The organism is Vibrio sp. ER1A (assembly GCF_000733315.1).
GTDB classification, from domain to species: Bacteria; Pseudomonadota; Gammaproteobacteria; order Enterobacterales; family Vibrionaceae; genus Vibrio; species Vibrio mediterranei.
On record NZ_JPJA01000089.1, the window covers coordinates 47,055 to 104,502 of the forward strand.

At 46.2% G+C, this 57,448-nt stretch carries 61 protein-coding genes (1 of these 61 running past the window's edge); 35 read left to right on the top strand and 26 right to left on the bottom strand.

What is annotated here, in order from left to right:
- Positions 1–90: 90 nt before the first annotated feature.
- Positions 91–1,413 carry an amino acid permease gene (locus tag HW45_RS17850; RefSeq protein WP_038228676.1) on the top strand — a complete coding sequence of 441 codons (1,323 nt, stop codon included), beginning with the start codon at positions 91–93 and terminating at the stop codon, positions 1,411–1,413.
- Positions 1,414–1,476: 63 nt separating this feature from the next.
- Here HW45_RS17850 and HW45_RS17855 read toward each other — a convergent pair whose 3' ends face one another.
- The 6 genes from HW45_RS17855 to flgA all read right to left on the bottom strand — a co-directional run bounded on the left by HW45_RS17855 (position 1,477) and on the right by flgA (position 6,384).
- Positions 1,477–2,748: an NRAMP family divalent metal transporter gene (locus tag HW45_RS17855; RefSeq protein WP_038228678.1), complete on the bottom strand. Its 1,272-nt coding sequence runs from the start codon at positions 2,746–2,748 to the stop codon at positions 1,477–1,479.
- Between the two features lie 327 nt (positions 2,749–3,075).
- Positions 3,076–3,960 carry a DMT family transporter gene (locus tag HW45_RS17860; protein WP_006072101.1) on the bottom strand — a complete coding sequence of 295 codons (885 nt, stop codon included), beginning with the start codon at positions 3,958–3,960 and terminating at the stop codon, positions 3,076–3,078.
- A gap of 91 nt (positions 3,961–4,051) precedes the next feature.
- The gene (locus HW45_RS17865; RefSeq protein WP_051868217.1) at positions 4,052–4,774 is read right to left on the bottom strand and encodes a lytic transglycosylase domain-containing protein; all 723 of its coding nucleotides are present in this window, start codon (positions 4,772–4,774) and stop codon (positions 4,052–4,054) included.
- Positions 4,764–5,201, bottom strand: a complete 438-nt coding sequence (gene flgN, locus HW45_RS17870) for a flagellar export chaperone FlgN (RefSeq protein ID WP_038228680.1) — start codon at positions 5,199–5,201, stop codon at positions 4,764–4,766. The genes HW45_RS17865 and flgN overlap by 11 nt, the downstream gene beginning before the upstream one ends.
- 41 nt (positions 5,202–5,242) lie before the next feature.
- Entirely contained in the window at positions 5,243–5,527 is a 285-nt protein-coding gene (flgM, locus tag HW45_RS17875) for a flagellar biosynthesis anti-sigma factor FlgM (protein ID WP_038228682.1), read from the bottom strand.
- 161 nt (positions 5,528–5,688) lie between these two features.
- Positions 5,689–6,384 carry a flagellar basal body P-ring formation chaperone FlgA gene (gene flgA, locus HW45_RS17880; protein ID WP_235225504.1) on the bottom strand — a complete coding sequence of 232 codons (696 nt, stop codon included), beginning with the start codon at positions 6,382–6,384 and terminating at the stop codon, positions 5,689–5,691.
- A 160-nt stretch (positions 6,385–6,544) separates the two neighbouring features.
- Between flgA and flgB the strand changes: the two genes are divergently transcribed.
- Genes flgB through HW45_RS17940 form a run of 12 tightly spaced genes read left to right on the top strand, consistent with a single transcriptional unit; the run spans position 6,545 to position 16,581 of the window.
- A complete protein-coding gene (gene flgB / locus HW45_RS17885) occupies positions 6,545–6,907 on the top strand; it encodes a flagellar basal body rod protein FlgB (RefSeq protein WP_006072109.1) in 363 nt (120 codons plus the stop codon).
- A 2-nt stretch (positions 6,908–6,909) separates the two neighbouring features.
- On the top strand, positions 6,910–7,344 hold the full coding sequence (flgC, locus tag HW45_RS17890; RefSeq protein WP_006072110.1) for a flagellar basal body rod protein FlgC: 435 nt from the start codon (positions 6,910–6,912) through the stop codon (positions 7,342–7,344).
- The gene (gene flgD / locus HW45_RS17895) at positions 7,344–8,021 is read left to right on the top strand and encodes a flagellar hook assembly protein FlgD (RefSeq protein WP_038228684.1); all 678 of its coding nucleotides are present in this window, start codon (positions 7,344–7,346) and stop codon (positions 8,019–8,021) included. The genes flgC and flgD overlap by 1 nt, the downstream gene beginning before the upstream one ends.
- A 58-nt stretch (positions 8,022–8,079) precedes the next feature.
- Complete coding sequence (gene flgE, locus HW45_RS17900; protein ID WP_038228686.1) at positions 8,080–9,276, top strand: flagellar hook protein FlgE; 1,197 nt, start codon at positions 8,080–8,082, stop codon at positions 9,274–9,276.
- 10 nt (positions 9,277–9,286) lie between these two features.
- Positions 9,287–10,018: a flagellar basal body rod protein FlgF gene (locus tag HW45_RS17905; protein ID WP_006072116.1), complete on the top strand. Its 732-nt coding sequence runs from the start codon at positions 9,287–9,289 to the stop codon at positions 10,016–10,018.
- Between the two features lie 23 nt (positions 10,019–10,041).
- On the top strand, positions 10,042–10,827 hold the full coding sequence (gene flgG / locus HW45_RS17910; RefSeq protein ID WP_006072118.1) for a flagellar basal-body rod protein FlgG: 786 nt from the start codon (positions 10,042–10,044) through the stop codon (positions 10,825–10,827).
- 40 nt (positions 10,828–10,867) lie between these two features.
- The gene (gene flgH / locus HW45_RS17915; RefSeq protein ID WP_006072121.1) at positions 10,868–11,542 is read left to right on the top strand and encodes a flagellar basal body L-ring protein FlgH; all 675 of its coding nucleotides are present in this window, start codon (positions 10,868–10,870) and stop codon (positions 11,540–11,542) included.
- On the top strand, positions 11,542–12,663 hold the full coding sequence (locus tag HW45_RS17920) for a flagellar basal body P-ring protein FlgI (RefSeq protein ID WP_006072123.1): 1,122 nt from the start codon (positions 11,542–11,544) through the stop codon (positions 12,661–12,663). Before flgH ends, HW45_RS17920 begins: the two co-directional genes overlap by 1 nt.
- A gap of 9 nt (positions 12,664–12,672) precedes the next feature.
- Entirely contained in the window at positions 12,673–13,227 is a 555-nt protein-coding gene (locus HW45_RS17925) for a rod-binding protein (RefSeq protein WP_038228688.1), read from the top strand.
- 2 nt (positions 13,228–13,229) lie between these two features.
- Positions 13,230–14,603: a flagellar hook-associated protein FlgK gene (flgK, locus tag HW45_RS17930; RefSeq protein ID WP_038228690.1), complete on the top strand. Its 1,374-nt coding sequence runs from the start codon at positions 13,230–13,232 to the stop codon at positions 14,601–14,603.
- Positions 14,604–14,612: 9 nt separating this feature from the next.
- A complete protein-coding gene (gene flgL, locus HW45_RS17935; RefSeq protein WP_038228691.1) occupies positions 14,613–15,512 on the top strand; it encodes a flagellar hook-associated protein FlgL in 900 nt (299 codons plus the stop codon).
- Between the two features lie 31 nt (positions 15,513–15,543).
- Positions 15,544–16,581, top strand: a complete 1,038-nt coding sequence (locus HW45_RS17940) for a hypothetical protein (RefSeq protein ID WP_038228693.1) — start codon at positions 15,544–15,546, stop codon at positions 16,579–16,581.
- 294 nt (positions 16,582–16,875) lie between these two features.
- Here the strand turns inward: HW45_RS17940 and HW45_RS17945 are convergent, their stop codons facing one another.
- The 18 genes from HW45_RS17945 to HW45_RS18030 all read right to left on the bottom strand — a co-directional run bounded on the left by HW45_RS17945 (position 16,876) and on the right by HW45_RS18030 (position 32,113).
- Positions 16,876–17,169 carry a hypothetical protein gene (locus tag HW45_RS17945; RefSeq protein ID WP_006072133.1) on the bottom strand — a complete coding sequence of 98 codons (294 nt, stop codon included), beginning with the start codon at positions 17,167–17,169 and terminating at the stop codon, positions 16,876–16,878.
- A 90-nt stretch (positions 17,170–17,259) separates the two neighbouring features.
- The gene (locus tag HW45_RS17950; RefSeq protein ID WP_038228695.1) at positions 17,260–18,249 is read right to left on the bottom strand and encodes a flagellar motor protein MotB; all 990 of its coding nucleotides are present in this window, start codon (positions 18,247–18,249) and stop codon (positions 17,260–17,262) included.
- Positions 18,249–19,106: a flagellar motor stator protein MotA gene (gene motA, locus HW45_RS17955; protein ID WP_006072135.1), complete on the bottom strand. Its 858-nt coding sequence runs from the start codon at positions 19,104–19,106 to the stop codon at positions 18,249–18,251. Before motA ends, HW45_RS17950 begins: the two co-directional genes overlap by 1 nt.
- Positions 19,107–19,115: 9 nt before the next feature.
- Positions 19,116–19,844, bottom strand: coding sequence for a FliA/WhiG family RNA polymerase sigma factor (locus HW45_RS17960; protein ID WP_006072137.1), 729 nt, complete (start codon positions 19,842–19,844; stop codon positions 19,116–19,118).
- Positions 19,845–19,853: 9 nt separating this feature from the next.
- Complete coding sequence (locus HW45_RS17965; protein WP_006072139.1) at positions 19,854–20,342, bottom strand: flagellar basal body-associated FliL family protein; 489 nt, start codon at positions 20,340–20,342, stop codon at positions 19,854–19,856.
- 34 nt (positions 20,343–20,376) lie between these two features.
- Positions 20,377–21,426, bottom strand: a complete 1,050-nt coding sequence (locus tag HW45_RS17970) for a flagellar hook-length control protein FliK (RefSeq protein ID WP_038228697.1) — start codon at positions 21,424–21,426, stop codon at positions 20,377–20,379.
- A 4-nt stretch (positions 21,427–21,430) separates the two neighbouring features.
- Positions 21,431–21,742, bottom strand: a complete 312-nt coding sequence (locus tag HW45_RS17975) for a hypothetical protein (RefSeq protein WP_006072143.1) — start codon at positions 21,740–21,742, stop codon at positions 21,431–21,433.
- On the bottom strand, positions 21,726–22,112 hold the full coding sequence (fliS, locus tag HW45_RS17980) for a flagellar export chaperone FliS (RefSeq protein WP_006072145.1): 387 nt from the start codon (positions 22,110–22,112) through the stop codon (positions 21,726–21,728). Before fliS ends, HW45_RS17975 begins: the two co-directional genes overlap by 17 nt.
- Before the next feature lie 18 nt (positions 22,113–22,130).
- Positions 22,131–23,468: a flagellar filament capping protein FliD gene (gene fliD, locus HW45_RS17985; RefSeq protein ID WP_038228700.1), complete on the bottom strand. Its 1,338-nt coding sequence runs from the start codon at positions 23,466–23,468 to the stop codon at positions 22,131–22,133.
- Positions 23,469–23,925: 457 nt separating this feature from the next.
- A complete protein-coding gene (gene lafA, locus HW45_RS17990; protein ID WP_038228702.1) occupies positions 23,926–24,789 on the bottom strand; it encodes a lateral flagellin LafA in 864 nt (287 codons plus the stop codon).
- A 238-nt stretch (positions 24,790–25,027) separates the two neighbouring features.
- Entirely contained in the window at positions 25,028–25,840 is an 813-nt protein-coding gene (locus HW45_RS17995; protein WP_038228705.1) for an EAL domain-containing protein, read from the bottom strand.
- The gene (gene flhA, locus HW45_RS18000; RefSeq protein ID WP_006072152.1) at positions 25,833–27,926 is read right to left on the bottom strand and encodes a flagellar biosynthesis protein FlhA; all 2,094 of its coding nucleotides are present in this window, start codon (positions 27,924–27,926) and stop codon (positions 25,833–25,835) included. Before flhA ends, HW45_RS17995 begins: the two co-directional genes overlap by 8 nt.
- A 33-nt stretch (positions 27,927–27,959) precedes the next feature.
- The gene (flhB, locus tag HW45_RS18005) at positions 27,960–29,087 is read right to left on the bottom strand and encodes a flagellar biosynthesis protein FlhB (protein ID WP_038228709.1); all 1,128 of its coding nucleotides are present in this window, start codon (positions 29,085–29,087) and stop codon (positions 27,960–27,962) included.
- On the bottom strand, positions 29,084–29,860 hold the full coding sequence (fliR, locus tag HW45_RS18010) for a flagellar biosynthetic protein FliR (RefSeq protein ID WP_006072156.1): 777 nt from the start codon (positions 29,858–29,860) through the stop codon (positions 29,084–29,086). Before fliR ends, flhB begins: the two co-directional genes overlap by 4 nt.
- Positions 29,860–30,129, bottom strand: coding sequence for a flagellar biosynthesis protein FliQ (gene fliQ / locus HW45_RS18015; RefSeq protein ID WP_006072158.1), 270 nt, complete (start codon positions 30,127–30,129; stop codon positions 29,860–29,862). Before fliQ ends, fliR begins: the two co-directional genes overlap by 1 nt.
- Before the next feature lie 11 nt (positions 30,130–30,140).
- The gene (gene fliP / locus HW45_RS18020) at positions 30,141–30,854 is read right to left on the bottom strand and encodes a flagellar type III secretion system pore protein FliP (RefSeq protein WP_050798619.1); all 714 of its coding nucleotides are present in this window, start codon (positions 30,852–30,854) and stop codon (positions 30,141–30,143) included.
- A gap of 75 nt (positions 30,855–30,929) precedes the next feature.
- Complete coding sequence (gene fliN / locus HW45_RS18025; RefSeq protein WP_038228711.1) at positions 30,930–31,298, bottom strand: flagellar motor switch protein FliN; 369 nt, start codon at positions 31,296–31,298, stop codon at positions 30,930–30,932.
- Entirely contained in the window at positions 31,295–32,113 is an 819-nt protein-coding gene (locus HW45_RS18030) for a FliM/FliN family flagellar motor switch protein (RefSeq protein ID WP_038228713.1), read from the bottom strand. The genes fliN and HW45_RS18030 overlap by 4 nt, the downstream gene beginning before the upstream one ends.
- A 519-nt stretch (positions 32,114–32,632) precedes the next feature.
- On the opposite strand from HW45_RS18030, the gene HW45_RS18035 reads away from it, so the two are divergent.
- The 15 genes from HW45_RS18035 to tatC all read left to right on the top strand — a co-directional run bounded on the left by HW45_RS18035 (position 32,633) and on the right by tatC (position 46,734).
- Entirely contained in the window at positions 32,633–33,502 is an 870-nt protein-coding gene (locus HW45_RS18035; RefSeq protein ID WP_160171224.1) for a MotY family protein, read from the top strand.
- Positions 33,503–34,831 (top strand): sigma-54-dependent transcriptional regulator, encoded by a 1,329-nt coding sequence (locus tag HW45_RS18040; protein WP_038228715.1) that lies wholly within the window; start codon positions 33,503–33,505, stop codon positions 34,829–34,831.
- A 12-nt stretch (positions 34,832–34,843) separates the two neighbouring features.
- A complete protein-coding gene (fliE, locus tag HW45_RS18045; protein ID WP_006072170.1) occupies positions 34,844–35,200 on the top strand; it encodes a flagellar hook-basal body complex protein FliE in 357 nt (118 codons plus the stop codon).
- Positions 35,201–35,203: 3 nt separating this feature from the next.
- Positions 35,204–36,952: a flagellar basal-body MS-ring/collar protein FliF gene (gene fliF / locus HW45_RS18050; RefSeq protein WP_038228717.1), complete on the top strand. Its 1,749-nt coding sequence runs from the start codon at positions 35,204–35,206 to the stop codon at positions 36,950–36,952.
- Positions 36,918–37,934 carry a flagellar motor switch protein FliG gene (locus tag HW45_RS18055; RefSeq protein ID WP_006072174.1) on the top strand — a complete coding sequence of 339 codons (1,017 nt, stop codon included), beginning with the start codon at positions 36,918–36,920 and terminating at the stop codon, positions 37,932–37,934. Before fliF ends, HW45_RS18055 begins: the two co-directional genes overlap by 35 nt.
- 3 nt (positions 37,935–37,937) lie before the next feature.
- Positions 37,938–38,687: a flagellar assembly protein FliH gene (gene fliH, locus HW45_RS18060; protein ID WP_006072177.1), complete on the top strand. Its 750-nt coding sequence runs from the start codon at positions 37,938–37,940 to the stop codon at positions 38,685–38,687.
- A complete protein-coding gene (gene fliI / locus HW45_RS18065) occupies positions 38,680–40,026 on the top strand; it encodes a flagellar protein export ATPase FliI (RefSeq protein ID WP_038228719.1) in 1,347 nt (448 codons plus the stop codon). The genes fliH and fliI overlap by 8 nt, the downstream gene beginning before the upstream one ends.
- A gap of 28 nt (positions 40,027–40,054) precedes the next feature.
- Complete coding sequence (fliJ, locus tag HW45_RS18070; protein ID WP_038228721.1) at positions 40,055–40,486, top strand: flagellar export protein FliJ; 432 nt, start codon at positions 40,055–40,057, stop codon at positions 40,484–40,486.
- Between the two features lie 172 nt (positions 40,487–40,658).
- Positions 40,659–42,068 carry a DNA recombination protein RmuC gene (rmuC, locus tag HW45_RS18075; RefSeq protein WP_006072182.1) on the top strand — a complete coding sequence of 470 codons (1,410 nt, stop codon included), beginning with the start codon at positions 40,659–40,661 and terminating at the stop codon, positions 42,066–42,068.
- 45 nt (positions 42,069–42,113) lie between these two features.
- Positions 42,114–42,896, top strand: coding sequence for a bifunctional demethylmenaquinone methyltransferase/2-methoxy-6-polyprenyl-1,4-benzoquinol methylase UbiE (gene ubiE / locus HW45_RS18080; protein ID WP_006072183.1), 783 nt, complete (start codon positions 42,114–42,116; stop codon positions 42,894–42,896).
- A 10-nt stretch (positions 42,897–42,906) separates the two neighbouring features.
- Positions 42,907–43,551, top strand: coding sequence for a ubiquinone biosynthesis accessory factor UbiJ (locus HW45_RS18085; RefSeq protein ID WP_006072185.1), 645 nt, complete (start codon positions 42,907–42,909; stop codon positions 43,549–43,551).
- Entirely contained in the window at positions 43,548–45,182 is a 1,635-nt protein-coding gene (gene ubiB, locus HW45_RS18090; protein WP_038228725.1) for a ubiquinone biosynthesis regulatory protein kinase UbiB, read from the top strand. Before HW45_RS18085 ends, ubiB begins: the two co-directional genes overlap by 4 nt.
- Positions 45,183–45,236: 54 nt before the next feature.
- Positions 45,237–45,491, top strand: coding sequence for a Sec-independent protein translocase subunit TatA (gene tatA / locus HW45_RS18095; protein WP_006072188.1), 255 nt, complete (start codon positions 45,237–45,239; stop codon positions 45,489–45,491).
- A gap of 3 nt (positions 45,492–45,494) precedes the next feature.
- Positions 45,495–45,896 (top strand): Sec-independent protein translocase protein TatB, encoded by a 402-nt coding sequence (gene tatB / locus HW45_RS18100; RefSeq protein WP_038228727.1) that lies wholly within the window; start codon positions 45,495–45,497, stop codon positions 45,894–45,896.
- An 82-nt stretch (positions 45,897–45,978) separates the two neighbouring features.
- Positions 45,979–46,734 carry a twin-arginine translocase subunit TatC gene (gene tatC / locus HW45_RS18105; RefSeq protein WP_038228730.1) on the top strand — a complete coding sequence of 252 codons (756 nt, stop codon included), beginning with the start codon at positions 45,979–45,981 and terminating at the stop codon, positions 46,732–46,734.
- A gap of 318 nt (positions 46,735–47,052) precedes the next feature.
- Here tatC and HW45_RS18110 read toward each other — a convergent pair whose 3' ends face one another.
- Positions 47,053–47,814, bottom strand: coding sequence for a TatD family hydrolase (locus HW45_RS18110; RefSeq protein ID WP_038228732.1), 762 nt, complete (start codon positions 47,812–47,814; stop codon positions 47,053–47,055).
- Positions 47,815–47,956: 142 nt separating this feature from the next.
- On the opposite strand from HW45_RS18110, the gene hemB reads away from it, so the two are divergent.
- The 4 genes from hemB to HW45_RS30365 all read left to right on the top strand — a co-directional run bounded on the left by hemB (position 47,957) and on the right by HW45_RS30365 (position 53,206).
- On the top strand, positions 47,957–48,994 hold the full coding sequence (gene hemB / locus HW45_RS18115; protein ID WP_006072195.1) for a porphobilinogen synthase: 1,038 nt from the start codon (positions 47,957–47,959) through the stop codon (positions 48,992–48,994).
- 92 nt (positions 48,995–49,086) lie between these two features.
- Positions 49,087–49,515, top strand: coding sequence for a GNAT family N-acetyltransferase (locus tag HW45_RS18120; RefSeq protein WP_038228734.1), 429 nt, complete (start codon positions 49,087–49,089; stop codon positions 49,513–49,515).
- Positions 49,516–50,166: 651 nt separating this feature from the next.
- Positions 50,167–52,965, top strand: coding sequence for a DNA polymerase I (gene polA / locus HW45_RS18125; protein ID WP_038228736.1), 2,799 nt, complete (start codon positions 50,167–50,169; stop codon positions 52,963–52,965).
- A 193-nt stretch (positions 52,966–53,158) separates the two neighbouring features.
- Positions 53,159–53,206, top strand: a complete 48-nt coding sequence (locus HW45_RS30365) for a hypothetical protein (RefSeq protein ID WP_438356636.1) — start codon at positions 53,159–53,161, stop codon at positions 53,204–53,206.
- Positions 53,207–53,607: 401 nt separating this feature from the next.
- Here HW45_RS30365 and yihA read toward each other — a convergent pair whose 3' ends face one another.
- Entirely contained in the window at positions 53,608–54,267 is a 660-nt protein-coding gene (gene yihA / locus HW45_RS18130; protein ID WP_031493055.1) for a ribosome biogenesis GTP-binding protein YihA/YsxC, read from the bottom strand.
- Between the two features lie 195 nt (positions 54,268–54,462).
- Here yihA and HW45_RS18135 point away from each other — a divergent pair, with 195 nt between their 5' ends.
- From HW45_RS18135 to dinF, 3 genes are all read left to right on the top strand, one after another.
- A complete protein-coding gene (locus HW45_RS18135) occupies positions 54,463–55,080 on the top strand; it encodes a c-type cytochrome (RefSeq protein ID WP_031493056.1) in 618 nt (205 codons plus the stop codon).
- Positions 55,081–55,832: 752 nt separating this feature from the next.
- Positions 55,833–56,645: a class I SAM-dependent methyltransferase gene (locus HW45_RS18140; RefSeq protein WP_038228738.1), complete on the top strand. Its 813-nt coding sequence runs from the start codon at positions 55,833–55,835 to the stop codon at positions 56,643–56,645.
- Between the two features lie 95 nt (positions 56,646–56,740).
- Positions 56,741–57,448: the 5' portion of an MATE family efflux transporter DinF gene (gene dinF, locus HW45_RS18145; protein ID WP_038228740.1), read on the top strand. It continues 639 nt past the right edge of the window; only the first 708 of its 1,347 coding nucleotides appear in the window; its start codon is at positions 56,741–56,743; its stop codon lies off the right edge, out of view.

The window sequence follows — 57,448 nt, forward strand, 5'->3', positions numbered from 1 at the left end:
TTGTTAATGTACTCTCTAAAAATCATCTGAGTTCCACTTAGAAAATAACAAAAAACAGAACAATAATTAATTCCAAAACGGAGACGTACAATGACACAGATTAGTGATGGCATCGAGCTAAGAGAGCAAGAAACGCCTTACGAAAAAGCAGGAATGTCGCTGCAAGAATGGCAAAAAGCCATTAAATTCGATAGCGTAGATATTGGTTGGATTGTGATGAGTATCGGCATGGCTATTGGTGCTGGTATCGTATTTCTTCCGGTTCAAGTCGGGGTAATGGGACTTTGGGTTTTCTTACTCTCTTCGGTTATTGGTTACCCTGCCATGTACTTATTCCAGAAGCTGTTCATTAATACATTGGCTGAATCAAAAGAATGTACTGACTATCCGGGAGTCATTACTGGCTATTTAGGCAAGAACTGGGGTATGGCTTTAGGTGCATTATATTTCATCATGCTAGTTATCTGGGTGTTAGTTTATTCCCTAGCAGTGACTAATGACAGTGCATCATACCTGCATTCATTTGGAGTGACAGAAACGAAGTTAAGCGATAATGTTTTTTATGGATTAGCACTTATTTGTGTGCTTTCTTTTATCGGCTCTAAAGGTGAAAAGCTGTTATTTAAACTGTCTGGGTTTATGGCAGTAACGGTCCTCTCACTGGTTGCACTAATGGGTGTGCTTTTGGTTGCAAGATGGGATTTTAATAATATTCCAGCGGTGGGCAATATAGGCCCTATGATTAAAGATGCCATTATTACTCTACCATTTACGCTGACCTCAATTTTATTCATCCAGTCTCTTAGCCCGATGGTGATTTCTTATCGCTCTCACGAGAAGTCTATCGAAGTTGCGCGTTATAAAGCGACCCGTGCGATGAAGATTGCCTTTGCGATTCTCTTTGTTATCGTATTCTTCTTTGCTGTTTCCTTTACGTTTGCTATCAGCCAAGACCAAGCGGCTGATGCAATGAACCAAAACATTTCTGCGTTAGCGATTATTGCTAAATACTTCCCAGGCAGCTGGGCGACAATTGCTGGTATCGTAATCAATATTTTTGCTGTTGTGACGTCTTTCTTCGGCGTATTCTTGGCATTCAAGGAAGCGTGTACTGGTTTGGCTATGAATGTGATTCTACGTAAATACGATGAGTCTCAAGTAGATGCTAAATTGATCAGCAAGTTGGTTACTGTTTTCATTATTTTACTTGCTTGGGGTGCTATCGCCATCAATGCTCCAATCCTATCATTTACTTCGATTTGTAGCCCTGTGTTTGGTTTGGTTGGTTGTTTGATTCCAGCGTACTTGGTGTATCAAGTCCCGCACTTAGCGAAATATAAAGGCATGGCGACCAATATGATTATCGTAACGGGTATCCTGCTTTGTATCTCTCCGTTCTTAGCGTTCTTGTAATCAAATACATAATTATACGCTAGCCTAAAAAAACGCCGAGCATTGAGCTCGGCGTTGCTGTTTTTACATTATCCATTTCCACCAAATGAATAAGGCGAGGAAACCGAACAAATAGATTAAGCCTAGAATTGACAGTGCTTTTAGCTTACTGCCCATTTGAAGAGCTGTCGGTAGCTCCGTTTTAGAGACAAGAATGTAGTTCAAAAGAGCAAAAATAGGCGTCGTCACAAAGGCCATGATCATCGCAAAGTTGAGCATTGGCATTAGCGCTTGAGCAAAGAAGGCAATGATAGAGATCGCGACAATAGAAACCACGATGACCCAGGCTTGATAAGTCTTCGGATTCTCTTCCGTTTGATTTTGCAGTAGACGTTGTGACTCCGCGATTGCGCGTGAATAACCGTCGATCACCGTGATAGTACTACCAAAGATACAGAAGAAGGCGATGACCGCAATTAGATAACGAGACCATTCACCGATGGTCGAAGCATACATGCTCACCAATTGATGGGAAAATCCTACGCCTGATGCTGAAAGCTCAGTACCAGAACCATGAATTACCAAAGCACCTAAGGCGACAAAAACAATCGCCAATACAGCTGTACCAATATAACCGACGTTGAAATCAAACAAAGCAGACTCTGCAGTCACTTTTTGTTTCTTACACTGACTCTTGAGCCACATAGATGTGATGCTAGAAATCTCAATTGGAGCAGGCATCCAACCCATGGTAACCACAATAAAGCCAATAGCGGCAATCGTCCAAGGAGAAGGGGATTGATAATCTGCCGGAGCTACACTGCCGTTAGAAGCGGCGATAACGACAGCTGTAACCGTCGCAACGGTGAGTGTTGCCATGATGGCTTTTGACAGCCCATCCAATGCCCTGTAGTGCCCTGCAAACAGAATTGCTACACAAGTCACTAAGACCACGCCACATAGAGCTAACGAAGGTAGTTCAAAAGGTAGGAAATAACCAAGTAGGCTGGCACTGAATAGTAGAAGCGCTGCGGTGTTTACCACTGCAGAAATAACATTGAGAATCGTGAAGACCCAAAGGTAGCCGCGACCAAGTCCCGCGTAGCCTTGAATAAGGCTATCACCAGTACCTACGGTATATTGAACACCTGCTCGGAAGAATGGGTATTTAAATAGGTTTACGAGCAGAATGAGTGCAGCTAATTGCCAACCATAAATAGCACCTGCTTTGGTTGAAGCGACGAGATGTGAACCGCCAACGGCGGCGGCAGCCATCATAATGCCGGGGCCAAGTGAACGAATTAATTGAGAGATGCCGGGACGAGCGGCACTGGATGAAGGAATGGAGTTATCCATAAAGCATTTCCTTTGTCATTATTATCCGTAGAGGGAGTGTTGGGCTGTATCTAAATGTTTACACTTTGATTATTAATTTATTTAGTGCGCTTACATTTCTACAGGTTTTTTAGAGTGATGCAATGCCAAAAAGGCCATGTCATTTTCCAATTTGGAGTTAATGATTGTTTTGGTGGTTTTTTCTGGAGTTTTATGCTGATAAAGAGAGGGGCGGAAAAAGTTCGTTTTTGAGATCTAGGTAAAAAAAGTATGAAAAAAACGGCTGATGATGCAGTAAACCAAACGTTTAAAACGCTTGGTTTACTGCAGTTGATAAGCGGAGTGAAGTTATGCTTTGCGTTTGATTTGCTGAACAACTAGTCCGATAACAATCAGTACTAAGCCAACTAACGTGGATGGATGTATTTCTTCGCCGATAACATATGCTAGCAACATCAAAGAAATAAACGGTGATGCAAATATAAGGTTACTAATACGAGCGGTGTTCTGTGTTAGTTTCAGCGCACTTAGCCATAAGACAAAGGTTATGCCCATCTCAAATAGACCCACATAGGACACCGCCAGCCAACCTTTGATGCTGATGGTTGACCACGCTGCGCCTTCATAAAGTGCGACGGCAAAGGCAAACGGTAGTGCGACTAAAAAACCGAGTAACACACCAACAACAGGGTCGGCGGTATTGCGAGTATTTAAGATCCAATAACCCGCCCAAAGTAGAGTAGAAAGCAGGGCTAAACCGACGCCAGCAGGACTATCGAACTGTAATCCCAGTACATCGCCTTTGGTGGCGATAACCACAACACCTAAATAGCCCAACGCACATGCAAACCAGTCTTGAGGGCGAATTTTCTGCTTTAGAAAAACCGCGGCCATTAAGGTCAAGGTAATGGCCCAACTGTAGTTGATGGGCTGAGCTTGCGAAGCCGGTAGCAAGTCGTAAGCTTTGAACAAAATTAGGTAATACGCTAGCGGGTTAATCAAACCAAGTAGCAGATAATAAAATGGGTTTGAGACAAAGGTGGTCTTTACTTGCGACAAGGTACCTTGAAATGCGCAGACTGCGACTAAGGCAAGGGTTGAGGCGAATGAGGCTGCTGCGACCATTTGTGCTGGTGTGAATTCAGCTAAAGTCAATTTAAATGCCGTCGCGACTGTTGACCACAGGAGGACAGCGGACAATCCGAAGATGATTGCCTTGCGTTCGTTATGCATGAAAGTGAGTCTGGGTGAATAGGTTAGAATGTCAGCATCTTACCAGTGAATAAGGTGATGGGAACAAGCAATTTTTAGATTGTTAGCTTAGTCACAGCGAAATCAAGGGGGGCAGTGGTGTTAAGTCGATAAGCGGTGCTTGTTGCCAATGGGTTTCGCTGGCAAACAGCCACATTGTCGTCACGCGATCTTGTCTTAGTGAATTCACGTCGACTAATGCCAATAGAGCATAAAACCGGTGAACGTAGTGTGTGGTCTCAGTGGGTAATCGTAAATCTGAAAATTGCCGACTACCCGCTCTTTTGATGGCTCGCTGTACACGCCCTTCACCTGCGTTGTAGGCGGCGAGAGTCAGGTTAATATCACCGTCAAACTTGTTATACAGAAAGTCGAGATATTGCATCGCCGCATGTGTGCTCGGCGCTATCTCAAAACGTTGGTCGTGCTGCTGAGTCACTGTGAGCCCAAAACGTTTCGCAGTAGCCGGCATTAGCTGCCAAAGCCCGGCTGCTTTTGCAGGCGAAATAGCTTTAGGGTTATAGGAGGACTCAAGCATGGGAACTAAAACTAAACTGTCTGGCAGAGAACGCTTAGAGAGCTGTTTGAAGATCTCATCGACCAAAGGGTTGAATTCTTCAAACTTCTTCATGATCTGTTTTTGGTAAGGCTTTAGAGTGTCTAAATGGGGCTGGATTGCACTCTCTGGCGGCCGACTATTCGCATGGCTGGGACGAAACCAGAGACACGCAAAGATAAGTCCCACCCATAATAGTAAGTGGTAACAGTAGATGTTGCGGTTCAGGTTACCTGACATGTTCCCCATAACAGTGTTGTTCTTGCCCTGTTAACTCCCCGAGCAACTCATGGAAAGCGGCCGAACTTTGTCCATTGTCATGATTGTACTTTTGGCACTCTTTAATCAGCGCTTCTAGAATTTGCCATTGCTTGGCAATAGTGTCGGACAGTTTGGCTGGCAGAGCGCGAATGAGCTTTTTAGCTCCGTTTTCAGAACATGGCAGTTGCAGTTGTTGCAACGTGTGGCTGCGTTTACTGGCATTGCTTCCTAATTGCTTGAGAACCGGCAGTTGGTTATGAATGTTGTTACTCAATGCTTCACCATCAAACTTTAAGTACAGCGCTTTTTGATGCTGTAGCAGCGCCAATAGCTTGCGATAAAGCTTGATGTCTTCAGAGATTGAAAGTACAAATTGCTGGACTAGCTCTGTCCTTGTTGCTGCCATTTAGTTGTCCTCTTGCTGAGACATAGCCCATTAAATAACGGCTAAGACTCATGTCCTGTATGAAAACGCATTACTGCTTGTGATAACGCTTTGACGTCTAGTCCCAACTCTCCTTTCGCCAGTGCATTACGAACCGCCTCAACCTTTGCCATATCGACATTCGGCATTGCGGCAAGTTCGGCTTGGGCTTTATCCAATGCTACTGTATTGGCATTAAACGCCGACTCAGAAACGGTCTTGCGCGTCGGAGCTTCAGTGGTCTGTGTTTTAGATTGATTAAAGTTGGTTTGAGGGACGTGCCCACCGGCCACCTTGTCGATTTTCATTGCTATGTTGTCCTGTCGCTGTGTCGTTAACAGTATAGGGCGGCAAAAGTGAAGGCAGTATTAAATCTGCCTTGATGAATTTGGGTCTTTTTATTTTTTTACAGCAGAAATCCGATTTGATTCGAGCACTAAAATCGAAAATTGTTATCTTGAGTCAGAAATTAGAACTGAGTGTGAACTTGGTTCAAACCTGTTACCACAGCTCGAATTACTTTCTTAGATTGGCTATTTTGCACCTCGATTTGCTCACCTGCTCCACCGGTTTCCAACGCAATGCCTTTCGTGCTGGCATTGAATTTTCCTTTTGCTGCAATGATGACGACTTCATTGCCCTTCTCGACGAGCGGAGGCTTGACCACGAAGCTGGCATCAATGATTTGGCCTGTTCGCATACGGCGAGAGACTTGGTTACCAATGATTTGTGATAAATCAGCAACGAAATGAACGGCGCGATTGAGAGTGCGAGTTTCCAGTTGTACCGATGCTGCGGTGATCTGAGTATCTCGATTTAATGTTTGACTGGCGACGGCGACAGGCAGCGATAAGGTCACTTTGGCGCTGGTGTTGATGCGCCACTCGTTGTAACCATCTTGGCATTGCACACTGCGTCTTAAGTTGCCTACAGGCAGTGCCTGACTATCTCGGCTTGTGATAATCAATGGTGCTTGGCATTTCGCTAAATGTTTTGCTGACTCTGGAACGAACATCACCAGATTGGTTTCGTAGTGTTGCCAGTTTTGTCTCTGGGCGGTGCGTTCGATCTCCGCCAAGACGGACTGTTGTACTGCCACTTCCACGTCTTGTGGCGTCATTTTTTGCTGAGTTTCGGCCTGTGAAGGTAAAGTTAGCAGCAGCAAAAAAGCACTTCCTAGCCACTTCCTCATCCCACGTCTTGCTTCCGTAAAACGGAAGTTCCATTTCCTGATAAATATGTAAGTCATTGTTTTTGTTTTATAAAAAAATTGGCACATATCTTGTTATTTCCCTTGGTACTTCGCCCATTTAAGGACAAGAGACATGGCAATCAGTTTTGATAGTGCATTGGGGGTTCACCCACAAGCACTCAACTTTCGGGTTCAGCGTACCAAGGTGCTTGCTAGTAACTTAGCAAATGTCGATACCCCTGGATACCTAGCCAAAGACTTGAGTTTTACCACCGTGATGAAGCAAGCCAATCCAAATGGTGTGCATACGCCAACACCAAAATTGGACATTGCGACGCAATACTCAGTGCCTTACCAAAACAGTAAAGACGGCAATACCGTTGAGCTCGGTGTAGAGCAAGCCAAGTTCACCCAAAACAACATGGATTTCCAAACCAGTCTGACCTTTATGAATATGAAATTCAGTGGTTTGGCTAAAGCGATAGAGGGACGCTAATCATGTCATTCACTGATATCTATTCCATCGCAGGCTCTGCGATGACGGCGCAAACTGTGCGATTGAACACGGTGGCAAGTAACTTGGCAAACGCTGATGCCGTGTCGGCTAACCCAGATGATGCTTACAAAGCGTTAAAGCCAGTATTTGCCACGGTATACAGTCAAACTCAACTTGCCGCGGGACAAAATGTGTATCCGAATGCGGAAGTGCGCATTGTTGATGTGGTGCAAAGTGACGCCAAAGCTGATCAGCGTTTTGAGCCCAACAACCCGCTGGCAAATGAAGAAGGCTATGTGTACTACCCAGGTGTCGATGTGGTGGCGGAAATGGCCGATATGATGTCGGCAACTCGCAGCTTTGAAACCAACGTTGAAGTGCTGGCTAATGTGAAAAGCATGCAGCAAGGCTTGTTGAGACTGGGAGAAGGACGCTAATGAGTATCGCGCAATTTACCGCTCTGGATACGGACACGCCGGCTGCGAGTCAAAGTAATGCTGGTATCGCTGCCAACCCACAAGACATGAACAGCGCAACGTCACTGCAAAATGAGTTTATCACCTTGATGGTGGCGCAGATTCAAAACCAAGACCCACTGAACCCACTAGACGGCACTGAGTATGTCAGCCAATTAGCACAGTTCTCACAGGTACAGAGTACCGAGAATATGTCGATGCTGATGCAAAACAGTATGGTACTGCTGGATAACATGCAGGTGCTTTCAACGGCAGGGCTAGTGGGGCAAACCGTGTATGTCAGTGGTAATGAAGTGGAGTTATCGGACGGGATACAAAACGGCCGCGTTGAGCTGGCGCATTCATCCAATCAAGTGACCTTAGTTGTAGAAGACGAGTTCGGTCAGAAAACCAAAGTACCGCTTGGCGCACACCCTGCGGGAGACGTGGATTTTTCAATCAACCCTGAAGAGTTGGGTCTTAAGCCCGGTAAGTACTCGCTATCGGTAGAGGTTCAAGAAGGTCAGGCAGACCCTAACTTATTGCTTGCCGGTGAAGTGAAGCAAGTACGAATTCCAAGTAACGGAGCTGCAGCCATGGTGAATATCGCTGGTGTTGGCAACGTGCCTTTCTATCAAATCAGTCAGTTTGGTGCCTAGCGCCTACGCTCATCGCACAACAACGTGCTGAGACACATTATCAGAATTAGAGGACATTATGAGCTTTGATATCGCATTAAGTGGCTTGGACGCTACTAACACTCAGCTTAATACCATCAGCCACAATATTGCTAACGCATCGACTTACGGTTTTAAAGAAGCGCGCACAGAATTCTCTGCGGTGTATAACGGTATGCAAGCCGGAGGGGTAGAAGTCGCATCCATCTCGCAAAACTTTGATAAGAACGGTTCGGTTTCGGGAACAGGTCGTGCTATGGACTTGGCCATCAATGGTAATGGCTTCTTCGTTACTAAAGACCATATGGGGCAAACGCTGTATACCCGTGCGGGCGTATTTGGTACCGATAAAGACAACTATGTGGTTGGTAATACGGGAGCGAAACTGCAAGGTTATGGTGTTGATAGCAACAATAATCTACTGACGGGTTCAGTGGGCGATTTGAAAATCAGCACGTCATCACTAGCAGCACAAGCGACTGATAAGTTGGACTTTGTAGCTAACTTTGACGCCAGCTCAAAAGTGGTCGATCAAACAGTTAACCCATTTGACCCAGCAGACCCAAGTTCTTTCAACTCATCATATACCTCCAAAGTTTACGACTCCTTAGGCAACTCGCATACGGTGACTCAGTACTTCACTAAGACTGCAGACAATACTTGGGAAGTGAATGTTCAGGTTGACGGTGGTAGTACGCCAGCACAAACGGTTCCGGTGACCTTCAATCCGGATGGCACATTAGCCTCACCAACGGGCAGCTTTAACGTTGCGTTTCCTGCGGCAGGTGCGAATGCCATGAGCATCGATATTAGCCTTGAAGGCAGCACTCAGTTTGGCGCGGCATTTGGTGTGAGTACCAACAATCCCAACGGTTATACCTCTGGTGAATTAGCAGGCGTGCGCGTTGAAGATAACGGTATGGTGTTTGCGACCTACACCAATGGTCAATCTCAACTGCAAGGACAAGTGGTGTTAGCCAACTTTGCCAACCCTCAAGGGCTTGCGAAAACCAATGGTACGGCATGGACTCAAAGCTATGGCTCAGGGGCGCCAGTCATGGGTACCCCGGGCTCTGGTGTGTTAGGTGACCTAACGCCGGGTGCATTAGAAGGCTCGAACGTTGACCTGACCTCTGAGCTTGTGAACTTGATGACAGCACAGCGCAACTATCAAGCTAACGCCAAAACCATCTCAACGTCTGACAAGCTCACTCAAGCTCTGTTTAACGCAGTATAAGGTGTAGAGCATGGATAGCTTGTTATTCACAGCAACCACAGGGGCGAGCCGAGTACTCAAAGCGCAACACGTTCGCTCCAACAACTTATCGAACGCGGACACTGCAGGTTTTCGCGCAGATATGGAACGCGTTAAAAGCATTCCCCTCCAAGGTTCTGGTTTTGATGGCCGTACTATGGTGGTCACCAACTCGGCAGCGACACGCTTTGATGCTGGCGATGTGGTGAAAACGGGCCGAGCGCTAGATATTGCCATCATGGGTGAAGGCTACATCAGTGTACAAACCCCTACCGGCAATGAGGCATACACTCGTGCCGGTAACATCAAAGTCGATGAACTGGGTGCGATGAGCATCAATGGTTTTGCCGTGGTCGGTGATAATGGCCCGATGGTACTGCCTGAGTTCCAAAAGGTAGAGATCAGTGAACGTGGTCGTGTTTCGGTGATTCCTCCAGGCGGTGGTGCCGAAGTGGAAGTAGGCACATTGAAGTTGGTCAAACCGGATATGAATCAACTGCAAAAGGAAAGCGATAGTTTGCTGCATAGCCTTGATGGCCAACCTTTTGCCGCTGATCCAACGGTAAACCTTGCCCCGGAACATATCGAAGGTAGTAACGTGTCAGCCATTGATGAGCTGCTTAGCGTTATGTCACTTACCAGAAACTTTGAGATGCAAATCCGCATGATGAAAACGGCGGAAACCCTTGCGCAATCCGGCAACAAATTAATGAGTGCGAGCTAATCGCTCGCGCCAAGGAGTAAACCATGCATTCAGCATTATGGGTCAGTAAAACAGGGATGGCCGCCCAAGATACAAAAATGACGGCGATTTCCAATAACCTTGCCAACGTTAATACCGTAGGCTTCAAACGCGACCGAGTGGTGTTTGAAGACTTATTTTATAGCATTCAGCGCCAGCCAGGCGCGCAAGTCGACCAAGTGAACCAACTACCGACTGGGGTTCAGTTAGGTAGTGGTGTGCGTGTGGTGGGCACTCAAAAAGTCTTTACTCAAGGCAGCGCGCAAAACACAGGGCAAGACCTAGACCTAGCTGTGATGGGACAAGGCTTTTTCCAGATTGAAAACTCTGATGGCCAGATCATGTATACCCGAAATGGTCAGTTCCATGTCAATTCAGAAGGTCTGATGGTAAACAGCCAAGGTTTGCCATTGGAGCCTCAAATTCAGATTCCCGATAACGCTTTGACACTCTCTGTTGGTGTTGATGGCACGGTGACTGCGACCACGGCAGACGGTCCTGCGCCACAGGATCTAGGACAAATCACCCTAGCGAAATTTGTTAACCCAGCAGGTCTAGAAGCCATTGGCGGCAACTTGTTTAAAGAGACCGAAGCCAGTGGGCAAGCAGAAGAGCTGATTGCCGGTGAAGAAGGGGCGGGCAGTATCAAGCAAGGCGCATTAGAAGGCTCAAACGTGCAAGTAGTGGAAGAGATGGTCGATATGATCACCACCCAACGCGCTTATGAAATGAACGCCAAGGTGGTCTCGGCTGCCGATGACATGCTGAAGTTCGTCGCACAAGCGGTGTAGGTTAGTAAAGTTGGGAATTAACGGAAAAGGGATAAGTGGTATGAAATGGCTTTCTCGCTGGGGAGTGGTAATTGGGCTACTCGTGCTTACTGGCTGTGCAGCTCGACCAGAGTTTGTACCACCAGAGCCGGATGAACAAAAGTATGCGCCGCCTGAGCTCAATTACGCGCTGCCACAAGCAACGGGAGGAAGCCTCTATCGCCATCAATATAACTTAACCTTATTCCAAGACCGTCGAGCGTACCGAGTGGGTGATGTACTGACGATTTTGCTGGTGGAAGAAACGCAATCGAGCAAGAAAGCGGATACCAAATTCGGCAAGACGTCTAAAGTGGATTTTGGTGCGGCAACCGTTGGTGGAAACACCTTTGACGAGACGGCGGTGGGTCTTAATGGCAGCCGAGCTTTTGATGGCAGTGCCGCTAGCTCCCAAGGTAATAAGTTAGAAGGCGCTATTACGGTCACGGTACATGAAGTGATGCCCAATGGCGTACTTAAAATTAGCGGTGAGAAATGGATTCGTCTTAACCAAGGCGATGAATTTATTCGCGTCACGGGCATTATTCGTGCCGACGATGTGGACCGTTACAACCAAGTGTTTTCTCATCGCATAGGGGATGCGCGCATCACCTACTCTGGACGTGGTGCTTTAGCTGACAGCAACTCTGCTGGTTGGCTCACTCAGTTCTTTACCAGCCCATGGATGCCGTTCTAATGACTCAACAACGCTATTTCTTTACTTCAATTCTACTGGCATTTGCTCTCGGTATGATGTCATCAGCCAGAGCCGAGGTAGAAATCCCAATTATGGATCTGGTGGACGTACAGGGTGTGCGCACTAACCAGCTTGTTGGTTATGGTTTGGTTGTGGGTCTTGACGGCCAAGGGGACCGAAACCAAGTGAAGTTTACCGCTCAGTCTATCACCAATATGCTGCGCCAATTTGGGGTACAAATCGGTGATGATGCGAATCCAAAATTGCGTAACGTCGCCTCGGTGAGTGTCACTGCTTCGGTGGACCCGATGGCAGGCCCAGGGCAAATGTTGGATATAGTGGTCTCGTCAATTGGTGATGCCAAGAGTTTACGTGGAGGCACGTTACTCTTAACGCCATTGCGAGGTGTGGATGGTGAAGTCTACGCAGTTGCTCAGGGTAATGTGGTGGTTGGAGGTGTGTCTGCTGAAGGACGCAGCGGTTCTAAAATCGCAGTAAATACGCCCACCGCAGGACGAGTGCCTAATGGCGCAACCTTAGAACGTGAGATCCCGTCGGACTTTAACTCTCGTTCTCAAATCACGTTGAATCTACGTAAAGCCAGCTTCACCACGGCAAAGAATATCGCTCGTGAAATCAATGGTACGTTTGGTCCAGATGTGGCTATTGCTATCAACAAAGTGCGCGTCGATATGCGCGCGCCAAAAGATACTCAGCAGCGTGTAACCATGATGTCGATGCTAGAGGAAATGAGTGTCGTAGAGGGACGCAAACCTGCTCGTATTGTCTTTAACTCGCGCACCGGCACGGTTGTCGTAGGTCAAAACGTTAAAGTGACGGAAGCCGCGGTAAGCCATGGCAACCTAACGGTATCGATTACTGAGTCTCAACAAGTGAGCCAACCGAATGCTTTCGCTGACGGTGACACGGTTGTGGTCGATCAATCGAAAATTGATATCAGTGAAGACCAAGCGCAAATGGTGATTTGGCCTGAAGGGACAGAGCTCAACACCATTGTGAATGCCGTCAACAGTTTGGGGGCAACCCCAACCGATTTGATGTCCATTCTACAAGCCTTGCATGAAGCAGGTGCGCTCAATGCCGAGTTGGTAGTGATCTAGGAGAGTGTGATGAAAATAGACGCGATGAATGACAGCACGAGAATTAATAGCATGCTCTATCACGACAATGCCGCTCTGACCAACATTAAACACAGTGCCGATGAGCAAGGGGCACTAAAAGAAGTCGCCGGGCAGTTCGAAGCCATGTTCTTGCAAATGGTACTGCGCCAAATGCGCAGCAGTAGTGACGTACTGGCAGATGAAGACAGCCCTTTCTCGTCGCAGCAACATGGTGTGTTTCGAGATATGCACGACGGACAATTGGCTATCGAACTTGCCAAAAAGCAGAATTCTGGCATTGCCGATATGCTGGTGAAACAGCTAAGCCCTAGTCAAGCGTCAGCCTCGAACCTCGAGGTGCAGTTCGACCCTAGCTTAACACGCACCCTAGGCTCGGCTAACGATATGGAAGCAAGTTCACAGGTTAGCACAACAGCTTCGCTTCACAGTGACGATGTGATTAATGGCATCGATCATTCCGTCGCCTTCACTATTCAGTCCCCAAGCGAGGCGGCCACGACCATGGCGTTTTCTCAGCCTCTTATTAGAACAACGGAGCTCTAGTTATGAACCTCGTCAATATTGCGCTTTCAGGCATGAATGCCAACCGAGTGGCATTGGATGTGACCGCTCAAAACGTCGCCAATATTAATACGCCGGGATACAGCCGTCAGCAAGCGGTAATGGCGTCGCTGGCTGGGGGGAAATACGATAAAACCAGCCCAGGTATGGGGGTGGAAGTGACCAGTATTCGCCGAGTGACCGATCAATATTTGGTGAAGCAAACGTGGTCAACGGCCAGTGCCGCTAACTACGCATCGGGTTATACCAGCGCCATGAGTCAGTTGGAAAACATGTTAGGGGCTGATGGCTTTAGCTTATCGGCGGGCTTAGATTCTCTATTTGCAGCACTGAACGATGCAACGACAAAGCCTGAATCAACCCCACTGCGTCAACAGGTGATTAATGAGTCGGAGGCCTTAGCTCGCCGCTTCAATACTTTGACCGAATCGCTGCATAATCAACATAAAGATGTACATGACCAGCGTAACGCCGCCATTTCTCATGCAAATAGCTTGATGTCCAATATCGCGGAAGTGAATAAGCAAATTGTTGAAATGCAAGGCACGGGTGGTAACCCTGCGCAGTTGATGGACACGCGTGATGCGCTTGTGGGAGAACTTTCCAAAGTGATGGAAGTGAAGACCACCGATCAAGCGGATGGCAGTATTCAAGTCTCATTGGCTTCAGGGCAGCCTTTAGTAATGGGCAGCGATGCCAGTGTGATTAAAGCGATTCCTGACCCAAGCGATCCATATCTTGCCGACATCCATATTGAGTTTGGCAATCAAACCTTTGCGGCTAAAGGTGACCTTGGCGGTAAGTTGGGCTCACTTCATGACTATCAAGTGGATGTACTCAAACCCTATCAAGATGCCATCGATGATATGGCGCGTAGTTTAGCGGATGAAATGAATGCGGTCTTGGCGGCAGGTCAGGACCTTAATGGCAATACGGGTAAGGCCCTATTTAGCTACGACCCAGCGAACCCAGCAGCCAGCTTAACCATCACCGACATTAAGGCAGATGAGTTAGCGTTTTCGAGCGATGGCAACCCAGGTAACAGTGATAACCTCAAGGACTTGATTGCCATCAGTAATAAACCAGTGACCATCACTGGCTTTGGTTCCCTATCGCTGAATGACACGTTTACTGCGATGGTTGGCGAAACGGCAATCAAAGCTCGCCAAGCGGAATCAGACTACCAAGCGAAACAGTCAATGTTTGAACAGTCGGTGGCAGCGCGCGATAACGTCAGTGCCGTCAACAGTGATGAAGAAGCCGCAAACTTAATGACCTTTGCCAATGCGCACAATGCCAATATGAAGGTGATCAGTACGGCTAACCAGCTGTTTGATTCCGTTTTGCAGTTATTTTAAGGAGTTAGTATGAGAATCAGTGATACTCAATTTAGCCAGATGATGCTGCAAAGCTTGCAGACCAATAATGCTGGGCTTGGCAAAGTGTTACAACAAATGGCGACGGGTGATCGGTTGACTAAACTGTCTGACGACCCAATGGCTTCAATTCAGTTGTTGAACCTCGACCGTGAAGGCAGCGCAATTAATCAATATCAACGCAATATTGCTAATGTGAAAACCACGCTATCAAGCCAAGAGGTTTATCTCGATTCGGTTAATGAGAGCCTAAAAAGTATGCGTGAATTGGTGCTGTGGGGTTCCAATGGCACGCTGACGGACGAAGACCGCGCCGGCATGATCACCGAGCTGGAAAGTCTGCGTGATTCCATCGAATCTTCGTTTAACGCTCAGGATGAAGAAGGGCACTATTTGTTCTCGGGCACCAAAACTGATACGCCAGCACTATCAAACTCTGGGGCAGGTTATGTCGTCGATGGTAACAGCGATAAGCGAGTAGTGACGGTTGCGAAAGGCGTCACCATGGAGTCGAACATGACGGCCAAGGATATTCTTGAGCTTGGTGGAGGAAACAACGTACTTAATCAAATCGATGCGTTGATTGTCGAATTTAAGAACCCGAGTCCAAATTTCAAAGCTGAAGTTGATGCTAGCCTGAACGCCATAGATGATACCTTGGGTAACGTGCTTGGGGCGATGACCGAGATCGGTGGCCGCCACAATAACCTTGATTTGATGGATGGCGCACACGGTGAAAACAAGTTGTTCGTTGATAAAGTGACCAGTGATATTTCTGCGTTGGATTACGGCGAAGCATCTGTGCGTCTCAGCAACTACATGGCGGCATTACAAGCGACTCAAGCCAGCTATGTAAAAATCAACGATCTCTCACTTTTTGACCGTATTTAGGTCTAAGAATTAGGTAACAAGGAAAGGTGTTATGGCAGTAAGTACGGTTGAAGTTAGACCGCATAGTATCAAGCTAACAGGGCAAGAAGCGGCCAGTATCGCGCCCTCACAAGCGTCCACTGATACCAGTACCTCACTGTCAAAGCGCCTGCTAAGACCTCAAGCTGACATTACGTCAGCTTATTCACTTTCAGGCGTGTTGCTGACACAAGGTCAGCAACACGCTACTTCAGTGCAGATTGCCACTAAAGCACTGCAAGGTGTCGGTAAAGAGCTCACCCAAGTAAAGCGCCAACTGACCCAAGCGCTTTCGCATGGTGTTAACAATACCATGCCTGATTCGTTGGTACGCTCTAAAGCCACGATTGAAGCGACATTGAATCAAGCGAGGTTTGATGGCAAGCGAGTGGTGGATAATGAGCTTAATCTTAAACTCGATACCGCCGATGTGCGCCGTTTTTCTATTCCAGGACTTAACGTCCATCGTATGAGCGAAAGAGCCGAGCAAATTCGACTGGATTTCCCAAGTGGCGGTTCAGTTGTGTTGCAGTTTGATGGCCAATCTGATGGTGTTCGAACGGTGAAACAGCTCGATCGCAGCTTAATCCCCATGGGTATGCGTGCCTCTTTATCGCAGGATGGCAGCATTTTGTTTGATGTCCATGAATCTGCTTATGCGGCCATGCAGCAACAAGTGCTGGTTACTGGGCAAGGACACCGTTTCCCTGCCGGACAAGCGAACGCATTCAATATTCAAGCTGAGCCTGATGGCATGGCGGAGTTAAAATTCGACTTAGCGTCTCGTGATGGCATCAAACAGTCCATTGCTAAGGTCAATCAACATTTACAGCAAGCACAAGTAAGCTTAAACGAAGCCAGACAATTTCAATCTCAATTGAATACCCAAATGTCGCGCATTCAAAGCCAGTCTAATGTGCCATCTTCAGAACAAGTTGCCCAAAAGCTCAATGACTTCACTCAGCTCTCTCAAGACTTCACTACTACATTTAAAGCCCTCAATGCACAAGCGAATGTTCGTCGTCATACTGTAGTTGCATTGCTTAAATAATCCCTTCGAAAAACCTCGGAAACAAATCATTCTCCTCACGGATGTGAGGATTTTCAGCTGCCCGTGAAAAGAGAAATTGTCACGGCGGCATCCTCTCTCCTGCAATCTCAAATAGATGGTCATCTTCGTGACAACGAAGAATTTCTAAATCGCGTAGATGACTGAAAATTAAAAGTAAGTCATGTTATTTGGGTTTGATATGCACTGTATGAGATTCCCTTCTTCAAGGGAATGACGAACGTTTTTTTGGGGGGATGACACCTGAAGTAAATGACTTACTAAATAGGGTTCAAGTCACACCAAAAAGAAAAAATACAAAAAGCAGATAAACGCTAACAGCGTCGCTGAAAGAGTAGGGTAGATGATGTAGGCGTCGCGCTTATTGGTTCTGCGGAAGCAGAGGAAAGTCAGTAGGCCGTTATAGACCACGAGCAGTAAGCTGATCCCCGTTCCTCCTTTTAAAGACAGTGTGGATAACTGACTTAAAAACAGAGCAAGCAACGCGTAATCAATAATGATCAGCCACAAAAATGCTTTTTGAAGCGGGTCAGATTTGCTGTCTGCAATGTGAGGATGAGTTTGACGCATAACACGCTCTACTTCGATGAAATCAATAAGAAATTATTAGCATATTTAGGTGTTCTACCTAAGCATAGAACACCTGATTAAGCGCGCAAGCTAAAGTGCTTGTGGCTCGACGGAAGAGGTGCCTTCCGACTCAAAGCGAATGGTATCGGTTCGGAACACAGGTTGATTAAACTGAGCCTTCTCACGTGCCTTTTCGACCTCGTTAGTCGGCTGTTCGCCAAATAAGGTGCTGATCACTTCGGCAGCTGGAGTGGTCAAGACAAACAGTTCAATACGGCGGTTCTCACTCGATTTAGGATCCTGCTGATTGAGCAGCGCTCGGTCAGACATTCCGGTGACTTGTAGCACTCTTTGCTCAGGCATTCCGCCAGCGACCAAGGTTTGTCGGGCGCTATTGGCTCGAGATGAGGACAGTTCCCAGTTCGAGGAGCTACTGAACGCTTTGCGGTATTGCGTTGCGTCAGTGTGTCCGCTGATGATCATCGGGTTTTCAACACGCTGGAATACCGGTGCTAATGCCAATAACAGGTCTTCAAAGAAAGGGGTAAGTGTTGAACCTCCTCGTCGGAACATGTTTTGTTTGTAGTCATCTTGCAGCACGATTCTTAAGCCTTGTGGGGTGACCGTGACGTCAACGTTCCCATCAGCATTAATCTGGCGCATCATTTCATTGACCACTTTCGCCAAGGCTTCTAAGCGCTCTTGGGTATCAAAGGTGCCGTTGATCAGCGAGTCCGACTCTGGTCCATCGCGATCACCCTGGAAAAAAGAGGTCACGGTATGCACTGAGTCATGACGGCTGGTCACCGATGAGTCGGAGGCAAGATCAATAGGGGAGATACTTTGTGAAGTATCGAAAAGGCTGCCAGTGCTCTTATCAAAAACACTGGCCATTTGTAGGTGGGCGACAATTGCTTTGCGCTCTTCTTTGTCGACTACTTGCATTACCCATAACACGAGGAACAGAGCCATTAACGCGATCATAAAGTCGGCTAAGGCGACTTTCCAAGCACCGCCATGGTACTCATGGTCATGGCGGCGTCCTGAACGCTTAAAGACGACTTGCTCTTGTTTTTGCATTATCCCTCCTGTTCAGCTAGCCACCTCTCCATTTGATTAAAGGTTGGTTTGATGTCGAGCTGAATGTGTTTGCGGCCAGCATCAATCGCGAGCAACGTCGGCTTTTTCGCTACATAGGCGACCAGTGTCGCGCGGATGCAGTCGAAGGCTGACATATCACGCTTAACGCGTTGAGCCATGGCATTACTGGCTGGGTCTAAACAGCAGTAACAACCAAAAATACCTAAAAATGTACCTACTAGAGCGGCGGCGACGTGATAGCCAATCAAGGCAATGGAACCATCAATAGCTTGCATAGTGATGATGATCCCGCCAACGGCTGCCAATATCCCAAAACCGGGTAGAGCTTCTGCCGTACGTTGCATTGAGCGAGATGGAAGCAGCAGGTCTGATTCAATCGCTTCAATCTCTTGCTCTAGTAGTCCCTCTAATTCATGAGGCGACATTTGTCCCATTGCCATTAAACGCAAATTGTCGGTAATGAAAGAAACAAGACGATAATCACGGCTAACCAGTGGGTAACGGTTGAAAATCGGGCTTTGTTCTGGGTTCTCGATGTGTTTATCGAGTGCTTTGAAGCCACCACTGCGAACGGTTTCTAACAAGACTTGTAGTAATGCCATTAATTCCATGTAGAACGCTTGCTCGTCCTTGTGAGGTGACATAATAGAGCGAAGCTGGCTGCGCATTTCTTTCAAGACTTGCGGAGGGTTACCTATGATCAATGAGCCGACTGTGGCACCGATGATGATCAGAAATTCGGCTGGCTGCCAAATGGCCATCATGCTTCCCCCGGCCCAAACGTAACCGCCGAAGACACACATCAGAATAATGATCGCGCCCATAAACTTTTGCATATGTGACTCCTAAGAAGATAGTAATTGGTTGAGTTGTTTTAGCGCTTGTTTGTGGAGCTGACAGATCCGTGGTGGTGTCAGTTCGAGTACCAAGGCAATTTCATGTAGGTTGAGTTCGTGCTGATAAAACAGTGTCATCAGCAGTTGTTCTCGTTTTGGCAATTTTGCGAGAGCGACCTCTAGACTGCGGCGAATATGCTCATGGCTCATGCCTTCATAGGCACTATCTACCTGACCTTCCAGCCCTTTCTCTATCAACTGATCGAGACTTTGCATCTCGCCAGCCATTGAGGCGCTGAGCCGAGTGTGATAATCCGCTTGATCGGTGCCGAGGGCTTTAATGATCTCTTGCTCCGTCGGCATTCGCTTCAGTGCTTTGGTGAGATCGCGGGTGATATCGTTGAGCTCATGCGCTTGCTGGCGTGTTTTACGTGAACGCCAATCAAGTCGGCGTAGCTCATCCAAAATAGAGCCTCGAATACGACACACAGCAAATGCAGGGAAGTTGGGGTCATCGATATTGCCATAGCGACGCCCTGCTTCCAGTAACCCTATCAATCCTATTTGCTGCATGTCTTCGATGCTGCAATGGGTCGTAGCATGGTTACGCAGTTGATTGACCACTCGTTTCACCAAAATCTGGTGTTGGCTCAGAAGACGATTTTCATCAATGGGTGTCGTTGGCGAATTCACTTCGTCGGCGACACCATAACTGTCCGTGTAATTCATATCCAACATAGGCGGCCTCTACTGCACGACGTACTTGGTAAGCAGTACATCGTCGATATCGCGTATCACCTCAGTTTTAGCAAACGCCATCATCACAGTGTTTTTTACTTCGTCCTGTAGCGATGCAAGGGCTTGTTCGCCATGAAGGTCTTCATAAGTTTTTTGGCTGAACAAGTTGAGCATGGCATTGCGGACAATGGGCATGTAGTCATTGATGTTCTGCAGTCGATCTGGGCGGCGAGTCTCTACCGCTAGCTCGATCATTACAAAGTGAGTTTGCTTCTTGCCTCTGACACTCAGTACTACCTTGTCCAATGATTGAAAGCTTGGGCCTTGGCTACTTTGGTTGTCTTGGGTCAAAAACGACAGTGGAGTGTCTTCAATCATGCTGCGGTCATCGCCCGCTTGCTTTAAATACCAGGCTGCACCAAACACAGTAGCAGCAGAGACCAAGGCACTGGTCACTATCATGGCGATGAACATGGCGAAGAGTTGCGGTTTAGTCATAATTTATTTCCTATGAGGTACTTAGTGCATAGCACTAGGCTTGCGTACTGAGCCAGTGTTCAGCAGTGGTAAAGGTGGATTGAAATGAAGAGTCATCATCAAAGCGACGAGAGGCGAGAACCGTCGACTCTTCCTCCTGACTATGCTGCGGTGATTCGTGTTGGCCTTCTCCAGTACCGACCTGAACGTCAACATGCATAAAGTTCTGATTTTGCAGTTCAAATCGAAGACGTTCTGAGACCTGCATTAATGCCTCGCGTGTAGCAGCGGCATTGGCATTGATTTGCACACTTAAGCGATCGCCTTCAACACGAACCATAAGATCCAATTTGCCAAGTTCAGGCGGATCTAATCTGATCCGAGCCTCTTGCAAGTTTTGTTGAGCTTGTAGAGTGACTCGGTCGTTGAGCACCTGCAGCATTTGCTCCCCCCATTTACCTGCTTGAGTGTCCACTCGAACCGGTGCCCATTCTGTTGTGGAAGGTGTGGTAGATACTGGCGCAGGAGTAGTCTGGTGACCTTGAGTTTGTTGGGCTGGCACTACCTGGCTACTTAAGTTTGTTAGTGAGTTAGCTATCTCTGCATTAATGGGGCGAGAGACGGCGTTGTCTGGCGCTGCTTGTGTCACCAGCAGAGCCGGGTTGACCGAGTTACGTGTTGAGCTTTCTTTACCTATCGCTATTGATGGGTGAGCGACATGTGCCTCAACTTGAGGTGCCGCGGAATGGCGTGTATTGGCGTTGACCACAAACTGACTAAGTAGCTCGGAAGCTTGTTGCTGCAGTGAGGTTGCAGGTGTTTGGCTTGTTGCAACGGCAGAACCTTGAGGCAACTCTGGCTCGGTAATCAGTGTCGCAAGTGTAGCGTGCACAGCATTTTCGTCAGCATTATCTGCCCCGTTGGTTAACAAAGGGTCATCAACCACGGATTGATCGTGTTGTTTTGGCGCTTTAACGAGCTGGCCAAAAGGGACAGCAGCGTCCTTAGGTGATGAGGTACTTGCTGCATTAATGCTCTGGTTTGATGAACCATCACTAACACGCGCCGAACTGTCACCACTTTGAATATTGGTCATGGTTAGCATGGGGTTACTCCAATGTCATCGCAAGTTGATAAGCCACTGTTCGCTCTTTTTCCTCGCTCACACTGTGGAGGCGTTTTTTGAGTTCACTGGTTGCAACGGACAACGCTTCGTATGCCGCTAAATGAGTCTGTCTAGCGTGGCGAATTTCGGGTGCTAACCTAGGGTCCTTTAAGTAAGGTCTATGGGTGTCCAAAAGCTCACGAAGCTGTACGTCGTAGCGTTTTAGTGCGTGCCAATCTTCCGTTTTTGTCGCGATTTCAATAAGTTTACTGAGGTGTCGGAATCGCTCAGGGGACACCTTATGCTTGATTGCCAAAATTCAACCATCCTTCTCTGATATTGCCCATCACACGCTCTACACTGGCGAGTTTTTCCACGTCATTGTGAATACTGGCTTGATAGAGTTCGATTTGGCAGAAGTCATAAAGTTGGTGCAAGTTCTCGGCGATTTCGCCACCATTTTCATCATCAAGTGCGCTATCTAGGCCGACAAGAATGTTCATACACTTGCTGATACCATCACCCTTTTCGGCTAAGCGCCCTGCGCCTATATGACCGCGCACACGTTCAATTTCATTAAGTAAACCGTCGATCAGCATCACCACTAGTTGATGTGGGTTTGCGGCTGCTGCTTGGGCATCTAAATCGACTTGCTGATATGAGTCGTAGCCTGAATCCATTAGCATAATTTTGTACTCCTAGCCCTAACCAAACATGCTCATGGTTTGGTTCATTTGTGTCATTAAGGTGTTCATTTGAGTGAATTGTTTGAGGTAGCGGCTGTACGCCATGTCGTACTTGCGCTCTAACGTTGCTTGTTTGTCGTCAATGCGCGAAATGTTCTGTTGTAAGGAGTCTTTACGGGTTTTGAAAAGGCCGGTGGTCGACTTTAAAAATGGGTCAACCATGGTGTCGATGGAATCCAGAAGATTACCGTCGCCGTTAAACATGGCTTCTAGCGCGGCACTGTTATTTTTCTGCGCCTCTTCGAACTTGGTAGCATCCAGTGTCATCTTGCCGCTGCGATCAATCTCAATACCTACTTCACTTAGGCGCATTCCGTTGTATTCACCACGAATAATGCTGGTGAGTTGGCTTTCAATAGAGCGAAGTGTTGGGTCACTCGCTAACACGCCACGTGCTTTATCTTCCCCGCCGATACCAGTGTATTCATCCATGGTAGACATCAGAGTGTTGTAAGCGTCGATGAAGGCGTTAACTTGTTCTTTTGTCGCTTCATCATCGGCACCAATAGTCAGCGTCAGCGGTTGCTCTCCCGAGACCTGTGCCTTGCTAACCGTCAGGTCAACACCATCAATAACGCCAGTAAAGGTATTGCTACTGTTGGTCAGTTTTAGGCCACTACCTTCAGCACCTAACCAAATGACGGCATCTTGTGGTGTACTGATGTCGCTGGTGTTAGTAAAGGCATCTTCAAACCATGTTGCCCCAGTGCCTGAAGCTGACACGTTTACGCTATTGGCAACACCTGTTTCAGTACTTGATAACATAAAGTGCGTCTGACCATTGGAACGAACCAGAGTGGCATTGACGCCTGGGTTATCAGGGTCATTATTAATAGCGGAAACCAGATCGGCCATGGTTGCTTTGCCATCGCCGTCGGTATCAACTGTTGATAGATCGAGTGATAGAGTTTTACCGTCAACTGTTAAATCAAGCGTGCCTGTTGTTGGAATCTCAGTATTGGCATCTAGGTCGGCTGGCATACCCGTTGAGAGTTGGTGTGCGGTGGCAACTTGTTCCACAAACACCTGATAGCTGCCCGCCATGGCACTGGCATTGGCCGTCGCAGAAAGGAAACCCTCTTGTGAAACCGTTGCCGTATTCTTAATGATGTTCGAGCTGCTGCTGTTCATGTTGGTTACGGCAGTTCGGAACTCACGCAATGCCGATTCCACTTTACCTAGCGCAGTAATTTGAGCCTGATACTTATCCGCTTGCATTTGGTAGCGCTGCTGAAATGGCTGCACATCATAAGTGGCAAGGTTGGTCGCCATAGTGATTGGGTCAAACGAACTCATTGGAGTGCTCCTTAGTTTTGCTGCTCGCCGTGCAATAGGGATGGACAGCACAGTATTCTTAGTGGGTTAAATCAAGATATATGCCATGATTTAAAACATTAAAATTCAATTGGTTAGGCTAATTTTGTCTCGTGGGCGGAAGCGGGGTTTCCATTGTGCTAGTTCCGCTTTTCCACCAGTAAACTGCCTATTACTCAGAGGGTTAAGGCGACTTGATGGTGAGAGGTATTAATCGTTGGTGATAAGATAAGTGGCAATATGAGATCTGGGTTCAGAGTTGGTTCTGTTCTCATCTCTTCACATCCCATCAAGCACGACCTAGTAATGAAAAAACCTCCCGAAGGAGGCTAAAAGGACGGATGAATAGTTAACGAAGGAAAATTCATCATATCCAAAAATAACCGATGCGGTTGGCTGGTAGCGATCACCGCACCAATTATTAAGGATGCTTGCTTTATTAGCGAAGTAGTGACATCGCCATACCAGGTAGCTGGTTAGTTTGCGATAGAACTGTTGTACCCGCTTGCATTAGCATTTGGTTCTTCGTCATGTTTGAAGACTCAACAGCGAAGTCAGCGTCAGTGATACGACCTTTCGCAGCCGATGTGTTCTCAACCATGTTGCCAAGGTTAACGATGGTGTGGTCAAGACGGTTAATTGTTGCACCCATACCTGCACGAGCTGCACCAACTTGATCGATAGCGGTTTGAATTTCCCCCATGGCTGTTTGAGCATTCGCTTGGTCAGCTGCAACGTCAGCACCACCGCTAAAGTTAGTGAAACCAGTTGTTAATGTCGTGAAAGCGCTACCTACATCAGTGTCAACTGTAGTAGCTAGGCTTAGTGTTTCTGCGCTAGAAGCACCGATTTGAAGAGTTAAGCCTCCCCCTTTAACACCAGTACCGCTAAATAATGTGTCGCCAGCGAATTTAGTGTTGTCCATGATGCTTTTAAGTTCAGTTTCTAGTTCTGCAAACTCTTTATCAAGAGCTTTTTGGTCTGCTTGAGAGTTGGTACCGTTAGCTGCTTGAGTAGCGAGGTCGTTCATGCGATATAGGATGTTGGTCGCCTCATCAAACGCACCTTCAGCTGTTTGTAGCATGGAGATACCGTCTTGTGAGTTACGCATAGCGACGTTCATACCACGAGATTGTGCTTCTAGTCGGTTTGAGATTTGAAGACCTGCTGCATCATCTGCTGCAGAGTTAATGCGGTAACCTGTGCTCAAACGCTCCATTGCTGTGTTTAGCAGACCGTTTGTGTTGTTCAGTGTGTTTTGTGTAACTAGCGAAGCGTAGTTAGTGTGCATCGATAAAGCCATTGTCATTCTCCTTGAATCTATATCAATGTGGGACATTCGCCCCGCTCACTAACAAGAGGCGGTCGGTTAATTTCTAGGATTAATTGGAAAATGAAAAAAACTTGGAAATTATTGATTTTGGGTTGGAAAGTGTGAGGTTTATTCCGAAAAATAGCGATTTTGTTAGAGGAGTTGGCCTCTCTTTTCAGCTAGAAAGAGTGAAAGGAGAGGCGCCGATGTGGTTTAAATAAGCGCTTGGTTAGTACTCATCATTACCGGCATCACCGAATGACTTAAATGACATTGAGGTCGGAATATCACTAAAGTAGCCAAAGTAATGACTGGCTCCAAGGCGCTTAAATTGGGTGAGTTCATCTTGATTACTGATTCGTCCTGCCACCCAAGCTAACTTATGATTACGACAGAATTTCACCAAAGGTAATAACCGTGTTCGGTCTTGTTTGTTTTCTAACGTTGCTGCCACTTTGAGCGCATCGGGCTCGAAGGGCAGTAACTGTTCGAACATACCTTGGCTTGGGTCAACGTCGAACCATAATGCGAAAGCTTGCTCTTTGAGGGCTTCGGTTAATCCATGGACCCGCTCATGCAAAGGGGTGGTCTCACCCAGCTGCAGTGAAGGGATAATATGGTAGAACGCGCCTGCGTGGTATCGAATCACTTGTTTGAGAAAGTGCTCGCCTGATTCCCACAGTAGGGCATCACTGCTAATAGGCACGACGACATTACTGGTGAGATCTGGGTGAAAGGTCTCTATTTGGAACTTAGTTTGGCGCAAGGCGAGATACAAACTGTACAAATCGAGACAAAAGCGCATCGTTTCAGAAAGGTCAAACTGGTAGACGCTTTGCTCACTTTGGCTGCCGAATCGCAGCGTCAAATGCTGAAACTCGACTTCCCCGTTTTTGGTGTCGCGAATGGCCTGACAGGCATGGCGAATATCATTTTGTTCAAAAGCGTCAAAAATAATCTGGTCGTCTTCCGTAACGACATGCTGCTCCACTAGCTGATGTAGGTAGCGATACAGCGCTTGGTTTGAAGTTAGGTTATCCAAGGTTTCCTACCACGTTTATCTGTTTGTTTTCTGGGATTTCGTTATAAGACAGTACCGCCAATCCTTGCGAGAAGGTGCGGGCATATCGAGCGATCAAAGGTCTTAGCTGGGGCATGACCAATAAGATAGGCGCCAGCCCTTGTTGTTTAAGCTGCTGTTTTATCAGCGGTAAGTTTTGCTGGAATTGACTTAGGATATTTGGCTCAATTGGGAAGCTATCTAGCATGACGCTGCCATTGGCTTGAGCTTGTTGTAGTGACGTCATCAACATCTGTTCGAGCTCATCAGAAAGTGCGTACACGCTTAGCTCTTTACGTTGTCCAGCCACAAGATTAACTAAGGTGCGGCGCAGTGCACAACGCACGTCGGCAGCAATAAGAATAGGATCCTTAGTATTTTCTGCTGATTCCAGCATGGTATTAGCAATGGTGCGAATGTCCTTAAGAGGGACCTGATCGAGCAGTAGTTGCCTGTACACCTTTAACTGTTGTGCTGGGTTTAAAGCTGCACCGAGCGCTTCGGAAAGTTTAGGCGCTTGCTGGGTTAAGCGCAGATTCATTGCATCCACGTCATCATGAGTAAATAACTCCGCGAGATGCGACTTCATCACCTTACTAATGTGTGTGGCGATAACGGTGCCATCATCGACGACTTGATAGCCCATATTAAGTGCTTTGGCTTTGTCTTTATGTTCGATCCAAACCGCCGGCAAATGATAAGCAGGGTCACTGCCTAAGATACCATCCACTTCGCCATACGTTTCACCAACAGCGATAGCCATCAGGCGATCGGGTTCGATAAAGCCTTCTTCGATGATTTCACCGTTAAGTGATAAGGTGTACTGGTTAGGTTTAAGACTCAGGTTGTCTCGAATACTCACCTCTGGAACTAAGAAGCCCACTTGTTCGGAAAGATTTTTACGTACCCCTCGAATACGCTGTGTCAGCGGTGCACCTTGCTCTTTATTCACTAGGTGAACCAATCGATAACCCAAAGCTAGCGATAAGCTGTGTACATGTGGGATATCATCCCAAGATAGTGGTTGCTCATTGTCTGCTTGCATGGCAGCAGAAATCGCTTCAACTTCATCAAGCTGCGGGTCGCTAACAGGAGCTTTGGATTGACGCCAGCCTGCAAACGCTAATACACCAGAAAACGTGAAGAAGGCGAGATGTGGCATGCCTGGTACTAGACCAATAATCAGCATAATGGCGGCAACCGTGTATAAGGTTGCCGGCGTCGCCAATAACTGCTTATGCATGGTATCGGTCATATCGTTATCGCTGTCATTGATGCGAGTAACAATGATGGCCGCTGCTGTTGCCAGTAACAGTGATGGAATCTGTGCCACCAAGCCATCACCGATGGTTAGTAGTGCATAAGTCTTGAATGCTTCAGAAGCGGGTAAGCCGTGTTCAAACACACCGATACTGATACCGCCGATAATGTTGATAAACAGAATCATTAAGCCTGCGATAGCATCGCCACGCACAAACTTAGAGGCACCATCCATCGAGCCATGGAAATCAGCTTCATTGGCGACTTCTTTACGTCTTTGTCTTGCCGCTTCTTGGTCAATAAGTCCCGCATTTAAGTCTGCATCGATCGCCATCTGTTTGCCTGGTAGTGCATCAAGGGTAAATCGAGCCGAAACTTCAGAAATACGTTCACCACCTTTGGTGATCACCACAAAGTTAATGATCATCAAGATGATGAAGACCACCATACCTACGACGTAGTTACCACCAATCACGACTTCACCGAAGGCTTGGATAACTTTACCAGCCGCGTCTCCACCATTATGACCTTCGAGTAGGACAATACGAGTAGAGGCCACGTTCAAGGTGAGTCGCATTAGGGTTGCGATAAGCAAAATGGTTGGGAAGATGGAAAAGTCGAGCGGTCTTTTGGCGGTGGTACTGACCAGTAAGACCAAAATAGCCAGAACAATATTGAACGTGAACAACGCATCGAGTAGCAAAGGCGGCAATGGTAAAATCACCATAGCCAAAATCATCAGCAACACAATAGGGATGCCAATATAGCCTTTTCCTGAGCGTCTAAATTGTTTAAGACGATTCAACATGAGAGTTCCTTTGTTACTTGTTCTAGTTATCCGTTAGTGTTGCAAATGTTTAGGTATTGAGAACACGGGAAGTGGTAGCGGTTTGTCTCCCGAGCCTTGGCGAAACGCCTTTAATTGCATCACGTAAGTTAAAATATGTGCCACGGCGATGTAGAGCTGGCTTGGGATCGCTTGCTCTATGGCGGTGGTATAGTAGATAGAGCGCGTTAATGGCGGCGAATGTAATATTTCCACCTGATTTTCGCGGGCAATACGTTGAATGTGCATCGCTGTTTCATCGATACCTTTTGCCACCACAAATGGCGCATCTGATAAAGAGGTGTCGTATTTTAGAGCCACGGCGTAGTGCGTTGGGTTGGTGATCACTACATCAGCCTTGGGGACGGCTTTGTCGATTTTTCGGCGTGCAAACTGCTGTTGAATCTGACGAATACGCTGTTTTACTTCCGGACGCCCTTCGTTATTTTTGTACTCTTCTTTCAGCTCTTGCTTGGTCATTTTGAGCTGCTTGAGGTGCTCCCAACGTTGGTAAGGAATATCAATCACGCCAAAGATAAGCAGAGCCACGCCCATCAGTAACAAACCTTCAAATAAAATCGTCATCACCATAGTGATGCCCTGCGATAGGGTGAGCTTTTGCATGCCAAGTAGCTGAGAAAAGTTGCTATCCAAATAGGTATATAGCAAGGCAAAAATCACCGTGACCTTGAGCGAGGACTTCAGCAATTCAACCAATGAACGTGTTGAAAACATACGTCCAACACCGGAAATGGGGTTGAGCTTACTCAACTTGGGTTGGATATTCGCTGGGCGAAACATCCAACCGCCAAGTATCATGCTACTGCCGATAGCGGCAATGACGATAACCATAAACATGGGTAGTAGTAATTCGATGATGATGCCAAGGCTTTGACCCAGTTGCTCAATCATTTGTTTAGGGTTGTCTAGGTCCTGACGTGTTAGTGCCATATTGAAACGAAATACACCAGAAATGTGCTCCCAAATACGACCGATTTGGCTATAAAAATAGATGGCAACAATCAGAAACAGCACCGCAGTAGTGAACTCTTTGGCGCGAGGAATTTGACCTTCCTGCCTCGCCTTTTTGATCTTCTGGGGCGAGGCCTTTTCGGTTTTATCTTGGCTGGACTGCTCGCTCATGCCCCCCCCACCATAAACAGGTTAAGTTGACTCAATGTTTCGTGTACCAGCGCGGTATAGCGGCTAGGAATGCCACTAACGGTCAGCAAGATACTAAACAAACCAAGCAACATGGTCATTGGGAAGCCAAGAGCGTAAACGTTTAGGCTGGGTGCCGCTCGGTTCATGACACCAAAACTGATGTTCGCCAATAGCATGGAGACGATGGCTGGCAACGCCAAGGCTAAGGCTGAAGCAAACATCCAACCAAACAAAGAAACGATATTGTCTAAAGAGGCGATAGTGATGCCAGAGCCGACCGGCCATACCACAAAGCTCTGCACCAAAATATCAATGACCAGAAGATGCCCTTCGAGTGCAAGGAATAATAGCGTACACAGCAGCAAGAAAATTCGTCCCAAAATGGCAACGGAGAGTCCATTGACTGGGTCGTTCATGATCGCCATACCAAGCCCCATTTGTAGCGAGACGATTTGCCCTAGCATGGTGAAAATGGTGAAAAAAAGGTGCAGTATGAGTCCGAAAAAAAGTCCCCACATAGCCTGTTCAAAGGCCAAAAACAAAGAGGTCATCGACAGCAAATCAACGGCAGGCATTGCAGGCATAAGCGGTGCCGTGATCACCACAATCGATAAGGCAAGTAGGGCTCTGACCCATACTGGAATTAACGCATCACCGAAAAATGGCATGGCCAGAAAGGCAGCCCCAATCCTGAAAAAGGGCCACCATAACTGACCTAACCATTGAGATATTTCGGCGAACGTAATTTGCATTAACCAATCATCCCTGGAATGTTATGGAACAAGAAGTCGAACAGCTCCATGATTTTGCGTAGCATCCAATGCCCGGCAAAAATGACCATCAACAGGGTGGCCAATAATTTGGGTAAAAAGCTGAGTGTTTGTTCTTGGATTTGAGTTGCAGCTTGAAAAACCGCGATAACCAAACCCACAAGCAGTCCTGGCACTACCAGTACCATCACGATGCTGATGATGAGCCAGACGGCGTTTGAAAACAGAGTAACGGTCAGTTCTGGAGTCATGATTCACGCTCTCATCCACTGCCAAAGCTGGCGGATAGGGTTCCGACTGTCATCGCCCAACCATCAACCAAAACGAACACCACCAATTTGAATGGTAATGAGACAATCAATGGCGAAAGCATCATCATACCCATTGCCATCAAGACACTTGCGACTACCAAATCTATGATTAAAAAAGGAATAAACAACATGAAGCCGATCTGAAACGCGGTTTTTAGCTCACTGATCACAAAGGCTGGAAGAACAATAGCAAAGGAAATATCCTCCACCTTTGAATCCACCGGTTCGTTGGCAATGCGCAGCATTTGTTCGAGTGAATTACGTTGAGTTTGTGCGAGCATAAAATTGCGTACCGGCTTTTCTGCGGTAGCAAAAGCTTGCATCAAAGTGATTTCGCCTTGGTCATAAGGAACGAAAGCGTGCTCATACACATCGCTCCAAACGGGCCGCATGATGAGGATGCTCAGACTGAGTGCAATACCGATTAATACTCGGTTGGGGGGACTTTGTTGTAAGCCCAAAGCCTGACGCAAAATCGCTAACACGACAATGATGCGAGTGAAGCTGGTGGCCATCAAAATGAACGCAGGTAAAAAGCTCAAAGCTGTCATCAAGAGCAAGATTTGCAGCTTTACGCTGTATTCTTGTTCTGATTGACCATCGTTAACGGTTAGAAAAGTCAGCCCGTTATCCGCTAAAGCGGGATGAGCAAACAAACCGAGCATGACGATGACCAGGCCTATGAGGAGCAGGCGTAGGTTCGAAGGATAAGCGATACCAGCTAAACGCAGTTTCACGAGCTACTTACCCATAGAAGTGAGCGCAGAATCAACGACATCAATCAGTCTCAGGCCGTACTTTTCGTTGACGACGACGACTTCGGCATGCCCCATTAGAGAACCATTAACCTTCACATCCAACGGTTCGCCATTTAGCTTATCAAGTTCGATAATACTGCCTTCACCGGCAGACATCAGATCGCCTAGTGCAACCTCTTTGCTGGCGACTTCAAGCGTCACGGTGACGGGAATATTTTTGAAGAAGCTAAGATCTCGCTCAGATTGAACTGGAGCGGCCATAGGGGCGTCGGTATCAAAGTCCTCAAGTTGAAAGTCATCGAAGCGCAGTTCGTCACCGTCGAAGACACTTTGTTCTGGCGAATCGCTCATCGGTTGGTTTCCTTATCATCATTTAAAATTAAAACGAGTTGTCCCTCTTGTTCTGCCACGCGCCCTGTGAATAGGGTCTCTTTACCAATGTTCACTGGAGCGTTATTGAGCAGTTCAATAGGGAGAATGTCGTCGGCTTTGAGTTTGAGTACTTGTGTTAAAGGCAACACGGTCTTACTCAATTGAACATTCAAGCGGACTGGGGTTTTATGCAAGGCATGATTGAAGTCACTTGCCATATGTGGATTGGGTGTTAATTCCAGTTCGTCGATTAGCGTCTGAATCAGGGCACTGTCTAGTGTGATGGCTAATAGAGCTTGTTGGTTACGCACATGAATGGATAGCGTGGCAGTAATGCCAATGCCCGGAATAACCTCAAATTCATGTTGTTTCCATGCGGTTTCTGGCGCTATCCACTGCGAGGTGCACTTGGCAATGCGCTGTAATAGTCGCAAGTCGCTATTGGTGAGCTCCCCACCGCTGCGTTCCATGCTAGTGCTATAAAATTGGTCAGATAAGCGCATTAGCATGGTGGACTCCATCGACACATAGAGCATGCCGTCGTCGCTATGTTTGAGCACTGAAACACTGGTGACATCTACGTTGGTTTGCGGTAGTTCCGTAAGCGAGACATGGTCCAATTCGACTAACACTTGTTGTGTTTTCAACCAAGCTTGTAGTTCAAGGCTTAGCTGTTGGCATGAGTTAATCAATAGCTCTTCGAGCTTATTGCGAATGATATGAATGGGTTTACCTAATAATTCCACATTAAGAGTTTGCACCTGTTCAGGCATCTCTGTTTTTTGCATATCCATATCTTTACCAAACGTAATCTGAGTGGGGTTTCATTTGTAATTATGTGTTGCTATTTAATAACAAAGCGTCATTTTTCGTCAGTCTACTCTGGTTTTTTTATTTATTTTTAGCCCTCTAATGTAAATTTGTGAACTTGGTTCATATGTTTGTTTTCGCTATATAAAGCATCTTTAAATATAAAATAAATACAGGTAGCTTAATTAAATAATAATTATATTTCATGGGCGAAATAGCGACTAAATAATGCGCACAGCCCTTATATAGCAACAATCAGAGTGAGTATTTTATCTAAATTTATGTTTTATAACGCCTATCAAGGGATTTTATAAAACTTCTCTCTCATATGAAAGTAGGCTTCTATGTATTATGTGAAAGAGATATAGATGGACAGCAATATGATCTATGGCTTAGTTAAAAAATATTATTTCTCATTATGTCGAGATTTTTCTCGGTCAAGAGAATGTAAAATACAAATTCACACTTTCGCTGTTAATAAGATGTGCCCATTGGTGTTATTAATGGGGATGTTTTTTGGGATTAAGATCTCACACGCAGCGGAAGTAAATATTCCGATGGATTTGGTTAATTGGCAATTTGTAGAGGGAGAATTTGAGTGCCAGCTTGTTCAGACCTTGCCAAATAATAGGGGGAAGTTTTACTTCCATGCGGAACCTAATAACCAATTGTCGGCAGTTCTGCATTTACCTAACAATAACATCAAACAAGCACAGCTATTTCAACTGTCGGCACCATGGCATACCCCAGTGCAACACACCATGATTGATGATGCTGCGAAAACAACGCGTGGCTACGCCATCTTTGATGTGGATATTGATGCTTTATTAGCAGCCACCACTCGTGGGGCTTGGATCAGAGTGAGCTCTATGCAAGCTGCTAATCAAGTAGGTGATGCCTTTGTTTTACCTTCCACTCGAATTGAATCGGCGTACTTTAGCTTCAATCAGTGCCGCTCCAAATTACCTGAAATGAACTACAGCCAAGCGAGAGATGTGGTGTTGAAGTTTGATTTTGGCCAACGAGTGGTCACCAGTGAACAGCGTCAAACACTGCAATCATTAGCCAGCTATATCAAAGCAGATGGCCACATATCAAAAGTGCTAGTGGATGGACACACGGATAATGTTGGTTCGTCATTGAGCAACCTACAGGTGTCACGAGTTCGTGCCGATGACGTCGCCAGTGTACTCACTGAGTTAGGGACGCCAGCCAAACTGATCGAAGTACGAGCCCATGGCGCCCGTTACCCCGTGAGCAGCAATGAGACTGAGTTTGGTCAAGCTAAGAACCGCCGAGTTACGGTTCGAGTGGTTCGTCATCCTTCCAACAACACAGCGTCTTCAACGGATCTGAAGACGGAGGTTCAGTAAATGAAAAAGGATATTCTCTACGTTGAGCCTTGTGAGCAAAACGCTCAACCTATTATCGACCTATTAACGGAGCAGGGCTTTAGCGTAAATCATGTTCGAACTGGTCGTTCGGCACTGTTAGCCACTTCAAGCTCCATCAGTTTAGTCAGCTCCAATCTGCCCGATATGAGTATTCGTGAGTGGATTGCCTGTCATCAGCGAAAAACTAATCCTGGCGTGGCTATTGCCATCGTCGAACAAGACCAAGGTATATTAGCTGCAGAAGCGATGAAGGCGGGGGCGACAGATTACTTGCTGCGTCCCTTTGAAGCAGCGCAACTGGTTAACTTGATTCGTCGCGTTGAAGCGCTAGAGAAGCCAATGGCCAATATTGTGGCGGAATCTTGGCGAAGCAAACAAGTTTTGCAATTGGCGCACCGTGCGGCGTGCACCAGTGCTAGTGTGTTGATTACTGGGGAATCGGGTACCGGCAAAGAAGTACTTGCCCGTTACGTCCATGATCAATCGCCTCGCGCACAGCAGCCTTTTGTAGCCGTTAACTGTGCCGCTATTCCTGAGTCCATGCTAGAAGCGGTACTGTTTGGTCATGTGAAAGGAGCATTTACCGGCGCGACGGGTTCACAAACCGGTAAGTTTGAAGAAGCTAACGGTGGCACAATTTTGTTAGACGAAATTGGCGAAATGTCACCAGCCGTTCAAGCTAAGTTATTGCGAGTGCTTCAGGAGAGAGAAGTAGAGCGTGTGGGTAGCCATAAGTCGATTGCTTTAGATATTCGAGTGATTGCGGCCACTAATAAAGATCTTCGCGAAGAGGTTCAAAAAGGGACGTTTAGAGAAGACTTGTATTACCGCTTAGACGTATTGCCGCTGCATTGGCCGCCACTTCGTGATCGTAAAGATGACATCCTACCTATTAGCCAATTCTTTATTAATAAATACAAAGAGCAAGCCAATTGCTACTTATCTGAGGATGCGCAGCAAGCGCTTAGTCAATACCACTGGCCCGGCAATATTCGTGAATTAGAGAATGTGATCCAACGTGCGCTCGTCATGCGCCACGGCGACTATATTACGGCTCACGACTTGATGTTGCCGATTGAGATCCCTGCTTTTAATCCTGTGGTGTCCAATGAAAACCTAATGGGACACGTGGAAGTTAAAAAGCAGGCAGAATTCCAATTTATCTTAGAAAAACTACGTCAATTTGGCGGAAACCGAACTAAAACGGCGGACGCTCTAGGGGTTTCTACGCGAGCACTGCGCTACAAATTAGCTGCGATGCGAGAGCAAGGAATCGATCTACAGTCAGCCATTGGCTCGGCTGCGTAAAGGAGAAATTTGATGGCGATGCAACCGATAAATAACGCGTTATCCGCAGAGCAATTAATGCTGACAAAAATGCAGGTAATGCAGCAGCACGTGCAGCCTGATTTTGTGGTGTCCAATAACCCAATCGATGTGAACAAGGTTAATGAACCGATGGCATTTTCTGGGGCAATGAAAAATGTGCTTGATATGGTGAACCAACATCAATCTACGGCATCACAGAAAATCACAGCAGTAGAGACTGGGGAGAGTGATGATCTTGTTGGAGCCATGATTGCTAGCCAGAAAGCGAGCTTATCGTTTTCTGCTCTAATGCAAGTTCGCAACAAGGTAGTTGCGTCCTTTGAAGATATTATGAAGATGCCGGTGTAGAACATGTCAGAATTAGCACCTCAAACTGTGGCGGCAGCGGGACCAATCGATGTTGCCCCTAAAACAGCAAACTCATCGAATATGAACGATATCAACGCCAAGGTGAAGCAGCTGTGGTCAAGTTCGCAGCGTAACTTGGTCTTGTCAGCAGTACTGGCTGCTATTGTTGCAGCCATTATTGTGGTGGCGCTGTGGAGTTCTTCGCAAAGTTATCGTCCGCTATACAGCCAACAAGAACGTTTTGATATTGGTGAAATTGTCTCGGTATTAGAGTCCGAAGGTATTGCCTATCGACTGCAAGAGCAAAATGGCCAAGTGTTAGTCGCAGAAGGTCAAGTGGCTAAAATCCGTATGTTATTGGCGGCGAAGGGCGTTAAAGCTCAACTGCCAACCGGATTGGACTCACTTAAAGAAGACAGTTCTTTGGGAACGAGCCAGTTCATGGAAAATGCCCGTTACCGTCATGGACTCGAAGGTGAACTAGTACGCACCATCATTTCTCTTAATGCTATCTCTAATGCCCGTGTTCACTTAGCCATTCCAAGACAGACATTGTTTGTTCGCCAACAAGGTGAAGAGCCGTCGGCGTCGGTGATGATTGAGCTTAAGCCGGGTGAAGATCTGAAACCTGACCAAGTCGAAGCCATCATCAACTTGGTGGTGGGTAGTGTAACGGGAATGAAACCAGAGTTTGTTTCGGTTATTGACCAATATGGCCGTCTGTTGAGTGCCGATGTTGGCTCGGCAGAAGCAGGTAAGGTCAATGCGAAATATCTGGAATATCAAAAGAACGTTGAAAAGCAGATCATTCAACGGGCGGCAGATATGCTTACGCCGATTGTAGGTCCGAGTAACTATCGTGTTCAGGTTGCGGCGGATATGGACTTCAGTCGAGTGGAAGAAACGCAAGAAATCCTCGACACCAATCCGGTGGTGCGAAACGAGCACAGTATTCAGAACAATACCATTGATAAAATAGCACTTGGTATTCCGGGCTCTCTGAGTAATCAACCGCCAGTGACAGGGGAAGTGCCAACCAATGATAGTCAAAATACCAATGCACGCAGTGAGCTAAATCGTCAGTACGCGGTAGGCAGCAGCGTGCGCCGTACTCAATATCAGCAAGGTCAAATTGCTAAGCTAAGTGTCTCTGTACTGCTTAATGAAAGTGCTGCACCAAATGGTACGGCATGGACACCAGCCGAACGCGCACAAATATCAACGATGATCACCGATGCTGTAGGTATCTCCGCCGATCGTGGAGACAGCTTGAGCCTAATGAGCTTTAACTTCACCCCAATTGAAATCGAAGCGCCACCGGCTATGCCGTGGTGGCAAGACCCAACAGTGCAACAGCCTCTGCGTTATGTCATTGGCGGTATGCTCGGAATGGCGATGATCTTCTTTGTACTTCGCCCATTGATTATGCACCTCACAGGAGCGGACAAGCGTGGTAACGAACTTGAATTCGCTGAGCCTCAAGAAGAGGAATACCAAGAGAATATTCAGACTCGCGAAGAGCGCGAACGTGAAGAGATGCTCAATCGTCGATTGTCTGAGAAAGGCATAGAATCCACCTCTTCAGGTCTTGATGCTAGCAGTGACATGCTGCCCCCTCCAGGGTCGCCGTTGGAAATTCAACTTAAACATCTACAGCTTATTGCCAATGAAGAGCCTGAGCGCGTAGCGGAAGTACTTAAACAATGGGTAAATGTGAATGAAAACAGCACAGTCAACGCCAGCAACGCTTAGTCATGTTGAGAAAACCGCTCTTGTGCTCTTAGGTATGGGGGAGGACGCCGCTGCTCAGGTGCTGCGTCATTTCTCTCGCGATGAAACACAGCGTGTCACCCGAGCGATGGCACGCCTAAGTGGCATCAAAAGTGATAATGCCAAAGGGGTGATTCAACACTTCTTCGAAGACTTTAGACAGCACAGTGGTATTCGTGGTGCCTCAAAAGAATACCTGTCGAACACATTGCGTAAAGCTCTGGGGAATGATTTAGCTAAGGGATTACTTAATAACCTGTATGGTGATGAAATTCGCAATAACATGCAGCGATTGCAATGGGTTGATGCGGAGATCTTGTCGAGATTTGTAGCGAAAGAGCACCCTCAGATGCAGGCTATATTCTTAGCCTATTTACCTCCAGAGACCTCCTCTGCGGTACTGAGTTACCTTCCTGCAGATTATCACGATGAGTTGCTGTATCGCATTGCTCGCTTACAAGATATTGACCATCAAGTGGCAGCGGATCTTAACGAATTAATAGAACGCTGTATTGAACAGGTATCAGTAAGTCAAAGTGCACCTATGTCTGGCGTTAAACAAGTGGCTGACATCATCAACCGTTTCTCGGGTGACCGAGCAATGTTGATGGAAATGCTCAAACTGCATGATGAAGACGTCGTCAGTGAAATTGAAGAGAACATGTTCGACTTTATGGTGCTAGGTAGGCAGCGTGAAGACACCATGGATACGTTGGTTCAGCAAGTACCAATTGAGCTTTGGGCGGTGGCGTTAAAAGGGGCGGAAATTACCTTGCAGCAAGCGATCAAACGTTCGATGCCACAGCGTATGGTTAAAGCACTGGAAGACGATATGCAATTGCGCGGCGCAGTGCCTGTTAGTGCGGTTGAGCGTGCTCGCAATGACATTATGCAGATCATCAAAGAGCTATCGGAAGCAGGCGAGATCGAGTTGTCGCTATACCAAGAGCAGACGGTGGAGTAAGCCATGAAGGAAAAAGCGATATTTACCTTGCCACCTAGTGGTTATAGACAACACCGCTTCCCGCCATTGGCACAACCTTCAGCAGTGGATGAGTTTACCGCTGAACTCAGTTGGGATGACGCACCGACACAAATCGACGTGCAGGAACGCCTTGAAGAAGGCTTTCAACAAGGGCTAGAGCGTGGTCATCGAGAAGGCTTAAACCAAGGAATTGAGCAAGGTAAGCAACAGGGTTTATTGGAAGGTCAAAAAGAGGGCTTTCAAAAAGGTTTTGTTTCGGGTGAACAGTCGGGCAAGCAAGCGTTCCTTGATGCCGTTAAACCTGTTAATGATATCTATGTGTCACTGTCTCGCTGGCAGGAAGAAAAAGAACAGCAACAACGCCATATCATCTGTGAGTTGGTGCAAAAAGTGGCGCAGCAAGTCATTCGTGCTGAGTTGACGCTGATGCCTCAGCAAATTCTGGCATTGGTCGATGAGACACTGGAGGCCATGCCGGGTAAAACCGAAAAGGTCACCGTACACCTAAACCCACAAGACCTAGAGCGTATTACCCAGATTAACCCTGAGCTAGCTGACGGTTGGAAGTTAGTTGCCAAACCAGAACTGCCCGTTGGTGGCTGTCATTTGGTGACAGAAGATGCTGAAGCTGACGCCAGTTGCGACTCTCGATTGGAGTCGTGTATGGATGCAGTGAAAGAGCACTTATTGGATGAAGTGACACCTATTGATTTAGCGAGTAACGATGACTAGTGCTTCCTCCCCTCTACTTCATGACCGCCTAAACGATGCGATTGCGTCGCTTAACCTAGTACCTGTTGCGCGAGTCACAGGTCGATTAGTAAAGGTGAACGGTTTAATGCTGCAAGCGGTTGGGTGTCGATTTAAGCTTGAGCAACGTTGTCTGGTTGAGACAGATGAAGGCGATATGATTGAAGCGCAAGTGGTGGGTTTTGACCATAATATTGCCTACCTCATGCCTGTTCGTCAGTTGGGGGGATTATTTGCCGGTGCCAAAGTCATACCGCTTGATGGTGATAGCTCGGTTAATTTGGGCAGTCATTGGTTAGGGCGTGTGGTGAATGGACTTGGTGAAGCATTGGATGATGGCGCGGTGCTAAAAGGAGGCGATCGTGTCTCTTTAGAGCCGAAACCAATAAACCCATTAAAACGCCGCCCCGTTGATACGCCACTGGATGTTGGTGTTCGTGCGATCAACGGTTTACTCACTGTCGGCAAGGGTCAGCGCATTGGTTTAATGGCAGGCAGCGGTGTGGGTAAAAGTGTGTTGATGGGGATGATTACTCAAAACACCGAAGCTGATGTCATTGTGGTTGGCTTGATTGGTGAGCGTGGCCGTGAGGTGCGTGAGTTTATCGAACGTAATTTGACGCCAGAAGCGCGTAAGAAAGCCATTATTATTGCAGCTCCTGCGGATGAGTCACCATTAATGCGCTTACGGGCCACATTACTTTGTCATCGAGTTGCCGAGTATTTTCGGGATAAAGGCAACGATGTGTTGTTGCTGATGGATTCTTTAACTCGCTATGCCATGGCGCAGCGTGAAATTGCGTTAGCATTAGGTGAACCTCCGGCATCAAGAGGATATCCACCTTCGGTTTTCAGTGTCTTGCCTCAGCTGTTGGAGCGTGCCGGTAACAGTGAGCATCCCGATGGCAGTTTGACTGCCATTTACACGGTTTTAGCAGAAGGGGATGACCAACAAGATCCTGTGGTGGATTCTGCCCGCGCAATTCTAGATGGGCATGTGGTACTCTCTCGCTCATTGGCGGAGCAAGGACACTATCCGGCGATTGATATTAATGCGTCGATCAGCCGTTGTATGTCAGGATGTACTCCTGAAGCGCACAGTACGCTAGCCAATCAATTTCGTCAGCTTTATTCCAACTATTTGCAAGTGAAAGAGCTGCTTCCTTTAGGCGGTTATCAGCCAGGCCAAGACCCTGAACTCGACCAATCGGTGGCGATGCACCCTCAACTCAAAAACTATCTATTGCAAGCGGCCAATGAGGCGGTGGATTTTCAGACATCGTTAACGGAGCTGGCGCAGCTATTTCAAAACCCTAATTAAGCAGGAAGCCAAACGCTAACCAAAAACTATGGACAGTAAAATTCGTGCAGTCGGTAAAATAACCCAAGTAGAGGAATTACGACGTGATCAGATTGGTGCGCGTTTGGAATCTATGCGCCAACAAAATGAGCATTTGGCTAAGCAGCTACTGGCATTGTCTGAACTGAAAACATTAAATCACAGTGGCTCAAATCAAACCAATAGCATGGGGTTGATGAACCTTAACCTTGTCGACCAAATGCTGCAAAAAATGCTGAATCATCAAAAGCATGAGCAAGCAGTGATGGAAGCACAGTGTCAGTCGGTTCAGAAACAGCTGCAACAAAAAGCGGCCAGAGTACATGGACTAGAGCAAGTGCTGGATCGTTGGAGTAAAAAACAAAACTACGAAAAAGCAAAGCGTGAACAGAAGCTTATCGAAGATATTATCAACTCACGTATCAAGCGGCGTGCCTTGTAAATATCTGGACATTTATCCAGTATAAATTACCATTAGCTATAGAACCTAGGCTGATGGCACGTATACAATGCAATGGATAATTGATAACCAAACCCTCCTACTTTCAATCACTTCTATTTCAACTTGTCTCGGATTTTCCGCCGCTGCAATTCTGCACTTTAAGTCACGTCAGATGGAGCAGATGTTTGAGCAAAAAGCGCAGTTAGAAAAGACCGCTTTAGAGCAAGAAATTGAACGCTTACGCCACGACCTTCAAGACGCAAAGCAAGAGCTTGACGAACTGGATGACGAACGAGATAAATCGGCGTTTGAGCTTAAGCAAGCGCATGGCAAAGTCATGGCTGCAATGGAAAAGTTGCGTTACTTTGAAGCGGTGAAGCAAGAACGTCAGCAGTATGCGACTGACCTTGAATATGTGAAGCAGCAGCGGGCTCAATCTGAAGCCGAGCTGCGTGAACAGTTAGCGACTTATCAGCAACAACAGCGCTCTGACCAAGAAAAGCTTGAGCTTCTACAGCAATCTGAATTGCGCTTAAAAGAGCAGTTTGAGCGTCTAGCCAACCAAGTGTTTGAAGCCAAAACGGCTAAGGTTGACGCACAAAACCGACAGAGTTTAGAGGGCATCCTGTCGCCACTCAAAGAGCAGTTGGAAGGGTTTAAAAAGCAAGTTAATGATAGTTTCAGCCAGGAAGCCAAAGAACGCCATACCTTGGTTCATGAACTAAAGAACCTACAACGTCTTAACGATCAGATGACCAAAGAGGCGATGAACCTCACCCAAGCGCTAAAAGGTGATAATAAACAGCAAGGCAACTGGGGTGAGGTGGTTCTGGCGCGCGTGCTGGCTGAATCAGGACTGCGTGAAGGTCACGAGTATCAAACCCAAGTCAGCCTGCAAAATGAAGCGGGTAAACGATATCAGCCGGATGTGATTGTTCATCTTCCCCAAGAGAAGCAAGTGGTTATCGACTCGAAAATGGTGCTGGTGGCTTATGAGCGCTACTTTAATGCTGAGACAGACGCCGAACGCGATCGTGCATTGAGTGATCATCTGATTGCGCTACGTAATCATATTCGGGGATTGTCGCAAAAAGATTACCATCAACTAAAAGGTATCCGTTCGCTTGATTACGTCTTGATGTTTATCCCGGTAGAGCCTGCATTCCAAGTGGCGATTCAAGCCGATCCGAGTTTGGTGAAAGAGGCGATGGAGAGCAACATCATTTTGGTCAGTCCAACCACCTTGCTTGTGGCGCTGCGTACTATTGATAACCTTTGGCGCAACGACCGCCAGAATCAGAATGCACAGGTGATTGCTGACAAGGCGAGCAAGCTTTACGACAAGTTGCGTTTGTTTGTTGATGATATGGAAGGTCTGGGCGGCGCACTCGATAAAGCGAACCAAAGTTATCAAGGTGCAATGAACAAATTGGCCACCGGAAGGGGCAATGCGATCCGTCAAGCGGAGAGTTTTAAGCAACTCGGTGTGGAAGTGAAACGCTCCATTTCTCCTTCTCTGACAGAAATTGCACAAAATGATGCGTTGGTGGAAAGACAACCAGACATGGATAAAGTAAACTGACCGTCTGCGGCGTAGGTGATGTTGCGCCGCCTAAGAGGAAGAATAATGACGGATAGTAACGTGCAATCAAATCAGCTTAATCAACAAGACGAAACCACACACTTTGGTTTCACAACAGTCGCGAAAGAAGAAAAAGTGACAAAAGTTGCTGAGGTATTTCACTCGGTAGCAGCAAAATACGACATCATGAACGATTTGATGTCTGGTGGTGTTCACCGCTTATGGAAGCGCTTTACTATTGATTGCAGTGGTGCGAGACCGGGTCAACGTATCCTTGATCTTGGTGGTGGTACTGGTGACCTGACGGCTAAGTTTTCTCGTATCGTTGGTGACAAAGGTCATGTGATTCTCGCTGACATCAACAACTCCATGTTGAATGTGGGTCGCGACAAATTGCGTGATACTGGTATTGTCGGTAACGTTCATTACGTTCAGGCTAATGCTGAAGAGCTGCCATTCCCAGATAATTACTTTGACTGTATTACTATCAGTTTCTGTCTACGTAACGTGACCGATAAAGACAAGGCGCTGCGTTCTATGTATCGCGTACTGAAGCCGGGTGGTCGCTTACTGGTACTTGAGTTTTCAAAACCTATCCTTGAGCCTCTATCTAAAGTTTACGATGCGTATTCTTTCCATCTGTTGCCGAAAATGGGTGAATTGGTAGCGAACGATGCAGAAAGTTATCGTTATCTTGCTGAATCTATTCGAATGCATCCAGATCAAGAGACTCTGGAAGGCATGATGAAAGACGCTGGCTTTGAGCAGACCAAATACTTCAACCTAACGGGTGGTATTGTTGCGCTGCACCGTGGATACAAATTCTAAGGACTGAGCTATGCCCTTTGACCCATTAGTCACCGCGGTGGTGGAAACCACGCTCAATACCTTAATCAAAGATGACGATGCGTTGGTTAAGCGCGTTGCGCGTCTTAAAGGTCAGATTATTCAAGTTCATTTGCGTGAGTTTAATAAGTCACTCACTTTTGTGTTTAGTCATCAGTTGGATGTTCTTTCCAATTATGAGGGTGAGCCGGACTGTTATTTATCTTTAAACCTTTCGGTACTTCCTGAACTAAAAGAGCAGGCGAATATCACCAAGCTTATCAAACAGGATAAGTTGCAATTGGAAGGTGACATTCAGCTGGCTCAGAAGTTTTCTGCTCTGCTAACCGATTGCAAACCAGATCTAGAAGAGTGGTTATCCCGTGTAACTGGTGATGTGGTGGCACATACTGCGGTCCAAGGAGCGAAAGGGCTCTTTTCTTTCTTCGCATCACAAGCTGCAAAGCACCAAGACCACTTTGGTCAAGTATTAACGGAAGAGTGGAAAATTGCTCCGCCACCGTTAGCGGTAGCAGCATTTTGTGACGACGTTGATGAAGTGCGTAGCCAAGCAGATAGACTGAGTGTGCGTTTGGAGCGTTTAATTGAAGCGACATCAAGCGATGATTCTAATGATGCATCGGCGGAGCGCGCATGACTCCAAGTGAAATCAAACGTCTTTATCGAATCATAAAGGTTCAGCTTGAGTATGGCTTAGATGAGTTGATGCCCACGCATCAGCTCACCAAAGCCCCGTTGCTAGCGCGCAAATCTTTGTTCTGGATGAAGAATAAACATCCAGACAAGCCGCTTGGTGAAAGGCTTAGGTTGGCACTGCAAGAGTTGGGTCCAGTATGGATTAAATTTGGTCAAATGATGTCAACGCGTCGGGATCTATTCCCTCCGCATATTGCTGATCAACTTGCGCTACTTCAAGACCAAGTGTCGCCATTTGATGGACACTTAGCCAAGTCGCAAATGGAACTGGCTCTCGGTGGCCCTATTGAACAATGGTTTGATGATTTTGATATTGAACCCTTGGCATCGGCCTCAATTGCTCAGGTTCATACTGCTAAGCTGAAAGACACTGGGCAAGAAGTCGTCTTGAAAGTGATTCGTCCAGATATTCGTCCTGTTATTGATGCAGATCTTAAGCTGATGTATCGCATGGCTAGGATAGTGTCGAAAGCTCTACCGGACGCTCGCAGGTTAAAACCTGTTGAAGTGGTGCGCGAATACGAAAAGACCTTATTGGATGAGCTTGATTTAAGACGTGAAGCGGCCAATGCAATTCAATTGCGTCGTAATTTCGAAGGCAGTGAAGAGCTTTATGTTCCTGAAGTTATGCCGGACTTCAGTAGCGAGAGCTTAATGGTTTCTGAGCGAATATATGGTATTCAAGTGTCTGATATTCAGACACTTGAAGCGAATGGCACCAATATGAAGCTGTTAGCTGAACGTGGTGTGAGCGTATTCTTTACTCAGGTGTTTCGTGACAGCTTTTTCCATGCCGATATGCATCCAGGTAATGTGTTTGTTAGCTATGAGCACCCAGAGAACCCACTTTGGATTGGTTTAGATTGCGGCATTGTGGGTACGTTAAATAGCGAAGATAAACGTTATCTGGCGGAAAACTTCCTTGCTTTCTTTAACCGTGACTATCGTAAGGTAGCTGAGCTGCATGTCGACTCCGGTTGGGTGCCAACCGATACTAACGTTGATGAATTTGAGTTTGCTATTCGCATGGTGTGTGAGCCAATTTTCGCCAAACCTTTGTGCGAAATCTCTTTCGGCCATGTGTTACTGAATCTATTTAATACCGCGCGCCGGTTCAATATGGAAGTACAGCCCCAGCTTGTCTTACTGCAAAAGACTTTGCTTTATGTTGAGGGGTTAGGCAGACAGCTCTATCCGCAGCTAGACTTATGGGAGACGGCGAAACCATTTTTAGAAAAATGGATGGCGAACCAAGTAGGGCCGCAAGCTGTTATAAACGGAATTAAAGAACGCGCTCCGTTTTGGGCAGAAAAGTTACCGGAACTACCAGAGTTGCTGTACGATAGCCTTAAACAAGGTAAGGCTATGAATCAACGCATGGACATGCTGTATCAAGGATACCGTGAAACAAAACGGCAACAAGGTACAGGTAAATTTTTGTTTGGCGTTGGTGCAACTTTAATCGTATGCTCTGCCATATTACTGGGAGGGTCATATCAGCAGTTATCTGCATTGTCAGGCGCTGTTGGTATCACATTTTGGCTGTTAAGTTGGCGTACTTACAGACGTTAAGCGATAAACTCGTATTAATTTTTTATTTGTTAATCAAGACCCGAGGTAGAAAGAATGGGTGGTATTAGTATTTGGCAACTTCTTATTATTGCCGTGATCGTTGTTTTGCTATTTGGTACTAAGAAATTACGCGGTATCGGTGGCGATCTTGGTGGTGCGGTAAAAGGCTTTAAGAAAGCCATGAGTGAAGATGACAACACAACGGCGAAATCAGACACGAAAGACGCTGATTTTGAGCCAAAGAACATCGAGCAAAAGCAAACAGCAGACGCATCGACAGAAGCGAAGAAAGATAAAGAGCAGGCATAATTCGTGTTTGATATCGGTTTTTGGGAACTGGTACTCATTTCAGTAGTTGGTCTAGTCGTTCTAGGACCAGAACGTCTACCAACTGCAATCCGAAGTGTTTCTCGTTTTATCAGCTCTGCGAAGGCTATGGCAAATAATGTCAAAGATGAGCTTTCACACGAACTCAAGGTGCAAGAGCTTCAAGAGAACCTGAAAAAAGCTGAGAAAATGGGCATGGAAGACCTCTCTCCTGAACTGAAAAGTTCGGTGGAGGAACTGAAACAGGCCGCGCAAGAGGTGACTCGTCCTTATGCGAGTGACAAACCAAAAGCGTCGACATCGGAAGCCAGTGCAAAAGCACCTGCTGCTGAAGTGGCAAAGCCTGTTGAGAATGAGTCTCCAGAAAAAAATCTTAATAAGGGCTGAGCTTCAGCCCTTATCGTTTTCATTCCGAAAGTGCCAATGAGATAAACCTTCTCTTAGCACTTTTATTTTATTCGAGGTTTTCATGTCTAGCGTCGAACAGACACAGCCTTTGATTAGTCACCTGCTTGAGCTAAGAAATCGACTACTGCGAGCGATTGCGGCTGTGTTAGTGGTTTTTCTGGCTTTGGTTTATTTCTCCGGCGATATATACGATTTCGTTTCTAAGCCTTTGGTAGAACGACTACCTGAAGGTGCAACGATGATAGCAACTGACGTTGCTTCGCCATTTTTTACGCCACTGAAATTGACGCTCATTGCGTCCATCTTTATTGCGGTTCCTTTCATCCTTTATCAAGTCTGGGCGTTTGTTGCCCCCGGTTTGTATAAGCATGAAAGACGGCTGGTGATGCCATTGATGTTCTCAAGCTCGCTGTTGTTTTACTGTGGCGTGGCATTTGCGTACTTTGTCGTATTCCCACTAGTGTTTGGCTTCTTTACTGCCATTTCCTTAGGTGGGGTGGAATTTGCGACGGACATTTCGAGCTATCTTGACTTTGTACTTGCACTCTTCTTGGCGTTTGGTATCGCGTTTGAAGTGCCTGTCGCGATTATCTTATTGTGTTGGACAGGTGCGACGTCGGTAGAGAGTCTCAAACAGAAGCGACCATACATTGTTGTTGGTGCGTTTGTTGTCGGTATGATGCTGACGCCACCAGATATGATTTCTCAAACCTTGCTCGCCATACCTATGTGTTTGCTGTTTGAAGTCGGGTTGTTCTTTGCAAGATTTTATACTCGCAAAGATGACGAGGAAGAGTCTGAAGCAGAAGACGCATAACCATTCAAAAACAATAAAAAATAGCGGCTACTTTGGCCGCTATTTTTTATTTCACCGTGACGATATGTCCACACCTTGAGCATACGTAGATCTCTTTTATGCCCCTAAGCTTTTGCCATAGCGTACGTTTTTGTCGTTGTAGTAAATTTCCATGTTTACACATAAGCGACCTCCCCAGGTTCTTGGTATTAGGGAATATGCCTTTTTTATTATCAAATCATTGGCATATAGCACGGTCACGTATTCTACTCCCTGATATGCAACTACACCATATCAAAATTGGAGGAATGTCACAGTTTGATATGAATAAACAAAAACTTACAATCTAAATAGTGATTTAGCATTTTGTGTAGTGATGTCCAAGATCTGCTGTTCGCTCATAGTTCGAACGTCTGCGATACGCTTTAAGACTAACTCAGTGTAAGCTGGTTCATTTCGTTTACCACGATGTGGGACAGGCGCTAGGTAAGGACAATCTGTCTCAAGAATCACCCAGCCTAAGTCTAATTCTGGTATCACAATGTCCATGCCGGAGTTTTTGAATGTTGATACGCCACCAAGACCAAGATGAAAGCCTAGGTCATTAATGGCTTTGGCTTCATCCAAGTTACCGCCAAAACAATGGAATACGCCAGAAAGGTTGCCATCTTGCTCACCTTTTAGCAGAGTTAGGGTTTCTTCAATTGAATCTCGGGTATGAACAACAACTGGCAAGTCGAGCTCTTTCGCCCAGTTTAGCTGGGTAATAAAAGCGCGTTCTTGTTCCGCTTTATAGGTCTTGTCCCAATATAGATCTATGCCTATTTCACCAACGGCGATAAAGTTGTGCTTATCAAACCAAGAGTAAATGGTTTTTAAGGTCTGCTCGACGTCGCCATCCACGTAGCAAGGGTGAAGTCCCATCATTGAGCGACACAGCTCTGGGTAGGCGGCTTCGGTGGCCAGCATGGGCTCAATAGACTCTAAATCAATGTTGGGTAACAGGATATGTTCGATGCCTGCAGCGCGAGCTCGTTGTACGACCTCGTCGCGATCGTTATCAAATTCTGTAGCGTAGATGTGAGCGTGTGTATCTATCATAGTCGCGTCATTGTAATTTCACTGATCAAATAATAGGTTGAGTATATCGTTTCTGATTTAGCATTTTCCAATTTTACTACTAGCATGATGAAACAAGAGTGATATGCTTGGTTTTCGCATTTGTCCAGACAAGGAGAGAAAGGTGTCTGTATCGATTCAAGGTCAATTCCCAGCACGACGTATGCGCCGTATGCGCAAGCATGATTTCAGCCGACGTTTGATGGCGGAGAATAAAGTGTCGGTGGATGATTTGATCTATCCAATGTTTATTCTTATGGGGAAAAACCGCAGAGAGACGGTAGATTCTATGCCGGGTATTGAGCGTCTATCTATAGACTTGATGCTGGAAGAAGCGGAATATTTGGCTCAGCTTGGCGTTCCTGCCATTGCTCTTTTCCCAGTCGTCACCCAAGACGCGAAAAGTCTTTGTGCAGCTGAAGCACACAACCCAGAGGGTTTGGTGCAACGTGCAGTGCGCCTACTAAAACAGAATGTACCCCAAATGGGTGTGATTACCGATGTGGCGCTCGACCCGTTTACCACGCATGGTCAAGATGGCATTATCGATGAAGACGGCTATGTGCAAAATGATGAGACGACAGAAGTACTAGTCAAACAGGCGTTATCTCATGCAGAAGCTGGTGCGGACGTGGTTGCCCCATCTGACATGATGGATGGGCGTATTGGTCGAATTCGTGAAGCGCTTGAAGAAGCTGGCTATATTCATACGCAAATCATGGCTTACTCTGCAAAATACGCGTCAAATTACTATGGTCCATTCCGAGATGCCGTTGGTTCTGCATCGAACTTGAAGGGCGGGAATAAGAAAAACTACCAAATGGATCCGGCTAACAGTGATGAAGCCTTGCATGAAGTAGCAATGGACATCAATGAAGGCGCAGATATGGTGATGGTGAAGCCAGGTATGCCTTATTTGGATGTAGTACGTCGCGTACGAAGTGAGCTACAAGTACCGACTTTTGCTTATCAAGTGTCCGGTGAATATGCGATGCACAAAGCTGCGATTCAAAATGGCTGGTTGAAAGAGCGTGAGACAGTCTTAGAGTCTTTGCTTTGCTTCAAGCGTGCTGGCGCAGATGGTATTCTTACTTACTTTGCTAAAGATGTCGCGGAGTGGCTAGCTGAAGAAAATGGTCAAGCAAAGACCTTCTTGAAATAGTTAGCTTAGATTAGCGACATTCTTGAGTGTGAAAAGCCGGTTGTATAAACCGGCTTTTTTAGTTTTGCCAATAACAGTTAGGAGTGAATGATATGTTGGTTCGTGAAGGAACGCTTGAAGAGGTGGTGAGTATCGTTGAACTTATCGAGGAATTTGCTCACAAAGAAACCATCGAAAGCCTGCAAGCACGCTTGAATGGCCACAAGCACCTGATATTAGTGGCAGAAAAAGCGGGAGTCTTGCTGGGCTTTAAAATTGGCTATCAGATTGATGAGGCTAATTTTTACAGCTGGTTCGGCGGAGTCTCTCCTGTGGCAAGAAAACAAGGTGTTGCTCAAGTTCTGATGGAGCACCAAGAACGCTGGGCGAAGCAACAAGGTTACCAACACATTACGGTTAAATCGCGTAATCAGTTTCCATCCATGTTAAGGCTGCTGATAAAAAATGGATACTTTATCTATGACTGTGAGCCGAAGCCGTTAGTGATTGAAACCAGAATTAACTTTATTAAGTATCTGTAAAATATAAATAAATGGAAGATGGCTGATGGTGATAAAAATTTAATGAGAAAAATTCTCAATTAGTTGTTGACGATTTAAATGAGAATGATTACTATTAACTTGTCCTAAGGAAAAAGGTTCTGATTACTTCAGTCGCACTAGTGACCAGATTTCAATCAAGCTTGGTTCTTTTTGACACGACATTGCTCACATTGCTTCCAGTGTATTTATAGCTTTTTGGTCGGTTAGATGTACTCAGATAATGAGATAACCTCCTCCTATTTTTGCTAGGCGACATCCTTGATGTCGCTTTTTTTCTGCCTAGTGATTGAGCATTATTTGAGCGGTTATAAATAGAACATAATTCTGCAACGATTGCTTTCTGTAAAAGAAGGTTTTCCACATAGCTTGATCCTGAAAGGATCATAGTTATACATGTAGATCTGAATNTATTTACATATAAAACAAAGGCTTATTATAAAGTTTTTGTTCTTTTTTAGTTATCCACTTCGATTTAAAACAACTATATAAACAGACTTATCCACAGAAGGTGATGCCATAATCGCCAATATTATTCTTAAGCTGTGTATATAGCCAGTGAAAGGTCGTGGCATAGTGCTATGAGACGTGGCATTCTTATAGCTTATAACCTGCAATCTTGGATAATTAGACATGGCTCATATACCAGACAACCCACTGATTCTCATTGATGGATCTTCCTATCTTTACCGAGCTTTCCACGCCTACCCAGAAACGATGAGCAATGGTGAAATACCAACCAATGCGGTTTACGGTGTAGTGAACATGCTGAGAAGCATGATGCGTCAATTTGCTTCTGAGCGAATTGCGGTGGTGTTTGATGCGAAAGGTAAAACTTTCCGTGATGATATGTATCCGGAATACAAGGCAAACCGTCCTCCAATGCCGGATGATTTGAGATGTCAGATTGAGCCTTTGCATAATGTGATTAGAGCCATGGGTCTTCCATTGATCTGTGTACCGGGTGTGGAAGCGGATGACGTTATCGGTACCTTGGCCCATCAAGCATCGCTAGCAGGTATGCCTGTGCTGATTAGTACCGGTGATAAAGATATGGCTCAGCTTGTGGATGATAATGTTACGCTGATCAACACCATGACCAACGTAGTGATGGATCGAGAAGGTGTGGTAGAGAAGTTTGGCATTCCACCAGAGCTTATCATCGATTATCTTGCTCTAATGGGCGATAAAGTGGATAACATTCTAGGTGTCCCTGGCGTCGGCGATAAAACTGCGACGGCATTGCTTCAAGGCATTGGTGGGATCAAAGATCTTTATGAACGCTTAGATGATATCGCACCGCTCGGTTTCCGTGGTTCTAAAACCATGGCTAAGAAACTTACAGAGCATAAAGATAATGCAGTTTTGTCTTATGAGTTAGCGACGATTAAGCTTGATGTCGAATTAGACTGCACGCCAGAGTCTCTTTTAAAGCAGCAACCGAACGTGGATGAACTGACTAAACTGTACGGTCAGCTTACCTTTAAGTCATGGTTAAATGAGCTACTTGAAGGTGGTACTGGTGAAGTTGAAGCAGTGGAGAGCGCAGCAAGAAAAACCACCAGTGCATCTCAAAGTGACGAACAATCTGAGATGGACACGTCACAAGTCACCATTGATCGCAGTGCCTATGAAACCATCCTGACTGAAGAGAGCTTTAACAGCTGGTTAGAGAAACTGAAATCTGCTCCTGTTATCGCTTTTGATACTGAAACCGACAGCCTAGATTATATGGTGGCGAACCTTGTTGGTCTGTCATTTGCGATTGAAGAAGGGGTGGCGGCATATGTCCCTGTAGCTCACGACTATATTGGCGCGCCTGAGCAGCTTGATCGTCAGTGGGTTTTAGAGCAGTTGAAGCCGCTATTAGAAGATGATGCTATTGCTAAGGTTGGGCAAAACCTAAAATACGATGCCAGCGTATTAGCTCGTTACGATATTGAGCTTAAAGGCATCAAATTTGACACTATGCTAGCGTCTTATGTCTATAACAGTGTTGGGGGCAAGCATGATATGGATAGCCTTGCTCTGCGTTTCTTGCAACATAGCTGTATCTCTTTCGAACAAATTGCAGGTAAAGGTAAAGCGCAGCTCACTTTTAACCAGATCGATCTTGAGCAGGCATCGCCTTATGCTGCAGAAGATGCTGACGTGACCTTCCGACTCCATCAGCGTTTGAATGCAGAGCTTGAGAAAAATGAAGCGCTGAATCGTATTTACCAAGATATTGAAGTACCACTGGTGCCAGTTCTTTCTCGCATTGAACGTACGGGGGTACTGATTGATGATATGTTGTTAGGCGCGCAGTCTCAGGAAATTGCAGCAAGACTGGATGAGCTGGAGCAAAAGGCGTTTGAGATTGCCGGACAAGAGTTCAACTTAAGCTCGCCAAAACAGCTTCAAACCATTTTCTTTGAGAAGATGGGCTTACCTGTAATCAAAAAGACGCCATCCGGTGCGCCTTCTACTAATGAAGAAGTGCTACAAGAGCTAGCGCTAGACTATCCATTACCAAAGCTGATTTTGGAATATCGTGGGTTGGCTAAACTGAAGTCGACTTATACTGACAAGCTTCCTAAGATGATCAATCCAGAAACAGGCCGTGTTCATACGTCATACCACCAAGCCGTAACGGCGACTGGCCGTTTGTCGTCGACTGATCCAAACTTGCAGAATATTCCAATTCGTAATGAAGAAGGACGCCGTATTCGACAAGCGTTTATTGCGCCGCATGGATGGAAGATTCTTGCTGTCGACTATTCTCAAATTGAACTGCGAATTATGGCCCATCTGTCTGGTGACAAAGCGCTATTGGATGCGTTCAAAAATGGTAAAGATATCCACGCGGCAACGGCGGCAGAGATCATTGGTGTCGATATTGAGCAGGTGACCAGTGAACAACGTCGCCGTGCAAAAGCGATTAACTTTGGTCTTATCTATGGCATGAGTGCATTTGGCTTATCTAAGCAGTTAGGTATTCCTCGTGGTGAAGCGCAACAATATATGGATACCTATTTTGAGCGTTATCCAGGTGTGATGCAGTACATGGAAGACACGCGCTCGTTGGCGGCTGAAAAAGGTTATGTGGAAACCATCTTTGGTCGTCGCCTACATCTACCAGAAATCAAATCGCGTAATGGTATGCGTCGTAAAGCAGCGGAGCGAGCGGCGATCAACGCGCCTATGCAAGGTACTGCTGCAGATATCATCAAGAAAGCGATGTTACTCGTTGATGAGTGGGTGCAAGCGGAAGGTGAGGGTAAGGTTAAGCTTCTTATGCAAGTACACGATGAACTGGTATTTGAAGTGGAATCGTCATCTTTGAGCGAAATTGAAAGTAAAATACAAAAATTGATGGAATCAGCAGCAGAGCTTGATGTTCCATTGGTTGCGGAAGCTGGTCACGGTGACAACTGGGATCAGGCTCACTAGACAATTTTTGAGCAATTTGAGCAAATTAACATGAGCCAGCGCACAGTCGTTGGCTTTTTTTTGTCATTAAAAAAGTTTTTATATCTAAAACAGTTATGTCTATTAACAAAACTTTCATGAAAAAAAACTACAAAAACGGTTTCATTTTCTGATCAGTTGTTGTACATTAGAACGCGTAGGGTACAGAGGTAAGATGTTCTATCTTTCAGACCTTTTGTTTCACGTTATTGGATTAGGCTGATTCAGCCGCCCCAGTCAGTATTTGACTGGGGCGTTTTTTCTTGTGGCAAAGAAAATTTCCCTACCGCATCATCTCTTAGACACCTTGTCATTTTTCTTCTGTTTTGACGCCCATTTACCATCCAGTTTGTAATTTAACGACCTTCACAGTATTGATAATTTACACATAGAACTAAGCCATGTTTAGATGTTTATAATTCAGGTGTAACTATCTGAAAGGTAAAGATTAAGGTGGGTTTTGTTACGAGAGGGATTTGGAGTGGTAGAGAAGACTAGCTCACATTTTGCGTGGTAGGCAATTGAATTATCAACGGACTTGATAGATTCTTTTTGCAAACAATAACTAAATCTTCTCTCTCCCATTGCCCTGCCAGGATGGCGGGGCGTTTTGTTTCTGAAGGCTTACTCTTCGATATCGTCGTTGATATCGTCTTCTAACATTTCAAATGCTGGAGCAAACCAAGTATCAAGTTTGCTGCGTAGTTGGTCGACACCAATTCCTTTCAAAGAAGAGAACGCATCTACTTGAACATCGCCACCAAAGGCCAGTGCAGCTTCACGAATTTTAAGCACTTGCGCTTTACGAGCACCACTCTTTAGTTTGTCTGCTTTAGTCAGTAGCACTTGTACTGGAATATGAGATTCTACCGCCCATTGAATAAGCTGTTGGTCGAGATCTTTCATTGGGTGTCTGATGTCCATTAGGACCACAAGACCTTTTAAACATTTGCGCTTCTGTAAGTACTCTCCCAGTGACTTCTGCCATTTCTTTTTCATTTCTAGGGGTACTTGAGCAAAGCCGTATCCTGGTAAGTCAACGATATGACAACCTTCATCAACCTTAAATAAGTTAATAAGTTGAGTACGGCCTGGAGTTTTACTGGTTTTAGCCAGAGCTCTTTGGTTCGTTAGACGGTTTAGTGAACTCGATTTACCTGCATTGGAGCGTCCTGCAAACGCGATTTCGATTCCTTCATCTTCTGGCAAGTGACGAATATCAGGTGCACTTGTTATGAAATGCGTGTTTTGATAATGAATTTTTACGCTCACTGTTAACTCCATCTCGACTTTGTGTAGTCGATTGATTACTTTTTTGTGAAATTGTGTAAAATAACCGTGCTCGGCATATGGCCACACATTGTACCATGAACGGTATTAATTGCCCGTGTTACCTCACTTTGTCCTTTTGGCACCATTCTGTTGGGTTTCGCGAGGCGTGTAGTGGTACTGGAAGCTTGATAATTATAATGGAATGTCATGAAAAAATTAGCGCTAATCTTGAGTCTTGTAGTCAGCTGCTCAGTATGGGCCCAAGGCGATATTGAAGCTGGTAAAGCAAAATCCCAAACCTGTGTTGCGTGTCACGGAGCTGATGGTAACAGTCAGTTAACCATGTACCCTAGCATTGCTGGTCAACACGCCAAATATATTGAAAAACAACTAAAAGATCTGAAACTCGGTATGACGAGTAGTGGTAAACAAGGTCGTTACGATCCTGTGATGAGTGGTATGGCAATGCCGCTATCTGAGCAAGATATGGCGGATCTTGCTGCGTATTACTCTTCAATGCCTCTAGCACCAAACAGTACCCCTGAGAATGTCGTTGACCAAGGTAAAGTACTTTACATGGCTGGTGATGCAGAACGTGGTATTACGGCTTGTATTGCTTGTCACGGCCCTCGTGGTAACGGTACAGAACTTTCTGGTTTCCCTAAAATTTCTGGTCAACACGCTGAATATGTTAAAGCTCAGTTAGAGAAATTCCGCAGTGGTGACCGTGCTAACGATATGAACGCTATGATGCGTGATATCGCTAAGAAGCTGAATGATGACGATATCGACACCCTATCTAAGTATGTAGGCGGTCTTCACTAATCCAATTCAACGTTGCAACAACTTAGCAGCCCAACAATAGTTTCTTTACGCCAAACCGAGCGAACAATGCCCCTTCGAATGAAGGGGCATTGTTGTTTTTGGTGACTTATCTCACTAGTTGCTCGTTAAGCGTGTTGCTCTCATTGTTCTACTTGGCTGATGAGGTTGTGAGATATTTGCCATACTTGCTGTCACTAAATTGCCAGTAACTACATTTAAGTATTTGAAATTAATGTTTTTTATTCATTTCTCTGTAAAGGCAACATGAAAAAAGAGCTCTGCAGGTTGTTTTCAATCCTCGCTCGGGTAAATTGTTCCTTGTCGACAGGAAGTAGACACAGGGATTTCAGACCAAGATGGTTTTCAAGGATGTCTAACTAGGAAGGTTAGAAGAAACACAACGGATTGGCTTGTACTAGGAGTACAGGCGGATAAGGATGGTCAACTTTTCTCAGGATGAGAACTTAAACGGACAGGGTTTAGGAAGAACTCGCGCAAATGGCTTTGCTAGGGAACGCGAAAACGCATCAGGATGATGACAAACAAGAATTAGCAGTGGAAGCACAAATAACAAACGGATATTTGTGAAGCATCAAAAGATGCTAACAGTTTCGCCGTATGGCGATAGAAAGCGACAGGTCTTCCTGTCGCTTTTTTTACGTTTGCTCACAAGATAAATGACATTAGTTATCATTTGTCTTGTGAAGTTAATTGATATCGATTATCATTTGCACTCTTTCGGAGGGTGGGAAATGAAAAATCAAACGAGTCGTGAGTCAGAGCATTTTGATGTGCCAACTAAGTTGCTTCGACCTCTTTGGTTTCGAAGTCGCGAAAGCCTATTAGATGATGGCATTATTTATGACCCTATTGCAGCTCATGCTTGCCGTCGTTGTCATCTCGCTCCCGATTGTCTCACCGGTAATGTAGATCAAAGTCAGCTTCTCCATGCCACACTGACACAAATTTGTGATCTTCAAGTAAAACGCTTTCTCGAAACCAACCCTGATGGCTGGGTTATCAACGTTGGAGCTCGGCTCGATACCCGATTCTATCGCCTTGATAACGGCCGTTGTCATTGGGTTGAAGTGGATACCAATGAACATCTTGTTTGGCGACAACGATTGTTCCATAAGAGTGAACGTTATCAATTAAGGTGCGGATCTATTGATGATATGAGCTGGCTACAATCTTTATCGGTTCCAAATGACAGACCTGTACTGGTGGTTTGTGAGCAAGCACTACTTGAAAGAAGAGAAAATCGCATTGCACACTTTATCCAATCGATCGGTTGCTATTTTCAACATGCTCAGGCGTGTGTGGTGTTGGCTGGTGATTTGACGACTTCTCGTTTGGGGAAAAGAATGGGAGGTGAGCGTTATCAACATGGTCTGCGCCGTCCAACTCAGAAATTGCTGAATTGGTTGCCGTGGATTCATAAAGTGTCACTCCTTTCACCCATCGACCAACATTGTCAGCGCTGGTCTAAGTGGCAACGTATTATCGCCAAGCTGCCACTCTATAAGCATCGATTAACACCGAACGTGATCAATGTTGAATGGTAGGAGTAGGAACCTAGGGTCAATTAACGCTACTATAGCCCCAACTATTTTTTAACCACCACCATAGTTTCTATGGTGGTGTTGTTTTTGGGGTCAGTGTGTTTCGACAATATTTCTCTATTCTGTCTAATATTGAACTTCATCGCCGTGTCTTGCTATTAGCCATTCCCATGGTGCTTTCGAATATTACCGTGCCGCTTCTGGGGTTAGTGGATGCCGCAGTTATTGGTCATTTAGAGCATTCTTGGTATCTCGGTGGCGTGGCACTCGGTAGCACGATGATCAGTGTGACCTTTTGGTTACTCGGCTTTCTTAGAATGTCGACAACTGGGCTGACAGCTCAATCTTATGGTGCTCAGGATAATCGGCAGCTCGCCTTAGTATTTTTGCAGGGAACACTGATGGCGTTGGGCTTTGCGTTGGTATTTTTATTGCTGCACAGCGTCATCGCCGACCTTGTCTTCTCATTGAGTAGTGCTAGTGAGGATGTGAAATATTATGGTCACCAGTATTTTTCGATTCGTGCTTGGAGTGCGCCTGCGTCACTACTCAACTTTGTACTACTGGGTTGGTTACTAGGTACACAAAATGCCAAAGCACCGATGTGGATGGTAATCATCACCAATGTTGTCAATATTGTGCTTGATGTTCTATTTGTCATCGGCTTAGGCTGGAAAGTCGAAGGGGCGGCGTTAGCATCCGTGATCGCCGATTACTCGGGTTGTGCTTTCGGACTTTGGTGCGTATGGCGCACTTGGAGTCATCGTCAGTTGCCTGCTATACGCTCATTGCTGTCCGGTGTCGCC

Coding starts and splice junctions, on each gene's coding strand:
- HW45_RS17850 (WP_038228676.1), top strand. CDS start 91: ATGACACAGATTAGTGATGGCATCGAGCTAAGAGAGCAAGAAACGCCT.
- HW45_RS17855 (WP_038228678.1), bottom strand. CDS start 2,748: ATGGATAACTCCATTCCTTCATCCAGTGCCGCTCGTCCCGGCATCTCT.
- HW45_RS17860 (WP_006072101.1), bottom strand. CDS start 3,960: ATGCATAACGAACGCAAGGCAATCATCTTCGGATTGTCCGCTGTCCTC.
- HW45_RS17865 (WP_051868217.1), bottom strand. CDS start 4,774: ATGTCAGGTAACCTGAACCGCAACATCTACTGTTACCACTTACTATTA.
- flgN (WP_038228680.1), bottom strand. CDS start 5,201: ATGGCAGCAACAAGGACAGAGCTAGTCCAGCAATTTGTACTTTCAATC.
- flgM (WP_038228682.1), bottom strand. CDS start 5,527: ATGAAAATCGACAAGGTGGCCGGTGGGCACGTCCCTCAAACCAACTTT.
- flgB (WP_006072109.1), top strand. CDS start 6,545: ATGGCAATCAGTTTTGATAGTGCATTGGGGGTTCACCCACAAGCACTC.
- flgC (WP_006072110.1), top strand. CDS start 6,910: ATGTCATTCACTGATATCTATTCCATCGCAGGCTCTGCGATGACGGCG.
- flgD (WP_038228684.1), top strand. CDS start 7,344: ATGAGTATCGCGCAATTTACCGCTCTGGATACGGACACGCCGGCTGCG.
- flgE (WP_038228686.1), top strand. CDS start 8,080: ATGAGCTTTGATATCGCATTAAGTGGCTTGGACGCTACTAACACTCAG.
- HW45_RS17905 (WP_006072116.1), top strand. CDS start 9,287: ATGGATAGCTTGTTATTCACAGCAACCACAGGGGCGAGCCGAGTACTC.
- flgG (WP_006072118.1), top strand. CDS start 10,042: ATGCATTCAGCATTATGGGTCAGTAAAACAGGGATGGCCGCCCAAGAT.
- flgH (WP_006072121.1), top strand. CDS start 10,868: ATGAAATGGCTTTCTCGCTGGGGAGTGGTAATTGGGCTACTCGTGCTT.
- HW45_RS17920 (WP_006072123.1), top strand. CDS start 11,542: ATGACTCAACAACGCTATTTCTTTACTTCAATTCTACTGGCATTTGCT.
- HW45_RS17925 (WP_038228688.1), top strand. CDS start 12,673: ATGAAAATAGACGCGATGAATGACAGCACGAGAATTAATAGCATGCTC.
- flgK (WP_038228690.1), top strand. CDS start 13,230: ATGAACCTCGTCAATATTGCGCTTTCAGGCATGAATGCCAACCGAGTG.
- flgL (WP_038228691.1), top strand. CDS start 14,613: ATGAGAATCAGTGATACTCAATTTAGCCAGATGATGCTGCAAAGCTTG.
- HW45_RS17940 (WP_038228693.1), top strand. CDS start 15,544: ATGGCAGTAAGTACGGTTGAAGTTAGACCGCATAGTATCAAGCTAACA.
- HW45_RS17945 (WP_006072133.1), bottom strand. CDS start 17,169: ATGCGTCAAACTCATCCTCACATTGCAGACAGCAAATCTGACCCGCTT.
- HW45_RS17950 (WP_038228695.1), bottom strand. CDS start 18,249: ATGCAAAAACAAGAGCAAGTCGTCTTTAAGCGTTCAGGACGCCGCCAT.
- motA (WP_006072135.1), bottom strand. CDS start 19,106: ATGCAAAAGTTTATGGGCGCGATCATTATTCTGATGTGTGTCTTCGGC.
- HW45_RS17960 (WP_006072137.1), bottom strand. CDS start 19,844: ATGTTGGATATGAATTACACGGACAGTTATGGTGTCGCCGACGAAGTG.
- HW45_RS17965 (WP_006072139.1), bottom strand. CDS start 20,342: ATGACTAAACCGCAACTCTTCGCCATGTTCATCGCCATGATAGTGACC.
- HW45_RS17970 (WP_038228697.1), bottom strand. CDS start 21,426: ATGCTAACCATGACCAATATTCAAAGTGGTGACAGTTCGGCGCGTGTT.
- fliS (WP_006072145.1), bottom strand. CDS start 22,112: ATGCTAATGGATTCAGGCTACGACTCATATCAGCAAGTCGATTTAGAT.
- fliD (WP_038228700.1), bottom strand. CDS start 23,468: ATGAGTTCGTTTGACCCAATCACTATGGCGACCAACCTTGCCACTTAT.
- lafA (WP_038228702.1), bottom strand. CDS start 24,789: ATGGCTTTATCGATGCACACTAACTACGCTTCGCTAGTTACACAAAAC.
- flhA (WP_006072152.1), bottom strand. CDS start 27,926: ATGTTGAATCGTCTTAAACAATTTAGACGCTCAGGAAAAGGCTATATT.
- flhB (WP_038228709.1), bottom strand. CDS start 29,087: ATGAGCGAGCAGTCCAGCCAAGATAAAACCGAAAAGGCCTCGCCCCAG.
- fliR (WP_006072156.1), bottom strand. CDS start 29,860: ATGCAAATTACGTTCGCCGAAATATCTCAATGGTTAGGTCAGTTATGG.
- fliQ (WP_006072158.1), bottom strand. CDS start 30,129: ATGACTCCAGAACTGACCGTTACTCTGTTTTCAAACGCCGTCTGGCTC.
- fliP (WP_050798619.1), bottom strand. CDS start 30,854: ATGCTCGGTTTGTTTGCTCATCCCGCTTTAGCGGATAACGGGCTGACT.
- fliN (WP_038228711.1), bottom strand. CDS start 31,298: ATGAGCGATTCGCCAGAACAAAGTGTCTTCGACGGTGACGAACTGCGC.
- HW45_RS18030 (WP_038228713.1), bottom strand. CDS start 32,113: ATGGATATGCAAAAAACAGAGATGCCTGAACAGGTGCAAACTCTTAAT.
- HW45_RS18035 (WP_160171224.1), top strand. CDS start 32,633: ATGGGGATGTTTTTTGGGATTAAGATCTCACACGCAGCGGAAGTAAAT.
- HW45_RS18040 (WP_038228715.1), top strand. CDS start 33,503: ATGAAAAAGGATATTCTCTACGTTGAGCCTTGTGAGCAAAACGCTCAA.
- fliE (WP_006072170.1), top strand. CDS start 34,844: ATGGCGATGCAACCGATAAATAACGCGTTATCCGCAGAGCAATTAATG.
- fliF (WP_038228717.1), top strand. CDS start 35,204: ATGTCAGAATTAGCACCTCAAACTGTGGCGGCAGCGGGACCAATCGAT.
- HW45_RS18055 (WP_006072174.1), top strand. CDS start 36,918: ATGAAAACAGCACAGTCAACGCCAGCAACGCTTAGTCATGTTGAGAAA.
- fliH (WP_006072177.1), top strand. CDS start 37,938: ATGAAGGAAAAAGCGATATTTACCTTGCCACCTAGTGGTTATAGACAA.
- fliI (WP_038228719.1), top strand. CDS start 38,680: ATGACTAGTGCTTCCTCCCCTCTACTTCATGACCGCCTAAACGATGCG.
- fliJ (WP_038228721.1), top strand. CDS start 40,055: ATGGACAGTAAAATTCGTGCAGTCGGTAAAATAACCCAAGTAGAGGAA.
- rmuC (WP_006072182.1), top strand. CDS start 40,659: ATGGAGCAGATGTTTGAGCAAAAAGCGCAGTTAGAAAAGACCGCTTTA.
- ubiE (WP_006072183.1), top strand. CDS start 42,114: ATGACGGATAGTAACGTGCAATCAAATCAGCTTAATCAACAAGACGAA.
- HW45_RS18085 (WP_006072185.1), top strand. CDS start 42,907: ATGCCCTTTGACCCATTAGTCACCGCGGTGGTGGAAACCACGCTCAAT.
- ubiB (WP_038228725.1), top strand. CDS start 43,548: ATGACTCCAAGTGAAATCAAACGTCTTTATCGAATCATAAAGGTTCAG.
- tatA (WP_006072188.1), top strand. CDS start 45,237: ATGGGTGGTATTAGTATTTGGCAACTTCTTATTATTGCCGTGATCGTT.
- tatC (WP_038228730.1), top strand. CDS start 45,979: ATGTCTAGCGTCGAACAGACACAGCCTTTGATTAGTCACCTGCTTGAG.
- HW45_RS18110 (WP_038228732.1), bottom strand. CDS start 47,814: ATGATAGATACACACGCTCACATCTACGCTACAGAATTTGATAACGAT.
- HW45_RS18120 (WP_038228734.1), top strand. CDS start 49,087: ATGTTGGTTCGTGAAGGAACGCTTGAAGAGGTGGTGAGTATCGTTGAA.
- polA (WP_038228736.1), top strand. CDS start 50,167: ATGGCTCATATACCAGACAACCCACTGATTCTCATTGATGGATCTTCC.
- yihA (WP_031493055.1), bottom strand. CDS start 54,267: ATGGAGTTAACAGTGAGCGTAAAAATTCATTATCAAAACACGCATTTC.
- HW45_RS18135 (WP_031493056.1), top strand. CDS start 54,463: ATGAAAAAATTAGCGCTAATCTTGAGTCTTGTAGTCAGCTGCTCAGTA.
- HW45_RS18140 (WP_038228738.1), top strand. CDS start 55,833: ATGAAAAATCAAACGAGTCGTGAGTCAGAGCATTTTGATGTGCCAACT.